This is a genomic window from Parasphingorhabdus sp. (assembly GCF_048267785.1).
Taxonomy (GTDB): domain Bacteria; phylum Pseudomonadota; class Alphaproteobacteria; order Sphingomonadales; family Sphingomonadaceae; genus Parasphingorhabdus.
In genome coordinates this window covers 230,687-280,693 of the sequence record NZ_JBLWWU010000002.1, presented here as the reverse complement: position 1 = coordinate 280,693, position 50,007 = coordinate 230,687, and the positions used below count along the sequence as shown (strand labels likewise).

Here is a 50,007-nt window from a genome sequence, read left to right as displayed (position 1 = left end):
AAACGAAAGACCATTGAACATCGGCGCTTGCAACACCGCAAGCTAGCCGCCTAATATCAACCAATAAGACGAGGCCGATGCTCCGCTAATTTACGCAGCCATCTGTGCCAAATGTTCTGACGACGGACACTATATGGATATGCCAACCATCGGCCCGAGACCGAGGAATATGGCGTCGAGAGCTTCGTCTACCGTGCCCGCCGCCCCTTTCATCCCTCCCGCTTCTATGATTTCCTGACCAATAATGGCCTGGATCATGTAATTCGGGCGAAGGGTCATTTTTGGCTGGCTACGCGTCCCGATTTTTTGGGAGAGCTTGCCGTGGCCGGTAGTCAGACCATCACAGCGCGCCTGGGCCGCTGGTGGGCAGCCGTTGCCAAGAACCAATGGCCCGAAGACGGAAGCTTCGAAGAATTTGTCATGAAACACTGGGATCCCACATGGGGCGACCGGCGACAGGAACTGGTTTTTATCGGTATCAACATGGATGAAGCGCGCATATGCAGGGAACTGGATTCGTGCCTGATCGAAAGCGATGCTTTTACACCGGAACGATGGTCGGCATTACCCGACCCCTTCCCCGCATGGGAAACGACCCAGGCTGTGCTGGAGCCAGCGGAATGAGCATCGATACAAAAGAACGTCCGATCGTACTGACAGCGGGAAATATCGAAGCATTGGACGCTATCCGGGATGAGGATATTTCCATCGCCCTGTGGGAACGAGAACTGCCGGCCGGATTATCGGAACTCAATCTGGATGACATAGCCGACATTCGTTTTACCGCAGATATTGACGAACTGCATGGCCCGCTCGACGATGCGCTTGACGAAGCGGGACATAGAAAAGGCAGTCCCAGAGATGCACTGCACAACGATATTGTAGCGCTCGCCAAATGCTTTGCCAGGATCATGGAAACCGACTTGGTCGAAATCCGGCTGGAGCACGTCACCACAAATGCCTGCAAAAAATTCCACGCCGATTATGTCACGGCGCGGCTCATCACCACCTATATGGGCCAAGGCACGCAATGGCTTGAGGGTGACGATGCAGCGGATTGCGATTGTGGTGAGCCCCATAAGATCCAACAGATGGCGGCAGGCGATATTGCTCTGTTCAAGGGCCGTCTCTGGTCGGCAAAAGCGCCAGCCATCCACCGCTCCCCGCCTATTGAAGGGACGGGTGAGGAACGGCTGGTGCTGGTAATCAATCCGGCTTAGTAGGAGAAAATCTTCGCCGCCAGAATTCCAGGGAACCCGATTGTGCATCGAAGCTCCAGCAAATCTTTCCGCCTACCGCCCAGTTGCGGACATGAGGGTTTACCCGCATTGAGTTCAGACAATGGCAGCTTTCAAGAACGTGCGTCGGCCTTCGGAATGACAACAGTTGGGCACCCAGCGGATATCAAACGTCAACACTGCGAATGACCGATTGTGGGTCGTTTGCCCAAGGTCCACTTTCCACTACCCAGCTTCCGATAGCGGACAGTCCGCAATCGGCCCACTTCCAGCCACTGGGGTCGCGAAAGGCATTGAAGATCTATGTCCTTAGCATCAAATTTTCGGTGCAGAGTCCATTGCAGCCTGGTTTCATTTGTAACAAAAGGCCGCAATGGTCACAAAGTCATCATTTGAAAACAATCCCGGATCTCTCTCACAAAATCATCCGGACGTTCCATCGCCAGAAAATGGCCGCCCCGGTCGAGTTCGTTCCAATAGACAATGTTTTTCCGGCATTTTTCAGCCCATCGCCGAGACGAAGGACAAATATCCCATGGCGCAACCGTGGCGCCAAAAGGCAAGTTGAAGTCATCGACCTGAAAATTTCCAAAGCTGTGCCAATATAGGTGGGCGGAGCTGGTTGCTGCATTGTTCAGCCAGTAGATCATGACATTGTCGAGCAAATGATCGCGACTGAAAACATGTTCCGGATGGGACAGGCCATTGTCATCGGCACAATCGGACCAGCCATGAAATTTCTCGATAATCCACGCCATTTGTCCAACGGGTGAGTCCGCAAGCCCATAACCCAAAGTCTGCGGCCGCGACGATTGCTGCATCGAGAATCCAGCCTCCTTTTGATAATACCATTGCAGGCGCGAGAGCATCTTCTTTTCCCGGTCAGTCAGGTTTTCGCAGTCATCACTATTCGGCGGCGGAGCGACCATATTGACATGTATGCCGGCGCATCCGCCCAGATTCTGGCGGGCAATTGTCTCGGTTATTGCAGAGCCCCAGTCGCCACCTTGTGCGAACCACCGCTCATAGCCCAACATCGTCATCAGATGATGCCATGCCCTCGCAATCTGCGGAACATCCCAACCCCTCTGCGCTGGTTTGCCGGAAAACCCGAAGCCGGGCAGGGAAGGTATGACAAGATGAAAATCATGACTAAGTGGTTCAATAACATCGAGAAATTCAAGAATTGAACCGGGCCAACCGTGGGTCATCAATACCGGGCGTGCATCTGGATTGTCACTTCTGATATGGATGAAATGGATATCCAGCCCGTCAATCTCCGCCAGATAATTGGGCAGTCTGTTCAGATGCTGCTCGCATCGCCGCCAGTCATATTCCTCTCGCCAATAACGGGCCAGTTCCTTTACATAGGACAAGGGTATACCCTGGTCCCAATCATCGACAATTTCCTTTTGCGGAAAGCGGGTCAGCGCAAGCCGCGCCTGCAGATCATCAAGCTCTGTTTGCGCGATGTTGATTTGAAAAGATCGGATGTTATCGCTGTTCATCTTTGCTCTCCCTATTCCGACGTTGTCCGATGAACGGGATTAATATCTACATTCGGACGACAGCAGCCATATCCCGGCGCATATCTTGATCAGCGATCGCCACCCGATGGCGGTCGTTCACAATGGCGCAGTCTTTGGTTCGATTCAGATAGCTGCTCGTGGATGGTTTGTTTTCTCACGAACTCAGGAAGCAGTGAGTAGGCAGGCTTCGCAGAATTCAATCCCGTTTCTCTTTAGGCGGTTGCCGGAACCAGCAGTTCTCTGTTGCCAGCCTGAGACCGAAGGAAATCGAGCATCTGGAAAGAAAGAGCGTCCAACTGGCTTGTGGCCTGGCTATCGCCCGTTCCATCAAGAGCTACTTTTTGGACCAGAGAATTTATGGTTGCGCCCATCGGGGTCGGCCAAGCGCGCAGCGCATGAGCGATCGATCGCAACGCAACAAGCGTAGTTCCACAGGCTTGCGATCCATAAGCCGTGACGATCGAACCGAAAACCCGGCCACTGAGATAAGGCGGATCATCCTTTGCCAAATCTTCGGTCCAGTCGAGCGCATTCTTCACCGGCCCGGAGAGACTGCCGTGATAGCCCGGTGTAGCGACGACTACGCCGCTGCACTCTCTCATTGCATTGATAAAATCATCCTCGACCGGCGTTCGCGAGAAACAGGAGGGGTCATAATGACGCAAATTTGCAAGAAACTTTCCATCAAATATGCGCACCTTAACGCCGGTGCTTTTGATCTGGTCGGCAACATATCGCAACGCCGTTTCGCTGGAGGAGTTCTCTCGTTGTGTGCCACCAATAAAAACGACGGATTGCTTTTCATGTTCGACGGACATTTTCTATTTTCCTTCCCAAAATTATTCATTCGCGGTCGAGCCTGGCTCCGGGGGCAATGAACCGAAAGCGTCTCGAAAATTAATTCAGGCGCAGACCGGATCGGGGCCATCGCATGTGATATACGCATCCGGTTGCCGATGCGGTCAGATAGGCATCACGCATATCCGCGCCGCCGAAAGCTATATTGGTGATCGCCGGCCCAACCGCATCGAGATCTACCCGGTCGACCAGATCACCGGCGGGATTGACAATCGAAACACCCGCTTCAAGCAGGGTGCAGGCGCAGACATGGCCGCTCGCTTCAATCGCAAGGCTGTCAAGCAAACGATAACGGCTCTCGCCGAACAGAAAATTGCCACCGCCGGAGCCAAAAAATGTTTCGCCGCCCCGCAGAACCCCGGGTGCATCAACATACCACCACCATAATCGCGCGGTCGCTGTTTCGGAGACATAGAGCCGCTTTCCATCAGGTGACAGGCCGATACCGTTGGGTTCAGCAAGCGGACTGGCGACGGTCCACGCATTGCTATCGCTTACATAGCAGATACGGCCATTATCACTATGCGTCTCCCAATGCTTGCCCGTGTCGGTAAAATAAAAGCCGCCATATTCATCAAATACCAGATCATTAGGACCCGACAACGACCGGCCATCCACTTGAGTCAACAAGGTTTCGACTGAACCGGATTCCAAATCCACCTTCTGTATCGAGCCCGATATATAGTCTGACGCTGCGCCGGTAGGGAATATTAGTCCATCGCCCTGATGCCATGAAAACCCGCCATTATTGCAAATGATCACACGACCATCGGGAGCCAGAGCTGCGCCATTTGGACCACCGCCAAGCTGGGCGATAACCGTCATGTCGCCACCGGGTTCAATTCGCGTCAGTTGCCCGTTCTGGATCTCCACAACAAGCAGACTACCGTCCGGAAGAAATATAGGCCCCTCCGGGAAACCCAAGCCGTCGGCGATGCAGGTAACTTCTGCCACGACGCGTTCAATAAAGATCCAGCACGGTGGTCCCGCCAAGCTCGGACAGGATGACTTTCCGGAGCGTGTCCATATGGTGTTGCCACCAAAGCTGCGCGGCTTCGGCATCGCCCGCCTCGATGCGATCCGTAAGACCTATATGATTAGCCAGTGCCTGCTTGTTCAGGCGCAGCTGGTCTTTCCTTGCAATGCCGAGAAAACGATCGACGTGGCGCAGGAAAATATCCTCCAGCATGCTCACGATAACGGCCAACGCCACGTTGCCAGCTCGCTCTACCAATATACGGTGAAAATCGGCAGTTGCCCGACCGAAAATGTCAAAATTCTTGATATTTTCTGCTTCAAAATTGGTATGTTCACGCATCGCGGCAATATCTTCATCGGTTGCGCGCGCCGCAAGGAGACCCGCGAGAGGCGGTTCGATAAATGCCCGTGCCTCGAGCACCTCAGCGAGCGTAGCTCCGCGAAATTGCAGCAAGAAACCCAGAGCTCGACCGGCAGCATCATCACCGGGCAGACATATGCGTACGCCGCCCTTGGCCCCTCGCTGCACGCGCACCAGAGATTCTGATTCGAGCAGACGAATGGCCTCTCGCAAGGTTGGGCGTGACACATCAAAACGGTCCATTAGTTCCGCTTCGGTCGGAAGTGACATGCCCTCTCGCAACTCCCCCGTAACAATCTGTCGCCGTAAAGCTTCGGCGATCAGTTCAGCGGCTTTCGGTACGCGAATGGCTGATCCCGATTTCATCGAAGGATTGCCATATTCACGGTGGAATAATTCAGGCCCAGCCTATCAGAATATAACATCAAAATTTCTACCCCAGTCAGAAACTGCACTATTTGTGCCTATCATGCATCATTAGAAGCCTCAAAAAAGTTTGTCATCCAATTAGGGATTGATTTATATAATTAGTTAGATAATTTAGCTGAAATGTCAAACAGAAAAATATCCGCCGCCTCACCCCAATGGGACAGAGAATGCGATTTTCTTGTGCTCGGGGCTGGCGGTGGCGGGCTGGTCGGCGCGCTTGCAGCCCGTGAAGCGGGTCTTGATGTCATACTTTCGGAAAAAGAGAATTGGGTGGGCGGCGCGACCGTATTGTCGGGCGGAACACTTTGGTTGCTTGCCAATTCGGTTCTCGAAAAAGCCGGTGTCAGCGACAGTTTGTCTGAAGGCCGCGCTTATTTGTCCGCGCTCATCAAGCCCGAACCCGATGCCATTGACCAAGCCCGTATTGATGCATTTATCGAAGACAGCGGTGCGCTCGCCAATTTTCTCAACAGAGCCGGATTGGAACTGCGCCACGCTCGGGGGTGGTCAGATTATTACGCCGAACTTCCTGGCGGGCTCGAATGCGGGCGAACGCTCTTTGCGAAACCGTTTGATGTCAATCAGCTGGGCGCCGCTGCAGAATGGCTGCCCGCAGCCGCGATGTTCTCGTCCGCCAATTCCCCCGAAGTATCCAAGCTGGCGCTCGGCGCTCGGTCCTTCGAATCCATATTGATAGCGATCAGGGTATTTTTCCGGGCCACGATCGCGAAGATGAGAGGGGCCAGACTCCGCACCCGTGGCCAGGCATTGATCGGGCGGTTGCTGCTGGCGGCGCGCAACGCCGGTGTGGAGATATGGCGCGACGCCCCGATGGACGAGCTGATCCTGTTCGAAGGGCGTGTCATCGGTGCCCTTATCCGGCGTAACGGCAAAACCATGCGGGTTCGCGCCCGTCGCGGCGTCCTGCTCACGACAGGTGGATTCGCCCACAATCCCGATATGCGGCTTCGCTATCAAGCACCCGTCAGCACCGATAATACTATGGCACCCAAAGGCGACACCGGGGACGGGATCATCGCGGCCGAGAAGGCCGGTGCATCGGTTGCGATGATGGAAGAATCATGGTGGGTTCCCGGCACGAAAACGCCGTCAGGACCCATGGTCCATGTCTGGGACCGGTGTTTTCCGCATTCGATGATCGTCGATATCAACGGGAAACGCTACATGGATGAGTCCGGCCCCTATATGGAAACCGGTCAAACCATGATCCGTCACCATGCCAAACTGGGTGTCGATCACAGCTGGATCATTCTCGAAAAACGGCATCGGCGCCGATATGCCTTCGGCATGGCGCCCCCAATGGTAACGCCAAAAGGATGGCTGGAAAGCGGCTATCTGAAACAAGCGAACAGTATCAGCGAACTGGCGGATGCAATCAATATTCCGCAAGAGGCCCTCACCACTTCAGTCGCCCGTTTCAACAGCCAGATCGCCGATGGCACAGATCAGGATTTCGGACGAGGCAGCCGCGCAATCAGCCGCTTCTATGGTGACCCGAGTGTGAAACCGAATCCTAATCTGGGTCAGGTTTCCCAGCCCCCTTTTTATGCCATTCGCATTTATCCGGGCGATGTTGGCACGGCTGGCGGGATCCGCACTGATGCCGACGGTCGTGCTCTCAATGACAAATTGGAAGCCATCCCCGGCCTGTACGCAGCGGGCAATGCGGCGTGCGGCATATTTGGCCCGTGGTATCCCGGTGCCGGCGCATCAATCGCTCCCTCCATGCTGTTTGCAAGACGCGCAGCACTGGCGGCAGCCCAGGAGACAGACCGATGACCAATTTTCAGGAGACGATTGTTACAACCACAAAAGGGCCCATCGCCTTTCAGGAGGCGGGCACCGGACCAGCAGTGATTTTGCTCCACGGTAACGGCCATTCTCACCATGAATTCTCCCGCGTGATCCCGCTGCTGGCCGACAATCACAGGGTGATCAGCTGGGACATGCCGGGGCATGGCGCGTCCCGCATGGCTACCGCGACACTCAGCATAGAAGAGAGCGCCGACGCGCTGCGCGAGGGACTTGCCCATCTGGGTATCCACGATGCGGCGATTGTCGGCACATCCATTGGAGCCTTTATCGCCGCCGCTTTCGCCGCGAAAAACCCCTCCGAAGCGCGCGCCCTTGTCCTTGCGGAAATGCAGTTGCGAACACGGGCATGGTGGGACAAGGCATGGCCCGTCGTTGAAACCATGTTTGGCGAATGCGTCCAAACGCACGACTATGTGCAGGCCCGACTCGAAAGCCCGCTTGATGAGGCGTTGCTGGCGCGCTGGAATGGCGATCGCCAACTGGCCGGGGCCGATACAATGATTGCCGCCATGGCAGCGCTGCGCGATCACCCGATCGCGACGACATTGTCCCGTATCACTGTCCCGACGCTTTTCCTGTTTGGCGAATCCGGCCCGACGGTAGACTGCGCCGAGACCCTGGGTCTTTCGCTTCCCGGCGCTCGCCAACAGGTCATACCCCAGGCTGGCCATTTCATATCAATCGATCAACCGCAGGCCTTCGCGCAGGCGATTGAACATATTTCAACGGAACAACGAGAGGGCGGATAACCATGGCCACCGATTTTTTGAATTTTGACAAAGGCGCACAAGCGATCGTCACCGGCGCGGCCAGCGGCATTGGCGAAGCAACGGCGCGCTTGCTCTGTGCGCAGGGACTGACTGTAATCGGCCTGGATATTGACGGCGAGAGGCTGTCCGCGCTTGATATGGGTGACCGTTTTCACCCGATGGTGGCCGATACTGGCAAGCCCGATGCGATCGAGGCCATGTTCGGCGAGCTTGCCGAACGTTTTGGACCAATTGGTCATCTGGTCAACAACGCAGGGCCACCCAGTGCCTTGCCCCTAACGATTGAAGAGGGTCTGGCCCAAACCGCAGGCAGCGTCCAGCGCATGACAGCGGCATGGGAAGCCGGCCTGCCGGCCACGGCGGAGCAGGCGAGCGTTGTAAACGTAGCTTCGGTGGCCGGTGTAGCCTCGGGCGGTCCCCCGCCTTCGCTTATTTCCGGACGTGGCGGCGCAGCCGATAACGGCTGGTATCCAACCGGCAAAGCAGCCGTAACGGGGCTTACACGGTGGCAAGCCGTTTCCAGCGCAGGAAAATATCGCGCCAATGCGGTCGCGCCCGGAATCACCATGACTCCTCGTCTTGGCGACATTACGGGCGGAGCATATGGTCGGGACGTTCTGGCCCGCACGCCCGTTGGCCGGCTTGCCACTGCCCCGGAAGTTGCCAATGCGATTGTGTATCTGCTCAGTCCGGCCGCTTCCTATGTCAACGGCCAAACGCTCATCGTCGATGGCGGTGGCACGCTTGCCTTTTAAGTCGGCCGGATTCGCGACACGCGGCCTTTGCTAAATTTGTTCGCGCCTGTCGGCGATCCCAGGTGTGATGATCCCATGATCAAACCGATGTTGAACGGAGACCCAATGATTGATTCAAACGAAAATAAAACCGAAAAAGGGGTCGGTGAGGCTGCTTGGGAGCAACCCACGGCCCACCGCACAGGTGCCGGCCAGGTTACCGATCCTTACCCCCATCTGGCGGAACTTCGCCGGGAAGGGCCGGTCCATTCCGGGTCATTTTTCAACCATTTCAACGTACCGGATCCGACCGCCGAAGTATGGCCGGATGCAAAACGATTCATAACCGTTGGCTATGCCGAGACCGAACAGGTTCTGAAGGATAATGTCACTTTTTCGAATGCCGGCATCCGCAAGATGACCGAATATGTTTTCGGCAGCGTTTCCCTGATGGGCTCCGATGATCCGGAGCATCGCAAATTTCGTTCTCTTGTCCAGCCGGCCTTCGGTCGTTACGGACTTGGCAAATGGAGTGCCTTTGTCGCCCCCAGACTCAATCAATTGATCGATCGTTTTGAAGATCGCGGGTCGGCTGACCTCTATTTCGAATATTGTGCCGAGTTTCCTGTCTATGTGATCGCCATGACGCTCGGTGTTAAACCGAAAGATATTCCGCAATTCCATGAATGGGCCACCATGCTGCAGATCGCAGCGGCGACCCCCGATGAAGCCCGGGCGGCCCGCCTGTCTGTTGAAGACTATATGCGCGAGATCATCAATGATCGTCGCCGGTCACCGAGAGACGATGTCATCAGCATGTTGCTGGAACGTGAAATCGAAGAGGATGGTGAAAAGCACAAGATCACGGAAAAGCAGTTGCTTGGCCTGATTTGCAATCTGCTTCCGGCGGGTTCGGGGACGACATATCGGACCTTGGGTATATTGCTCGTTACCTTACTTGAAAGACCTGAACTGCTAGAACAGCTCTATGATAATCGTCATCTCGTCCCGCCAGTTGTGGATGAACTGCTTCGTTGGAACGGCCCCGTCCTGGTTGCGCCTCCACGCCTCGCCACTTGCGATGTGACGGTTGGCGGCGTTCATATTCCGGCTGGGTCGATTGTCGAAGCCGGAATCGCGGCTGCCAATCGCGATCCGGCGGAGTTCGATGATCCGGAAACCTATAATCCTCACCGCGAACGGCGCGCTAACCTGGCATTTTCTACCGGTTCGCATTTCTGCATGGGCGCGAAAGTAGCGCATATGGAACTTATCACAGCAATCAATACATTGCTCGATCGCCTGCCCCGCTTGCGGCTTGACGAGTCAAAAACGGCACCCGAAATTACCGGCCTGTGGTATCGCATGCCGACCAGCGTACCGGCGAAATGGGGATGAGTGTCATGCCGCCGATTAAAGCCGCCATATTTACCGAAGCCGGAGATCCCTTGGCTCTCGAGAGCATCTCCCTCCATCCGCTCGGACCACAGGATGTGCGGGTCAAAATTACAGCAACATCCCTGTGCCAGACCGATGTCGCCATTCGCCGCGGCGATCATGCCTATGGTGCACCGATCATCATGGGCCATGAAGCAAGCGGGATCGTGCAGGACGTTGGCGTTGCGGTAGACCGCTTTGCCGTCGGCGACACAGTGATAAGTTCGTCGGCACCAAGCTGTGGCAGCTGTCTCCAATGTACCGCCGGCAGGCCACATATTTGCGCCCTGTCATCCAGCGTGCGAACAGTGCCCCGCGCTTCCAGGGCCGACGGTTCCGTTGCAACCGGACTTTTCGGTCTGGGAACATTTGCCGAAGAAATGGTGGTGAACCAGGCATCACTGGTCGGTGTCGACACCAATCTGCCGCCGGAATCGCTTTCCCTTATCGGATGCGGTGTCACCACCGGCTTGTCAGCAGCGCTGAACCGGGCTTCCATTCCGGTCGGCGGATCGGTCGCCGTAATCGGCTGCGGAACTGTAGGCCTTTCCTCCATAATCGGCGCACGTATCGCTGGCGCGACCACGATCATCGCCGTCGATCCTTTGCCGGAGCGACGCCTCGATGCCCAGCAGCGCGGCGCCACCCATGTGGTTGACAGCAAGGACCCTGACCTTGTCGGTGCCATCAACCGCCTGACGGCCGGTCACGGCGTGGATGTCACGATCGATGCCGTGAGTCGCCCGGGAACAGTGACACAGGCCCAAGCCGTAACCCGTCGGGCCGGTGAAATTATTATGATCGGGATGCCGCCGAAAGAGGCAACATTTGAACTGGCCGCTTTGCCGTTTTTCTTGTCCGAACATCGCTTGTCCAGCGCGTTGTTCGGATCGGCCAATATCCGCAGGGACTTTCCAGCCTTTGTCAGGCTAGCCGAACAGGGACAGCTTGATCTTGCCGGATTTGTCAGCCGCACATTGCCATTGGATCAGGTCAATGAAGGGCTCGACATGCTAGAGCGGGGCGAAGTGCTGCGCGCCGTATTGCTTCCCGGCGCGCAGCAATAATTCCTCTTACTCTGCTGCCATTGGTTTCGCCTCAGTCTGCTGTGCAAAGGCAGGCATCACGTCACGGGCAAAGAATTCGAGCCGTTCCAGCCCGCCGGTCGGGTCGTTGAGCAAGACATAGTCCACACCAACATCCGCGAGCTCGTTCAAACGTGCGATACAATCCTCCGGGGTGCCGATTATCGTCGACGCTTCCGTGCCTTCGCGTGAGCTGTCGAGCATTTTCGACCCAACAACCGGAGCATTTTCTTCGGTTCCCGGCACCCGGGCCGTTGCAGCCAGAGCCTCGATCGCGGTCAATCTCTGCTTGATCTCGGTGTCGCGCTGATCATTATTCTCTACTAGAAGCAACCCGCGCGTTACGGCTATCTGACCGGGCAATGCCGCAATGCCATTCTGGCGCTGTTCGTCGCGGAACCAGCCAATCCGGCGGCCAATGGTTTCCGTGTCGCTAAACTGATCGAGCAACATTGATTGGCCTTTTGCGGCGGCCTTGCGGACCGAGCCCTCGCTTTGCGCCGCGACCCAGATTGGTGGATGCGGAAGCTGAACTGGTTGTGGTTCAACTACGACATCCTGATATTGCCAATACGTGCCTTTGTGCGACCATCGTTTCTGCTCGGTCCAGCTTTTGAGGATCAATGCGATTGCTTCATCAAAACGTTCCTGCGCGGTTGCCGGATCGACCATGAAGCCATGAAATTCATTGGGCCGATATCCTCTGCCAATACCGAAATCCAATCGGCCGTTCGAAACCAGATCGACGGTAGCAGCCTGTTCCGCCAACAGCACAGGGTTATGCCAGGGCAAAACGGTTACACCCGTTCCCAAACGGATCTGTTTGGTCAACCCAGCGAGATAGCTGAGCAATGTGATGGAGGCACTGAGTTGCCCCATGCCGGTGAAATGATGTTCTACAAGAAACAGTGACTTAAATTCGAGTTCATCTGCCCGAACGACATAATCAATAAAATCACGATAGGATTGGCTGTCACCGGAATGTTCGTCACCGCGAGCGGCACCACCGAAAAGTCCAAATTTCATGTTCATACTCCTTTGATTTATTTTTGATTGGCCTGAACCGGTTGTTGCAAGGCCTGGTCCAGCCGGGCACGCAGTGCCGGCTTGTCGATCTTTCCAGTAGGATTGCGCGGCATCTCGGTGATGAAATGAAAGGCTGTTGGCACCTTGAATCGCGAAAGTCGCTCAGCCAGCATGTGCGGAAGCAATGCTTCCAATTCTTCCAATTCCTTGCTTTCACCCGCCACGATAAAAGCCACCGGCACTTCTCCCATCACCGGATCATGTCGACCGACGACCGCGGCATCGGAAACGAGACCGGTAGCAATCAGCGCATGTTCGACCTCGGTCGGATAGATGTTTTCACCACCCCTGATGATCAGATCTTTCTTCCGACCGGTGAGAGTCAGCCAGCCGTTGGCGTCGAGCTGTCCCATATCACCGGTTCGAAGCCAGCCGTCGACGACGGTTTCGGCGGTCGCTGCGGGTTGATTGAGATAGCCGCGCATCACATTGCCACCGCGGATTGCCACTTCGCCCAGTTCGCCTGGCGGCAAAGGCTGGCAGTCTTCGTCGATAATCCGCACTTCGATATCCGGCATTGCCTTGCCAACGCTGCCAGGGCGACGTGGTCCGTCCAGCGGATTAAGGGTCGCGCCGACGGTGGACTCGGTCAGGCCATAACCTTCGAGAATGGGGAAGCCATAGCGCGTTTCGAATGCGGCAATGGCGGGAGCGGGCATCGGGGCCGCACCACAGATTGCAAATCGCAGGTCAGGCGCAGCATCAATCACTCCGGCCTGTTCGGAAAGCAGGATGAACATCGCCGGTACGCCGGAAAAATAGGTGGCGCCGGAGGTCCGAACATTATCCCAGAAGGTTGCCCGGTCAAAGCCCGGCAGCAATCGGACCGACCCACCTGCAACGAGCGGCGAAAGCACGCTGACGATCAGGGCATTGACGTGAAACAGCGGCATCGCAAGTAGCGAGTGATCCTCCGGGCCGAGACGCAGGGCCTGCCGGATTGAACTCGTCATTGCTGCGATATTGGCATGATCAAGCATTACACCTTTTGGCTTGCCGGTGGTGCCACTGGTATAAATGAGCAGGGCGAGATCATCCTGCCGGGGAAAAATGTCGCTGTTGTCGCCTGACAGACCGGTCCAGCTGTCGAGGTCCAGCTTCGGGATATCGACAGCGGCAAGAATTGCTCGTGATCCTTCGTCAACAAGAACCACCTTGGCGGCAGAATCGCTCAGCTGGTGCATCGCTTCGTTCACGGTCAAAGCCGGATTGATCGGCGTGAACGCCGCCCGGAGCTGCCAGGCGGCATAAATTGCGATGATGATTTCAATACGGTTGGGCAGCATCGCGGCAACGACATCGCCTTTGCCTACCCCCGCTTTCGACAGGGTCGCTGCGAGACCGGCCACCTGCTCTGCAAATGCAGTCGCATCCATCGCCACCCTGTCATCGGCGATCAGCATGCCGCCGCCCCTAGGTTGCATCGGTTTCAGAAAATGATCGGGAGCGCTGCTGGTCATCGCCTGCTTCAGCCCATTCCGTAGGCGCCATAGGCGGACGCTGCCGAAGGGTCGAGTGCCCCGAAATCCACGCTGGGCGAAGCCATTTCGGAACTGGCGATCTCGATGATTACCGGCCCTTTGATCTGCCACGCGCTCTGCAACGCTTCCGATGCTTCTTCGATGGTCTCTGCCCGGAAAGCGGCGGTTCCCATTGCCCGACCCATGGCTGAGAAATCCACCGAACCGAAGGTCGACCGTGGCTGGATGCCGAGCATTTGCTCGCCCTGCATGATCCAGCCAAAACCGGCGTTGTTCAAGATAACGAAGATGATCGGCAGTTGCAGGCGAACGGCCGTTTCAACTTCGCCGATCCAATAGGATGTCGCGCCATCCCCGGAGATCGAAACGACATGGCCAGCCTCCGGATGCTCTTCCTGTAGCGCCACAGCTGCACCGATCGCCGCCCCTCCGGCCCAGCCGATACCAGCCAGACCGCGCGGAGCCAGATATTTCCTTCCCGATCCACGAACGCGGTAACGTGAAGCCGCCCAACCCGACGCAAGGCTCGCGTCGGAAACCATGACCGTCTGCTCGTCCGCCATTTCGGAAATCAATTCGATCACCGCTTCCGGCGCCACCCGGTCATCATCCTCTTTCGTGCCGGGTTGGTCTGGAATTTCCGACGCATCAACCTGCCAGTTCTGGCAACGCGCAATAGAACCCATCGCCTCGCGGATATGAAGCGCCGTTCGCCCTGCGTCCGCACAAATGGACTGGGACACCGGCATCGCTCGGCCAAGTTCTGCGCCATCGCTGTCCACGTGGATGAGATGCTGAGCGGGTGACGGCAACCGCCAGAGAAACGAGTTGAACTGGGCAAATTTCGACCCGAGGATCAGAACGACATCAGCTTTTTGCAGCGCCACACTGGCCGCTACCGAACCAAACACTCCGACGACACCCCGCGAAAGCGCGTGATATTCGTCGATCACACCCTTGCCGTTGATCGACGTTACGACCGGGATATTGTGCATTTCGGCAAGCGCCGTAATTTCGTCGCGATAAAGACTGGACATCGCGCCACCGCCAGCCAGGATGATCGGGCGCTCAGCGCCGGCCAACGCTTCAACCGCAAGAGCAACAGATTCGGCCGACGGATCGGTCGCATAACGCGGCCATGTCCCGGCCTGAAAATTTTCTCCTGTCTCATCCAGTTCCGCCGCCGCGGTAAACACGTCCTCGGGAATCTCCAGCGTCACCGGACCTGCGCGACCGGTCACGGCAACGCGAATGGCGGAATCGAACGCCGACCCCAATGAGTCGGATGAGTGAACCCGGACCACCTGTTTGGAGACCGTTTCCATCAACGCCCGCTGTTCCATGGCTTGCGAGGCAACGCCACGGTGGCGCAGATGCTCCCTTTCGGTCTTCACATCGGCAACGATAGCCAGCACGGGCACTCCCGATGCGTAAGCCTCGGCAAGACCGGAAATCAGGTTGGTTGCGCCGGGGCCTACCGTGGCATCACATACACCGATCCGTCCTGTGACCCTTGCATAGGCGTCCGCAGCGCACGCCGCATTGCGCTCGTCGCGCATCAGCACATGGCTGAATCCACTGCGCCGGGCAGCACCATAGAGAGGAATGGTCTGGCCGCCCGGTACGCCGAAACAGACCCGCGCACCAATATTGCGGAGACGAGAGATGAGCGCGTCACCGACATCGGTCGACGGGGAAGAAGAAGTCATAGCAAGTCCTTTGACAAAAGTGATTCGTCCGAAATGGTTCGGCAAAGTTGCGCAAAAAATTTATGCGTGAGAATGAAGAGCACCACTGATCCAAGCCCAGCACCGATCGTCAGAACGACCATGCCTTCGGCGAGATGGGATGAGCCGCCAATCGCGTCAGACACCATCGCGATAACAAGCGGGCCGAGTCCGATGGCAATCAGGGAATTGATCAATGTATAGCCGGCTGCGAACAGTCCGGTATTGTGACGGGGAACGGTCCAGTTGATAGCGAAAACAGCGTATGTTCCGGACGGGACAATGAAAAAAAATGCCAAAGCTACGAGCGGGACGAGCAAGTAGACAGACTGTGCCGAGAAAGCCGCAAGCAGGATTAGGGAGCCGATCGCAACCGACCCCGCTGCCAGCAATGGCAGATCGCCTGAACGACCCCGCTTTTGCAGATAGCCCGCGAAGCGTGGTGCGAACAGAAGACCAAACAGAGCTGCGGTCACGCCTGCGACACCAAACAGCATCCCCGCATTACCGGGATCCATCCCGAAATCACGGACCATGAGACTGGGCAACCAGGAACTTACCCCCAATCCGATTGCTTGCCCAAAGGATGAGGCGAGGAACAGCCAGAAAAACAGTGGCCCCCAGCGTCGCAGGAAAACATCTTTGGAGCCTGGAGCCTGCTTACCCTGAACTGCATGGCGAGGCACCTCCCGAACGACCATGGCTAATAACGCAGCGATCACAAGGCCTGGGACAGCGACAATTACAAAGGTCGCACGCCATGGGTCCATGACGTAACCGAGAAAGGAAACAGGAGAATCGCCTAGCCACTGGACAACGACGCCGCCAAGGAAAAATGCCCCGAATGCCCCGAAAACACCGAAGGCGATAAACGTACTGGTCGCCGCCGCTCTGCGTGCGGGCGGAAAGAGATCGGCGATTATCGAAATAGCCACGGGAAACAACGCTGCTTCGGCAATTGCAACACCGATCCTGAGCCCCGCCACCGTTTCGAAATTCGGAGCAAATCCCGTAAGAAGGGTTGCACTCGACCAGATTGTGACAGCCGCCAGAACCAGTCGCGTTCGATTAAAGCGATCGGCCAGCCAACCCATAGGTATGGAGAAAATACCGACAAATATCGCAAATGCGGGACCAAGGAGTAATCCAATGGCGGTATCGCTCACCGAAAATTCGGCCCGGACCGGGTCAACGAGCAGGGTAAGGATCAGACGGTCGAGATAGGAGACGACGTAAAGCAGACCGAGCAACAGCACGACAATTGCATTCCGCCTTGCCCGCAACCGCGTTACGACCGTTTCCTTTTGAGCGAGGGATGCCATCTATCGGCTAAAAGCTGAAACGTCCGCGCAAACCGACTTGTCGCCGGTCAGCGGGATATCCGACATAAAACCCGGTTGACAGTGGTGAAGGATAGACGAAATTGACATATTCCTGATTGAACAGGTTTCGAGCGAAGGCCTCGAGCAGGAACCCGCTTTCCGTCTCGAAACCAAGTCGGGCGTTGAATACGGTACGCGCGCCTTGGTAGGCAGATGGATCGAGATTCTGCTGGAAGAATATATCGCTCTTATAATTACCGTCGACCCGTACAAACCCCTCCATGGATTGGCCCAGAGGTGCACGATATTCCGCCGAAGCGCCAAGCGTTACCTCGGGTGCGTGCGAGAGGCGCTTGCCGGAAAGATCGCAAGGCAGCGGAATTCCCGGGGGACATGTGCCATTCGGAAAACGAACGTAGCGGGCCTCGACATAGCTGGCCTGAAACTGCAGCGTAAGACCGTCCGTCGGTAAAGCGGTGAATTCAATCTCACCACCCTTCGTACGGAACAGGTCGGCGTTGCTGGTAATCAGGTTGAGACCATCAAAACCTACCGCCTGAAAGTTCGAATAATTGGTAAGGAAGAGCGCAGAGCTAAACTGTACGCGGTTGTCGAACAGGCCGCCCTTCAATCCAATCTCGTAGTTGGTGTTTTTCTCGTCTTCAAACTCGAAATTGTTGAAGTCCGGCAAGCGAGTCAAATCAAACCCACCCGGTTTGGAACCGCGAGCAATACTGGCATAAACCGTCAGATCATCGTCCAGTTCGTAGCGGGCATTCACAACCCACGTAAAATAGGACTCATTACGTGACCTCTGGATATTGCCAAGTGTGCCGAAGGCGAAGTTGGTAGATGTCTGAGTGAAATCGATGTCCTGCTCTTCCCGCGTGTAACGACCGCCCGCCGAAAGAGTGAACCGGTCGGTCAGGTTAAGGTCAATATGCCCGAACGCAGCATAGGAGACGTCATCAAGCACGGACGAAATCGTGGTATCGCCAACTTCACCGGGCATGATCAGGAACGCGATATCCGCGCCCGGCTGTAGAATTTCCAGATTGGTAGACGTGCGATCAAAATAGTAGAGACCGAAGACATAGTTCAGCAATCCGGTCGACGGCGAGGTCAACCGAATTTCCTGGCTCAACTGATCATGCCGCTGATCGATAAAGAAATTGTCGAGCACGCTGAGCGGTAGCGAATCGATATCGCTGATCGGATTGATATCCCACCGTCGCCATGCGGTGACCGAGGTTAGCGTATGGGACCCGAGTTCGAGATTGATCTCCGCCGAAATGCCTCCGCCCTGATGGTGGTTGGTATTGGTCGTATTCTGAATTGTTTCATGAGAAAATGGAGCCCCCTCTGGAACGAGCGGTTCGATCGGTACGCCGAAAATATTGGCGCCCGGCAAAGTCACCACCGGAATGGCAGAACAACATTCGCTTCGTTCCCGGTTATAATCACCGGTCAGCGTCACGTCGATGCCGTCACCTTCATAATATAACTTGGCCCGCGTACCCAGCCGGCGCAGATTGTCGACCTTGCGACCGGTCGTTACATTTTCTGTCAATCCTCCGCGGTTAACACTATAGGCCGAGAGACTGAATCCCAGCGCATCGCGAACAATCGGAGTTGAAATACTGGCTCGCAACTCACGCTGAGCGTGGTTGCCAAGCATACCCTCAAGAAATCCACTGGTCTCGTCGAGCGACGGCCGACGGGTGACGATATTGATCAGTCCTGACGCCGTATTTGCGCCGAAAAGTGTTCCTTGGGGGCCGCGCAAAACCTCTACTCGCTCAATATCAGCGAGTTCACTGGTCGCCGCACCATAGCGCGCAAGAAATACGCCATCGAGAAATACCCCGATTGAGGATTGTTTACCAGGATTGTCTTGCTGCGACGCCACGCCGCGCAAAGTCATCCGCCCGACACGCGAATCCCCATATTGTTCGGAGGTAAAGCCGGGAACAATCTGACTCAGATCATGAAATTGGGTCACACCAGAGTCCGCCAGTTCATCACCGCTGATCGCCGTAATGGAAATCGGCACGTCAACAAGCCGCTCTTCGCGCTTCTGCGCGGTCACAACGATCATCGGCGCGCTGCTATTCGACGCGCCAGCTTCATCCACAGCTGAGGTTGATACGGTATCTCCATCCTGCGCCATCGCTGATGTCGCATAACTGGCCAAACCGATGACACTCATACTCGCAAATGTGCGAATCGCTAAACTAATTTTCATATCCCACTCCCTGACATTGCCGACTACCGGCCGGTCTTAGGAGCTTAATAATCTAAATGATTAGAATAAATCAATAACAATCTTATTATTCGCAATAATTAGCGGAATTGCAGCGTTGATCAGCCTTGAGGACCGACGAATCGGTCAAAGTCCAACGGCGATTTCTGGGATTTTTCAGACTGTAATCAGGCTTTGCGAGCCGGTCAGTTCCTGGCGAGATTCGCTCGGCTAAACCGCGCAAGTTGCGAAATGGCTTTCGCAGATTCGGGTATAAAGTCGATTGCGTGCCAGACATGTGGCATGCCCTTCCAAACTTCCAGTTGCACGCTGCCCGCGCTTGCCTCGATGCCGCGCGCTATAGCTTCGGCATCGTGACGAAGCACCTCATTGCTCCCGACTTGAATCAAGATTGGCGGCAGCCCATGGAGATCACCGAATACGGGCGATATACGCGGATCACGCGGCGAATATTCGCCATAATAGGCAGGCGCGAGCGCATTCAGCACGTCGCAGTGGATCATAGAATCCCGTGTTGCGTTGGGGCGGGTTTCCGATGTCGCAAGAGTCAGATCGGCCCAAGGAGAAACCAGCGTCGCACAGCGTGGCAGAGGAAGCCCTGAATCGCGAACAGCGAGCAACATCGCTAATGCAAGACCGCCGCCCGCAGAGTCGCCTACAACGACCATCTTCTCTGGCGACACTCCGGTTTCCAGAAGCCAGCGATACACAGCCAGCGCATCATCAAAAGCTGCGGGGAATGGATGCTCCGGGGCGAGCCGATAGTCGAAACTGAGCACCCGAGCGTTGATTTTTTCGGCCATGCTCCAGGCAACGTGCCTGAAGGATTTCAATGTCATCGTGCAATATCCACCGCCGTGGATATAGAACACGACATCGTCTGTTGTCCCACCTGCATCAGTCCACTCGCCCGGAAGAGCTCCGATATTGACCGGTGTGAGCTGAATGTTCGGGGGGATAGGACGCACACGATCCGCAACCTTGTTCACCTTCACCAGAATCTCTTCGACCGAGAGCCCCGCCGAACGATTGCGTACGAACTGCCGATATAGGAACGTTAGAATTGTCGATCGGATACTCATGTGGATTGCTCCGCCAGAAATGCCAAAAAATTTGCGGCACCCGCGCCATTAAATAGATAAATGATTTATATGTCAATTCTTGCGGTTGATGAGAATTCGGAAGCAATGTCAGTATGTCAGAACAGCACAAACACTGATCCATCTGGCTTATCGGCGTATAGCTGATCGACAAGATCCGTTCTGTTCTCGATAATTTTTCTACGGACCAGGCTCCCCTTCTCCGATATTTCTGACTCGGCGGGATTCGGTGGGGGAACGAGCGAAGCCAAACGTCGTATCCGCGACGCTGTACCCTTTTGACGAGTATTGAATTCGCGTACAATGGTTGCAATCTGATCCATTTTCTCTGTGCTGGCTTCGTCGTTTGGCCAGACCAGCAGCGACAGATATGGTTTGTTTTCGTCGCATAAAACGACGTCCTGGACGAGAGGGGTCAAGGCATCGAGAAGCTGTGTCCGCAATTGACCGCCATAGACCCAAGTTCCATTGGAAAGCTTGAACTCTTCGGTTTGTCGTCCTGCAAACACCAGCCCAAGTTCAGGACGAGCGTCGTCCTGAAAACGAACCAGATCACCGGTTCGATAATAGCCATCTTCATCAAAGGCCTGCGCCGTAAGTTCCGGCTCATCAAGATAGCCCAGCATTATGTTGGGGCCACGCAGCAAAAGAGCGTAACGCCCCTCAACGGGGACAAGTTTCATTTCTATTGCCGGCGCCGGCAATCCGATCCCGACCTTGTCGCATTCGAAGTGGATACTCAGGCAGCCGGCGACGGTTTCGGTTGCTCCATAGCCTGTCGTCACCGGAATATACCGTCCGGTTTCCCTGAACGCCATTTGTTGCAGCCGGTCCTTGACTGACTGTGGAAGCCCCGCCCCTCCGTAAATCATGATCCGCATGCGCTTGAAAAAGGTTTTCCGCATTTCCGCGTCATTCTCCAAGGCGTCAGTCAGCATCGAATAGCCGAGTGGGACATTGTTAAAATAGGGGACAGATATCTCCCTTAGATTGCGGACAGTTTCTCCAAATAGATCAGGAGTCGGCTTACCCCCGTCAATGTATAATGTTCCACCAAGCATCAGACTGGCGCGCAGGACCGCCGATCCAGCAGCGTGGTTCCAGGGCAGCCAATCCAATGAAGCTTCATGCCATCCGACAATTGGGCCGAGTGTGGCTAACCCCTGCGCGGTATTTGCTGCCATATTGGCCAGTGACTGCTTCACCAACTTGGGCAATCCGCTGGAACCCGACGTCATCATCAGGCAAGCCGTCCTAGAAACGTCCAGATTGTTAATTGATTCGTCTATCGCAGGGGATGGCTTGGTAGATGTAACTTCGCCAATAGCAGTGCTTCCGGAAATCGCTGTGCCCGCTGTGATGACGGCACATTTCACATCAATCACAGAGCGGACAGAATCAACTATTTGCCGACTATTATCAACATATACTGCCGCCGGTTTGGATTTCGCCACGATATGACGCAAACGAAGCAGATCATCGTTAGCTAATGCGGTGCCGGTGCCGACAGGAAGAACTCGCAGGCCAGCCGCCAATCCGGCAACAAAAATGATCGCCACCTCCGGGCTGTTGTCGGCGACGATCATCAAGGTCGCCCCATGCGGAACCCGGTCGATCAACCATTGCCCGGCACTCCGAACCTGGGTCGCAAAATCTTTATATGTCAGGAACCGCCAACATCCTGTGCTCGTTCGAGCAGCAAAGGCGGCTTTATCTCCAGTACAGCGAGCGCGCTCCATGATGACGCGCACAATATTCGGTTCGTGCTCGGGCAGTATGTTGTTCGAACGCAGCAGAATCGTGCCATCTGGCTCGCGCTTGATGTCCAGATCAACCGGCATGAAACTTTCGCCACCGATATTTTCGTTGGAAATTTGCTTTAACATAATCAGATATATAATTAATATATTTAAAGCGTCAATCCTGTCCGTTCTCACTTAATGCCAATCGAATGAATATGAGGCCGCTGATCAAAGAAATGCTGCCAGATAATGTACTTTTGCCAAGTTCGCATCGACTCATCGTGAGAAGTCCCATAGCTTCCTCCGCGGAGTGTGAGATTAAGAGAGTCGTCTGCTTGCGACCAGCTGTCGAAAGACAGGAGCAAAATTCACGGCAAGCAGGTTGAACGCATGGCTTGCATAATTCCCTGCGCAGCTCGTAAACAAGGGATGGAGGGGTATATGGCTAGTGTCGGTGCAAAAGCGTTTAATCTTGTCCTGCGTTTCGGAGGCATTGGAAAGGGCTTTCTTGACGAAAAAAATGCCCGGGCCGAGGTCGCAAAGGACCGAACCAAGGGGCCTGCAAAGCCCGGCAGCTGGATCCAGAAAAACTGTGAATTAGAGGAATTCCGGATCGACGGCCATCCGAACTTCACCATCACGCCTTGCAATACCGATTCAAATCTGCACGTCATTTTCTTCCATGGCGGCGGCTATGCCTACAGCATCACAGATTTTCACTGGAAGTTTATCGCTCAATTGATCAAGCGGACGGGAGCATCGATCACGGTGCCTCTTTATCCCAAGGCTCCCGAACAGGATTGGACAGCCTCCTACCCGGTCATGCTCAATCTGTACGACCAGTTGCTGGACAAGGCTGATCCTAAAAACATCGTGTTTATGGGAGACAGCGCTGGCGCAGGATGGTCGCTGGGCCTCGCGCAGATGTTGCGGGATCGGGGCAAGCCCCTGCCCGGCAAGCTTGTTCTGCTCTCGCCCTGGCTGGACGCGGAGGCCAAAAACCCGATGCAACCGGCAATCGAGTCAAAGGATCACATTCTCTCGATTGATGGCATCCGGGCAATGGGCCGCTGGTGGGCCGGACCTGACAATGGGCCAGCGGATTTTCCAATCAGCCCGATCCATGCTTCATTGGAGAATCTGCCACCGATGATAGTTTTTTCCGGCACCCATGACATTCTGCATCCCGATACGCTGGCACTTCAAAGAAAGGCTGATGCAGCAGGTATCGCCCTCGACTGTCACATCTATCCCGAGATGCAGCACGACTGGATATTATTCCCCATCCGCGAAGCACGACAGGCTATCGATCAGCTGGTCGGGTTTTTGGAACGCTGAAATCTGGAGCAGCCAAACCGCTGCTCCGAATGCCAAAGTCAAGCGGGATGAATGCGCAAACGAATCGCGCATTTTCATACCGCAGGTCAGGGACCACTCGTCATTGACAGAGGCAGTGATTTTAATTACTTATATAATCAATTTTTCCCGGGTTACTCTTTCCAGAAAGGCGTCCTTTCCGCGAACGGACCGACAGCCCCCGACATGGAACGGGAAGAAGCCAGAATTCTACCGTCGCGACATTTGGGAATGGGACCGCATATGAAAAAATTATGTCTTGCAACAGCGCTTCTGACGACCATCACGAGCTTCACCCCGACTATGGCCGGAGAGCCCGGTCGCGACAACAGTTCCACGGACCCGGCCCGGATGGGCTGGATGAAGGGCAGCCCGCCACCGGCCGACAAGACGATCACATTCGAGAGCGGCGACCATCTTCGTTTTCCGCAGATACGCTGGGCCGTCGCCCATTATCGGGAATTGCTGCCGACTGTCGACGTTCCGCGTGGCCATGGCCCCGCTTCGGCTCTCCCGCTTGCGTTGCGCGAAGATATTGACGACGTGACCTTCCTGCCGATTGGCAGCGATAAACCGATGACCTGGGCCCAATCCCTGGATGCCAATTACACCGATGCGATCCTGATCCTTCACCAGGGCCGAATCGTTTATGAACGCTATTTCGGTGTAATGACGCCGGACCAGCCCCATCTCAATTTCTCCGCCACCAAATCCTATACCGGCACGCTGGCTGCCATTCTGATCGAAGAGGGAAAACTGGATGAAACGGCTCCGATCTCGCGCTACATACCCGAATTGAAGGACAGCGGTTTCGGCAATGCGACCGTCCGGCAAATTCTGGATATGACAACGAACATCGCGTATTCCGAAACCTATGCTGGCAATAGCGCCGATTTCGCCCGCTACACCTATGCCGCGAAATTCGGCCCCCGGCCGAAGGGCTATGAAGGCCCGACCAATTTGTTCGACTTTCTGAAGACCATCAAGGCGGCCGGCCCGCATGGTCAGCATTTCAGCTATGCATCAGTCAATACCGACATCCTCGGCTTGTTGATCGCAAGGGTCACCGGCAAACCGCTGCAAACGGTATTGAGTGAGCGCATATGGCAGCCGCTCGGCATGAAAAACGACGCCTCTTTCACGATTGACGAGCAAGGCACAGCCATGGCCGGCGGCGGCCTTAGCTCTACATTGCGCGATCAGGCCCGTTTCGGCGAGATGATGCGCCTCGGCGGAAAATTCAACGGTCGACAGGTCGTCCCCGAAAGCGTTGTTGCCGACATCCGCAAAGGCGGCAACAAGGACTATTTCGCAGCCGCTGGCTACAAGGCATTGCCGAACTGGAGCTATCGCGGCCAGTGGTGGGTCAACCACAATGCCGACGGGGCCTTTTCGGCACGCGGCGTGCTGGGTCAGGCCATCTATGTCGATCCGAAAGCCGAAATGGTCATCATACGCTTCGCGTCCGGCCCGCAATGGAGCAACAGCTTCTACGATCCGACGACCCTCCCCGCCTACCAAGCGATCGCCGACAAGCTGATGGAAGATAATTCACGGAGCCATTGAAGAACAGAGCGTTAGCGATCCAATATGGCAACGCGTGAGGCTTTATATCGCCATCTGCCCGTGAGGCATTATATCGCCATCTGGAAGCCTGCTTTCGGAAATGGCATGATCCGGGCTACGGCAAACCGGATATTGATGCTTCACAGATATTGAGCGACTGGTGCAAATACCCCTTTCGCCCACGCCCGACATATCTCGCGGTCAATTGCTCGTTCCCGACGGGCCTGCACTGCGCCGCAACATCGTCCATGATGGTGCGGCGCTCGGATGGTCTGACTTTGCGGCGCAGACTATTTACGCGCTGAGCTGCTGTTCAAGATCATCGAGCACCTTGTAACAGGACAGCACTTGCGCGACGCTCGAATTCGGTTCCCGGCCTTCGCGGATGGCGGCGATGAATTCGCGATCCTGCAATTCGATCCCGTTCATCGAGACATCCACATTGGACACGTCTATCGGCTCTTCCTTGCCATTCACCAAATCATCATAGCGCGCGATATAGGTGCCGGTGTCGCCGATGTAGCGGAAGAAGGTCCCAAGCGGACCGTCGTTGTTAAAGCTCAGAGACAGGGTACAAATCGCGCCGCTTTCGGCTTTAAGCTGGATCGACATGTCCATCGCGATTCCGAGTTCGGGATGGACCGGGCCCTGAATAGCATTTGCCTGTACAATCGGCCCCGCCTGATAAGCGAACAGATCGACCGTATGGGCGGCGTGATGCCACAGCAGATGATCGGTCCAGCTGCGCGCCTCGCCCTTGGCATTGATATTCTTGCGACGGAAAAAATAGGTTTGCACGTCCATTTGCTGGATGTTGAACGAACCGGCAGCGATCTGATTATGAACCCATTGATGGGACGGGTTGAAGCGCCGGGTATGACCGACCATGCAGACAAGACCGGTCTCCTTTTGCTTGACCATCACCGCCTCGCTGTCAGCCCAGCTATCGGCAAGAGGAATTTCCACCTCGACATGTTTGCCGGCATTCATCGCCTTGATTGCCTGATCGGCATGCATTTGCGTCGGCGTCGCCAATATCACCGCATCAACATCATCCCGCTCGAGCATCGCTTCATAATCGGTGGTGGCAAAGCCGACACCATATTTGTCCGCCATCGCCTGGGTCGGCTCCTGTCGCCGTCCGACCAATACGGTCACTTCCACGCCTTCGATATTTTTCAGGCCATCAAGATGTTTTTCACCAAAGGCGCCGCCGCCTGCGAGTGCGATTTTCATGGTTTTTCTCCAGTCTTATAAATTGTCGGGTGCGAGCACGATATGCCCGATCGCGGTATTGCTGCAGGGTATGTGATAATGCCGGTGCAGGCATTTTGTGGTCGTGCCGAGCGCCCCGCGCATGATCAGCCACATCACCATCTCAATGCCTTCGCTGCCCGTCTCGCGCAGATATTCAATATGCGGGATATGCCGCGCCGCATCGCTGTCCCCAACCATCAGGTCAAGAAACTTGTTATCCCATTCGCGGTTCAGCAGCCCGGCACGCGGGCCCTGAAGCTGATGGCTCATCCCGCCGGTCCCCCATATCTGTACGTTGAGATCTTCGGGGAAGCTCTCGACTGCACGGGCAATTGCCTCGCCCAGTGCCCAGCAGCGATTACCCGATGGCGGGGGATAGGTCACGACATTGACCGCCAGCGGCACAACCTTGACCGGCCATTTGTCAGGCTGACCGAACATCATGCTCAACGGCACCGTCAGACCATGATCGACGTCCATCTCGTTAATGATCGTCATGTCGAAATCATCGAGAATCAGACTCTGCGCGATATGCCAGCCGAGGTCCGCATGACCTTCGACATCGGGCACCGGGCGCGGTCCCCAACCTTCATCGGCCGGCTTGTAATTTTCACCACAGCCGATAGCGAATGTGGGAATGAAATTCGCATCAAAAGCAGAAGCATGGTCATTATAGACCAGAATGACTACGTCAGGCTTCTCGTTCTCTTCCCATTGGCGGGTCCATTCATAACCCCGGAAAATCGGAGCGAAATAATCGTCCTGCGTTTTACCCTGATCGACAGCGACGCCGAGCAACGGGACGTGGCTGGACGCAACACCGGCTGTTATCCGTGCCATATCAATTGCCCTCCCTGATCGAACGATTGCCGTCAGGGGACCGTCCGCCATTCATCATCATCTCGCGATATTCGGGAAAGGACATGTCGGTCATTGTCGAAACCGCTTCGGCGAAACTGATACCGTCGGTCGAAAAAATCTTGCTGAGAAAATAGATGTTCCCGCCCAGTTCCAGCATCCGGTTATAGTCGCGGGCGAGCACGGCCTGCTTCTGTTCCTCAGACAGTGACCAGTCGTCCAGATAGGCTTGTTCATCGGCCTTCCAGCGTTCGCGATTGTCCGCCTTCATCAGGCTCATCGCAAACTGGTTGAGATGATAGCCTTGCCGCGCACGCGCTGCCGTGAACACCCTTGTACCGGGAATATCGTCAAACTCGGCGAGATATTCGTGGATATCCTGTTTCACAGATTCCGTTCCTTCAGCTGTGCATCCAGCCGGGGATAGACACGGCGCGCATTGCCTTCGAATATCGCATGGCGCTCGGCATCACTAAGATCGAGGGCATCGACATAACGTTTGGTATCATCAAAATAATGGCCTGTTTGCGGATCAATACCGCGCACGGCACCAACCATTTCTGATCCGAACAGGATATTCTTGTTCTTGATCACATCGGCGAGCAGGTTGATGCCCGGTTGATGGTAGACACAGGTATCGAAAAACACATTGTTCATCACATGCGTTGCCAGATCAGGCTGTTTGAGCATGTCGGCAAGGCCGCGATACCGCCCCCAGTGATAGGGTACGGCACCGCCGCCATGGGGAATGATCAACCGCAACGTCGGAAAATCCCTGAACAGATCGCCCTGGATAAGCTGCATGAAAGCTATGGTATCGGCGGCGATATAATAAGCACCGGTCGCGTGCATGGAAGGGTTGCAACTGCCCGAAACATGGATCATTGCCGGGACGTCCAGTTCAACCATTTTTTCATAGAATGGATACCAGAATTTGTCGGTCAGCGGCGGATGCTCGAACTTGCCGCCGCCGGGATCAGGGTTCAGATTGCAACCGACAAAGCCCATGTCGACGCAGCGCTCCAGCTCCGCGATGCTCGAACGCATATCGGCTTCCGGGGATTGCGGCAGCATGCAAACGCCAGCAAAAGTATCGGGATAAAGGCCGACCACCCGCCCGATCAGGTCATTGCAGACCTGCGCCCATTTTACCGCAACGCTCTGGTCTCCGACATGCGGCGCCATGGCAGACGCACGGGGTGAAAATATCGTCATATCCGCGCCGCGCTCTTTCAGAAGGCGTAGTTGGTTCGCTTCGATCGTTTCGCGAATTTCATCATCGGAAATATCAGGATAAAGGGGAGCCTCTTCACCGGATTTGAAAGCGGCCTTTTGCGCCTCCCGCCATTCGTCGTGCGCCTTGGGCAAAACGGTATAATGGCCGTGACAATCAATAATCATGGTCATTTTGCGATCGCCTTCAATTTCGCATCCAGTCCTGACGGTGGAGACTCCAGATTCAGTGCGCCAAGCGCTGCCTGCCGCGCAACGGTTCCGCGCGTCAGCAACGGCTCGACGCCCAGCGCTTCGAGTGTCTTGACCGCTTCTGCCATTTCTGCAGATCGCCGCGCGCCGTGGACCAGCATCCGGTCGAGCCGGTAATCCGCCTGGGCAGACCAGTCATTGTTAAAACTGCCCAGAACCTCATCGGTGACACCGGCTCGTTCGCAGGCGATCAGGCATTCGGCGGTCAGCGCTTCTACGCCTTTGTACATCACGGAGCGCAGCATCTTGATGGTCGCGGCACGGCCGATGGCATCGCCAACAATCCGGATATTTGTGAACCCCAGCTCTGCAAGCGCCTTGGCGCCTTCGTCGCAATGCGGACCGGAAATCAGCAGCGGGACGCTCGTTTTGGCAGGATTGACCGGTGACATGATGGCAACGTCGACATAGCGCCCGCCTGCCGTGTTGATGATTTGGGCAGCAGCCCTCTTGGTATTCGGAGCGACCGAATTCATGTCGAAGAACAAGGCGTCAGCCGCCAATTTCCCAGCTGCATCCTGCGCCGCCGGAAGCGCCTGATCGGCGGTAACCACGCTTATCACACAGCCACTGTCGAGCAACGCCTGCCGGAGTGAGGCGTAGCCGCGAACATCATCTTCGTCATAAAGCCGTCGGAGGTCCAGCAGATCGAACACCCGTGCCCGCGCCTGCCAGCCGCCCGCCCGGGCAAAGGTCCGCCCCGCTTCGCCATAGCCGATAAGAGTGATCGCCTGATTCATGAAGAACAGAACTAGGTCGGTCAGCAAAATCATGCCAATTGGAAGCTCGGAACCGATATAAGTTTTTATGAATTCAACTTGATTCCGATATCGCTTCCAATATCCTGATAAACTTGGTCTGCATGGCAGTTGGTCGCCACTCTGCACGGGTTGTCGTGCCGATAGTGCGAATAAATTCTTTGGGTATGTCTGCAATCCGGGACAGCCAGCCGGCCTCCAGTTCCACTGCCACCTGATCGGGTGACAATAGAGTCAGGAAATCACTATCGACCAATATCTGCCGTATCGTGATCACCGAACCGCACGCTATCGGAACATCCGGCAGCTTTATCGATCGTTCGGCAAACATCCGTACCCAGACGGCGCGCAGCGGCGTTCCGGTCGCGGGAATGATCCAGGGATAGCCAGCAAGCGCTTTCAAAGATGGCGAGCCTTTCGATGCCGGGTGATCCTTGCGGCCAATCACGACCGGGCGATCTTCAAAAAGCCGTCGCTGGCGAAGATCCGGACCTGGCGAGGGATCGCGCAGAGCTCCGATCATCAGATCTATTTCTCCGTCTCGCAGCGGTTCGATCAGCTCGTGGAAGGCGCCTTCGACAATGTGGATTGCCACATCGGGATGGTCGCGGTGAAAAGTGGCAACGGCCGCCGGCAAGATACGCGCCCGCGACAAGGGCATGGCACCAATGGCAAGCCGTCCAGTCTCGCGCCCGAGCAGAGCGGTCAGTTCGCTGAGGCCCGCTTCGAGTTCGGCCCGCGCCAGCCGGAAACGACGCACGGTGCGCCTGCCCTGCTCGGTCAGCGCGACACCCTTGCCGCGACGCTCGACCAGTGATTTTTTAAGCGCCACGGAAAGATCACCAACCGCCCGGTGCAACGATGGCTGCGCCAGCCCGGTGACCGCCGAAGCTCCGGAATAGCTTCCCGCACTGGCGAGTGCGATTATTGCGCGGATCTGCGTCATGGTGACCCGTGGAGATGCAATCTGGGTCAGCGCTGTTTCGATGCGCGGAAAAAGCAGCCGTCCGGCCTCGGTCGCAACCATCCCTTCGGTTCTCCGCTCGAACAGGGGCTGCGCCAGCTGCGTTTCGAGTCTTGCTATTCCCTGTGTAATCGCAGGTTGACTGATATGGATGGCCTGCGCAGCGGCCGAAATAGTTCCCAAATGCCCGATTGTGGCAGCAGCGCGCAGATGCCGCAGGTTGAAATCCCAAATATCCATTAGCGATAGAATTAGCATATAATTATATCTTTTGCATAGTTCCGACTTGCATGTCTGAGCGCAACCTTCCTAACCTTCGGCCCGTATAAGGAGTCCGCCCATGACCAATATCGTTGTCCAGAATATCGACCGTACCGACCTGGCCCTGGTCGACGGGCTTGGCAAATGCGGAGTCGCCACCGTGCATGAAGCGCAGGGCCGAACCGGCCTGATGGCGAGCAATATCCGGCCGATCTACAGAGGCGCACGCATCGCTGGCAATGCGGTCACAATTTCTGCCGCGCCCGGCGATAACTGGATGGTGCACGTCGCGATCGAGCAATTGAAAGAAGGCGATATTCTGGTACTCGAACCCACCAGTCCCTGCGAAGACGGCTATTTCGGCGATTTGCTCGCGACATCGGCGCAGGCACATGGTTGCTGCGGATTGATCATCAACGCCGGTGTCCGTGACATCCGCGACCTGACCGAGATGAATTTCCCGGTCTGGTCCAAAGCGGTGTTCGCACAGGGTACCGTCAAGAATACACTCGGATCGGTGAACATCCCGATCGTCTGTGCCGGTGCGGTGGTAAATCCCGGCGATGTCGTCGTCGCAGATGATGACGGAGTTTGCGTCGTCCCGCGTGAACGGGCCGCCGAAGTTCTCGAAAAAGCCCGCGCGCGCGAAGCCAATGAAGAAGCGAAGCGGGAGCGGCTCGCAGGCGGCGAACTGGGCCTCGATATGTACAAGATGCGCGAACGGCTGGAGAAAGAGGGCCTGAAATATGTTTGATGGAACCCGCGTCATGTGGATGCGGGGCGGAACATCCAAAGGGGGTTATTTTCTGGCCGACGATTTACCGGCGGACAAAGCGGAGCGCGATGCCTTTCTTCTGCGCGTGATGGGCTCGCCCGACGAGCGGCAAATTGATGGCATGGGCGGCGGCGATCCGCTGACCAGCAAAGTCGCGGTCATCCGGAAATCGCAGCGCGATGGGGTCGATGTCGATTATCTCTTCCTGCAGGTCTTTGTTGATCAGGCTATCGTCAGCGACGCACAGAATTGCGGAAATATTCTCGCCGGGGTCGGTCCCTTCGCCATCGAGCGGGAACTGGTATCGGCGAATCACGGCGAGACCAGAGTTACTATCTATATGGAAAATACCGGACAGATTGCCGTCGCAACCGTGCAAACGCCCACTGGCCTGCCGACCTATGCCGGCACGGCGCGGATCGACGGCGTGCCCGGTTTTGCCGCTCCTGTCCCGCTAGCCTTTCGGGACACAGCCGGCTCGACCTGCGGTGCCCTGCTACCATCCGGGAATAAGGTTGATATCATCAACGATGTCCCGTGCACCCTGATTGACAATGGCATGCCCTGCATCATCATCAAGGCGACGGACCTCGGTGCCACCGGCTATGAAAGCCGTGATGAACTGGACGCGGCAGAAACCCTCAAGGCGACGATCGAAGCGATCCGCCTTGCCGCTGGCGAACGCATGAACCTCGGCGATGTCACCGAAAAATCAGTCCCCAAAATGATGCTGGTGGCGCCACCCCGCAATGGTGGGGCGATCACCGTGCGCAGCTTCATTCCGCACCGCGCTCATGCCAGCGTGGGCGTCCTCGCCGCCGTGACGGTTGCAACGGCCGCCCTTATCGATGGTACACCGGCGGCAAAAGTTGCGAGCATATCTGGTGGTGTCAGCAAGACGCTTTCTATCGAACATCCCACCGGAGAAACGACCTGCGTGATGGAAGTGGACGATCAAGGAAATGTAACCAGCGCTGCGATGCTGCGCACGGCGCGAAAGCTGATGGACGGAGTAATTTTTGCATGACCGAACGCATCATCAGCTGGCACGCACATCCATCCAAACCAAAATTCATACCCCCTCCCGGTGCAGTTGATGCCCATTGCCACGTCTTCGGACCACAAGCGCAATTTCCATTCAGTCCCTCGGCCAAATATCTCCCGGAAGATGCCGGGCCGGAGAAATTATTTGCTTTGCGGGATCATCTGGGATTTTCCCGCAACGTGATTGTCCAGGCCAGCTGTCACGGCACCGACAACAGAGCGACACTTGATGCCATCAACAAATCCGCTGGCATGGCGCGCGGCGTCGCTGTCGTCGATCCGGATATTTCGTACGGGGAACTGGACGCGCTTCATCAAGGCGGCATCCGCGGTATCCGGTTCAACTTTCTCAAGCGTCTGGTCGACAATGCACCAAAGGATAAATTTTTAGCTGTGGCAGACCGGTTGCCAAAAGACTGGCACGTCGTCGTCTATTTCGAGGCGGACATATTGGCAGAGATGCGCGAATTCATCGCGCATATTCCCGTGCCCGTTGTGGTCGATCATATGGGACGCCCCGATGTCAGCCAGGGTCCGGAAGGTCCGGACATCACAGCTTTTCGCGAGCTGCTGGACAGCCGCGACGATATCTGGACCAAGGTAACATGCCCGGACCGCCTGGATCCCGCGGGACCGCCCTATGCCGACTTTGTCGCAGCCGTTCGCCCGCTGGTTGAAGATTATCCTGGCCGCGTGCTTTGGGGAACCGATTGGCCCCACCCCAATATGCAAGACATTTTGCCTGACGATGGCAGTCTGGTGGATGTCATTCCGCAAATTGCTGTCACAGCAGAATTGCAGCGCAAGCTGCTCATCGACAATCCGATGCAACTCTATTGGCCAGACTGAATGACCAATCGGCTGACGCCGCCCGGTTCAGTCCTTGGGGCGGAACCTTTTAGCCAGCTCTATATTGCCGGCCTTGGGTCGCAGGGCAGCCCCTGACGTTTGGATCAGAATTCAATAAAACTTATAATATTCTGGCAGGTCCATCAATATTTCGGATGATTTGATTACCCATCATTGTCATTCAAATAGACTGATTCTTGAGCCATTTTGTGACCATGCAAAGCAACGGGGGCCGGACGCGCAACAAACATTGCGCGCTCCATCAGTCGACTCGGGGCGACGCCACATCTCGCCAGTCGGCATCCTTGCTGACCATGCCTTCAAACGAGAAGAGATCCTTGTTGTAATAGCCTTTCGGCTTGGCCTCATTCTCTGCATCTTTCGCCTGAGACAGCATGATCTTGCGGAATTCGAAGATCGCCCGGTCGCTCGATCCCAACTTGTCATCACTGCGATCGGCGATGGGACCCATTGATTCCCACATTGCCATATCCTGAGTCGGGATACCCTTGATTCCCGTGAAATCGCCCGCTTTCATTGCGGCACGATCCTGCTGATAATTATTGTCGATATTGCGGAATTTTCTGAAAGTGACCGGGTCGACATCAACGCCAGGAACAGCATCACAGAATTTGCGCCACGCATCGGCTGATATCCCTTTTGTTTCATGCCAGGCGATCCAGTAAAACATACAGTTCACATCATCGATCGGAACGAGCATCTGGATCAGATTATATCGATCCGTCGGCGGAATCATTACCGTGAAGGGAGCGATGAACGACGTGGTGCGGACATAATCCTGCTTGTCGGGATCATGGATGGGAATGCGGATGGCGGCATAGCGAAAACCATATGGCGTGCGCTCTATTTCAAGGCGCGGGGATTTATCGGCTGACGGGCGAAGCCATTGGCTGTCGGTTGCGGTCGAGTTGGCGACATCAACCGCAGTCGGCATGTTGGACGAATGCAGACTGCTGCTATGCGCTGAGTCAATGGCTCCCTCGAGCACCTGAGCCCAGTTGCACTCGGCATGTATTTTGACGATGGCGATCTTGTCGTCAGGCGCTTTCGCCCATACCGGCGGATCAAATGGCGTCGGATGTTCGGGATCCCCCATCCATGCCCAGACAAAACCGCCAGCTTCGCATGCGGGATAAGCCCGCGTACGCATCGAATTGCGTAACTTGGCATCAACCGGTTCTGACGACATATCCACCGCCAGACCATTCACGTCGAATTTCCACCCATGGTACAGACAGCGCAATCCGCATTCCTCGTTGCGTCCGAACGCCAGGGATGCCCTGCGATGCGGACATTGTTCGTCGAGAACACCAATACGGCCCTGCGTATCGCGGAACACCACCATATCTTCACCCAGCAGGCGAGCCCGGAGCGGTGTGCAATCGGGCTCCGCAACCTCTTCGCTCATACAAACAGGCATCCAGTGGCGGCGCATTATTTTGCCCATCGGAGCATCGCCTTCCACACGGCACATAAGATCATTTTGTTCAGGTGTCATAACAGTATCCAAAATAGTAAGATGGCGGACGCTGTCATACGCCCCGCAATATTACTTCTATATATAAGTATCTTGCATTTCAAGAGGCCAAACTCTAATGCGAAAAAAGGAGAGGTTGATGACGGTGCGATTGGCGATATTGGGATTGGGCAGAGGGGCGGTCTTGACGGCACCGGCTTTCGTTGCGCACCCTCGCATCGAGCTGGTTGCGGGTTGCGATCCGAACGCGCAGGCCCGCGCCGGTTTCGGCAGACCCTCGTTCGCATCGGCGGAAGAGCTGTTCGCCGATGGAGCGTTCGATGCCGTCTATATCGCTTCCCCGCACGAATTTCATGCAAGTCACGCGATCATGGCGGCAAGAGCCGGAAAACATGTACTGGTCGAAAAGCCGATGGCAGTGACCCTGGCAGAAGCCACAGCCATGGTCGCTGCTGCACGGGAAGCCGGTACAATACTCATGGTCGGGCCGAGCCACGGCTTCGATCCGCCCGTCGCACTGGCCACAGAGATAGTGGCATCGGGAGAGATCGGCCCGGCGCGGATGATGCATTGCAGCAATTTTACCGATTTTCTCTATCGCCCCCGTCGCCCGGCCGAGCTCGAGACCGCCCGGGGAGGCGGCGTGGTATTGAGTCAGGGGACGCACCAGATAGATATGGTGCGGCGCATTGCGGACAGTCCTGTATCATCGGTCAGCGCCTGGACCGGTGGCTGGGATGCGCGCGCGACCGAGGGCGCATTCACCGCGCTTCTGCATTTTGAAAATGGCGCCGTCGCGAATCTGACCTATTCGGGCTACGCGCATTATGACAGTGATGCCGTGGCCGGCTGGATTGGCGAACTGGGCCAGGCCAAGAATCCACAGGCGCATGGCAGGGCGCGCGCCGCGCTGCAGGCGGTTGATGAACAGGCCGCAAAAGCAGCGCGCACCTTCGCCGCCCCTCACGAAACGACAGCGCCAAAGCATCACGAGCGATTTGGTTCGCTGATCATATTATGCGAAAAGGCAGATCTCGAATTAACGTCCCAGGGCGTCAATATTCACGGCGATACAGGAATGCGCAGCGTTGCCGCGCCGCTGCCCGTGGCGCAAAGGACCAATGTCGCCGATGCCTTTGTCCGCGCCATACTTGATGAAGAGACACCGCTTTTCGACGGCTCCTGGGGGCGCGACAGCCTGGCGGTATGTCAGGCTATCCTGCGGTCCGCGAACGAGGGCCGGAGTGTCACACCTTCAGAACTGTTCCCATCCGATATTTGAAAGAAACCACATGACCAATCTTCCCATTTCGCTCGCTTGCTGGAATTATGACCGCACCCAGGCACTTGCCGACGGACGTGTCCGGCCCGACGGCATCGATCTCAACCTTCAGACGCTGGAAGTGGAAGAGACTTTTTTCCGAATGTTGCGACACCGCGAATTTGATGCGGCGGAAATGTCCATGTCCTCTTATTGCGTTACCCTGTCGCGACCCGATCCGGCGTTTATCGCCATTCCAGTTTTTCCATCGCGGCTGTTCCGCCACAGCTGCATCTTTGTATCGGCACAGAGCGGCATCGAAAAACCCGCAGACCTCGTCGGAAAGCGCATCGGCGTTCCGGAATATCAGATGACGGCACCGGTCTGGATCCGCGGCATCCTATCCGACGAATATGGCGTTGACCCGACGAGCGTTACCTATTTCACCGGAGGAGAGGAACAGCCGGGGCGCGACGAAAAAGTAAAGCTCGATCTGCCCGAGAAATTCAAATTACAGTCCATCGGCAGGGAGAAAACGCTTTCGCGCATGCTGGCTGACGGAGAAATTGATGCCTTGCATACCGCGCGAACGCCCAGCACCTTTTACAGCGAACCCGATAAAGTCCGCCGGCTATTTCCCGATTTTGTTGCCGTCGAACAGGATTATTATCGGCGCAGCGGGATTTTTCCGATCATGCATCTCGTCGCGATCCGGCGGGAAGTATATGAGAAGAACCGGTGGGTCGCCCGTTCGCTTCAAAAAGCATTCGAGGCTGCTCAGGCCAAGGTGTACGAAGAATTGCTCGTTACCGCATCCCTGAAGACAATGTTGCCCTGGCAAATCGCGGCAGTAGAGGAGGCGATCGAACTGCTCGGCAAGGACTGGTGGCCTTATGGATTTGGGCCCAATAGGGACATTATCGACACATTCTTGCGCTATCATCACGAACAGGGACTGTCGGCGCGGCGCCTGCAGCCCGAAGAACTGTTCGCCGAAGAATGTTTTGAATCCTTCACCATTTGATGAAGGCCGGTTGTGCGTTGGCGATCCCCATGTCGCGCGCACCAAGTTTGTGATCCGAACCAATATTTCCGCGAAACAGCAACAAAACACAATAGTCTGAACAGGAGAGGCAAGAGCAATGGATGGACTGATGCAGGGCGTACAGCTGACGGTTGACCGGATCATAAACCATGCCGCGCAATGGCATGGCGGGCGGGAAATTGTCTCCCGCGATGCCGAAGGCCGGGTAACCCGCACCAACTATGGAGCCGTTCATGCGGATGCCAAACGGGTATCGAACGCGCTTCACGCCGCGGGCATAATGCCCGGCGACCGCGTCGCGACTATGGGCTGGAACAGCGCTCGGCATCTGGCGGCTTGGTATGGCGCTGCCGGGATGGGAGCGGTATTGCACACGCTTAATCCCCGCCTGTTTCCCGAGCAAATTGCCTATATCGCCAAACATGCCGGTAGCCGGATATTGATCGCCGATCCGTCAACCGTCGACCTCGTCGAACCACTGCTGAAGCAGGTACCCACAATCGAGCGGGTGATTTTCTTTTGCGATCATGCGGGAATGCCTGAAACCGATATTGCTGCGATAAGTTTTGACGAGTGGATCGCCGATCAGCCGGCAGAATTTGTCTGGGGCGATTTTGACGAGAATAGCGCTTGCGGGCTTTGCTATACGTCCGGCACCACGGGTAATCCGAAGGGTGTGCTCTACTCGCACCGGTCCAACTATATCCACGCCCTGATGACCTTGCAGGCCGATGCGCTCGCGTTATCGGCGCAGGACACGGTTTTGCTGGTCGTCCCGATGTACCACGCCAATGCCTGGGGGGTGGTCTATTCAGCGCCCGCGGTCGGTGCCAAGCTTGTCCTGCCGGGGCAGCGAATGGACGGAGAGTCAATCTACGAGTTAATCGAGGAAGAAGGCGTAACCTATTCCGCGGCGGTGCCGACCGTGTGGCAGATGTTGCTCGAATATATGCAGGAAAACGGCAAAAGATTTACCAGCCTCGAACGGGTGACGATAGGCGGATCGGCTTGCCCGGAATCCCTGATCCGTACCTTCCGCGACGATTATGGTGTGGAGGTTATCCAGGGATGGGGGATGACCGAAACCTCGCCGCTGGGCACCGTGTCGGTGGCCAATGCGTCGGTCGCTGCAATGCCGGACGAGGAGCAGATGGCCTATAAGCTCAAACAGGGCCGGTTGCTCTGCGGGCTCGAAATGAAACTGGTCGATGACGCCGGCAATCGCCTGCCGCACGATGGCAAAACGCCAGGACGTCTGATGATCAAGGGACCGACGATTGCGGCTGCCTATTTCGGCGCGGAAGGCGGCAACATACTCGACGAGGACGGATTTTTCGATACAGGAGACGTGTCGACGATTGATACCGAAGGCTATATGCAGATCACCGATCGTGCGAAGGATGTGGTGAAATCCGGCGGCGAATGGATCAGTTCCATCGAGATAGAGAATATCGCAGCCGGGCACGAAGCCGTTGCCATCGCAGCCGTGGTTGGCGTGGTCCATCCCAAATGGGACGAACGCCCGATATTGCTGTGTCAGCTTAAATCGGGCGCAGAGGCCGATGCAGCAGACATAAGGCAATATCTCGACGGCAAAATCGCCAAATGGTGGATGCCCGACGACATATTGTTCGTCGAGGAAATCCCGCTCGGACCGACGGGCAAGATCGACAAGCTGGCGATTCGTGCTGGACTGAAAGGATATTCGCTACCCTTTGATGCCGACCGCTGATCATATACCGCACAGGCCTCGCCCCCCGACCAACCGGGGGAGCGGCATTATTCGAGTCCCTGCCGCACCCGCTTGACCAGAGTTATCAATTGTGCCCGTTCCTTGTCGTTCAAAGGCCCGCCGATAATATCATTCACCTCCCGCACGATAGGCAGGAGGGAGAAGGCCAGCTCACGCCCCGCTTTGGTAAGCGCGACGCGTTTGCAGCGACCGTCCTTTTCATCAACAGTCCGACTGATAATATCCTGTTTTTCAAGAGCGCGCAGCGACGTTACGACATTGGGTTCGTTCATTCCGATCCGGGCACTGAGCTCTCTTTGGGTAATATTCTCTTCTTGTAACAAGGACCGCAAGATATACCAGTGTCCCACCCGGATGCCGACGCGCTCGAGCCGGCTATTCAGCATCTTGCCAATCAGGCGATGGGTATCACGGACAAGATAGCCCAAGCTATTTTCGAGTGTCGCTTCTTCATCCGATTTTTGAGCTGATTTCAAATTCGCTCTTTTCATTTTCATTCCACCTCTTTCGAGCTCTCGGCCTTGGGGCGCTGGCGGGGTTGCCGGATGTCTCTGTATATCGGCCATGCCGCGTAACATATATTACAAATGAACTCCGGATCCTGAATAGGCAACGATTTTGTCTTTCGTTCGCCAGAGTTTGCAACCCTGCCGGATTGGGCGTCAGCAGACGACAGGTTCCCGATATTTCCGCGACGATGCTCGGGTCATCATGTGACACTTTACAATTGCCCGGTACATAGTATTCTAAGTATGTGGAATTATCGTCGGATGGTCTCTTGCCCCGGCAACAAAATAATTCTTGCACCAGCCCAACATGCGGAAGGAACAAAATGGCCGGAATAAATAATAGCGGCGGCGCGCTCGAGGATATTCGTGTGGTCGAGATGGGACAGCTGATCGCCGGCCCGTTTTGCGGACAGCTGCTTGGCGATATGGGCGCCGAAATCGTCAAGCTCGAGCCACCGGAAACCGGTGACCAGATGCGCAATTGGGGCCAGGGTGACAAACCCAGCTGGTGGCGTGTCATTGCACGCAACAAATATTCCGTAGCCTGCGACCTTCGCTCGACTGAGGGGCAGCAACTGGCACGCGACCTGATCGCCAAGGCCGACATATTGATCGAGAATTTCCGCCCCGGGACGCTGGAAAAATGGAATCTCGACCCGGCGGACCTGCGTGCGACAAATCCCGGTCTGATCGTTGTCCGGGTATCGGGCTATGGCCAGACCGGTCCCTATTCAGCACGCGCCGGTTTTGGCGGCATTGGCGAAGCAATGGGCGGATGGCGCGGCATCGTCGGCCACCCGGATCGGCCGCCGGCACGCATGGGCGTGTCAATCGGCGATACGCTGGCGGCCAGCTATGGCTGTATGGGTGCACTCGCCGCTCTCCACCATCGCGACAAGACCGGCGAAGGCCAGATTGTCGATTCCGCATTATATGAGGCGGTACTGCAGGTGATGGAATCCACCGTGTCCGATTACTCGGCCAGCGGCACCAAACGCAAGCGCACCGGATCCACCCTGCCCGCAATTGCACCGTCGAACGTCTATCCGTGCAGCGACGGCGAATATCTGATCGGTGCCAATCAGGACGGCGTTTTCACGCGGCTGGCGACCGCCATGGGCCGCCCCGATCTTGCCACTGATGACCGCTATGCGACCCATCTCGCGCGCGGCGCGCGGCAGGAAGAGCTGGACCAACTGATCAGCGAATGGACCCGAACGATGACGATCGAGCAACTGGAGGCCAAGATGGTCGAAGCCGGTGTCCCTGCCGGGCGTATCTACGATGCTGAAGACATGATGGCAGATCCACATTTCACGGCCCGCGAAGCATTGGTGACAGTGCCCGACCAAGAATTTGGCGAAGTCACCATGCAGGGCGTTTTCCCGAAAATGTCCAAAACGCCGGGCAGCATACGCCGCCCCGCTCCACTGACCGTCGGTCAGGATAGCGACGATATTATCGAGCGGTGGCTAGGCCGCGAGTCAGATACACAATGATTACACTTTATGGCGGGCCTACGCCCAATGCGCGCAAGATCGCAATCGCGCTTCTCGAGATGGAACTGGAATGGCGACTTGAAACAATCGACATCCTTGCCGGTGACCAACTGACGCCCGAATTTCTGGCGCTCAATCCGAATAACAAAACGCCCGTCATTGTTGATGATCAGGGACCGGATGGCACGAATTTTACCCTTTGGGAAACCGGAGCGATTCTGCTCTATCTTGCCGAGAAGACGGGACGTTTTATCCCGGCGGATCCGGTCGCGCGTGCGACCTGTTGGCAATGGCTGATGTTTCAGGTGTCGGGCATCGGTCCCATGTTTGGGCAGGAAGCGCATTTCACCCATTATGCCAAGGACCGGCATGAATATGCGATTCTGCGCTATTCGCGCGAGGTCGACCGGCTGATGATGGTTCTCAACAAGCGGCTGGGCGAAGCCGAATGGCTGGCGGGCGATGAATATAGCATCGCCGACATAGCGACTCTCCCCTATTTGCGCCGCCAATTCATCGAGAAGGCGGAGCAATTTCCCCATATCGAACGCTGGGGCAAAGCGATGCTTGAACGCCCGGCGGTCGATAAAGGAATGAAAGTCGGCGAAGCGCGGGCCGAAACGATCGAGGGCGGACTTTCCGGCTTCACCGATGAACATCGGGCCATCCTGTGGGGCGATCGCCAGCACACTGTACGCTAGCGGACTATTCCTCCGTGACCGCCGCTTGATTGGCGGCGCCGAACATATTCGACCATTCCTGGTCGTCGAGCTTCTGGACCCGACCAACATATTTGGCAGGCGCAGCAAGATCGGCGCGGCTCATCATACGCGCGACTGCCGGCCGTTTGCGGATATTTTCAAACCAGGCGTGCGTCGCAGGCCAGCGAGCCAGATCAACGCCCAAGACAAAAGCAGAGGCCCGCCCCGGCCAGATCGCGATATCGGCGATGCTATACGCATCACCTGCTACATAACGGCTTTTCGCCAACTGTGTTTCCAGCACTGTCAGCAACCGGTTCAGTTCGCCTGTATAGCGCTCCACGGCATATTCCTGACCGGCGGGAGCGTAGCGCAAGAAATGGCTTGCCTGTCCGCCCATGGGCCCCAGTCCCGCGACCTGCCAGTTGAGCCATGACAGCGTCACAGCCCGCGACGCACCCGATACGGGTAGAAAATCTCCACATTTTTCCGCGAGATATTGCAGGATCGCTCCGGATTCGAAAACGGTCACCGGTTCACCGCCGCCATCGGGGTTATGATCGATGATCGCGGGCAGCTTGTGGTTCGGGTTGATCCGCCCGAATGCCCGCGTCAGCTGATCGCCGTTGAAAATATCATAGGGGAGCACGCGATAGGAGGCGCTCATCTCCTCGAGCATGATGGCAATCTTCTGGCCGTTCGGGGTCGCCGAGTAATGGAGGTCGATCATATCAGCGAATCTCGTGAATAATATGGCGAACCCCGAAGCTGGTGCGTTCACCGACACCCACCGCAAGCACACCATTCAACCAGTTATATTTTTCGCTCGCCGTTTCAAATACCGGCGCGATTCTCAGATAATAGCGATCCGGGTCAACATAGGGCTGCGCCGGATCAACAAATTCCCGACGGACGTCATCCGGGATGACATTGCGTCCGCTATAGGTCACGTAAATCATTTCCCCGTCCTCGGTTTGCCAAACCACGCGGGCGTCGAAAGTACCAACCGATGAGTCGCTTCCCAACCGTCCGGCACGTGACCAGTTCCCGCCGCCAGGCAAAACGCTTCCGTTAATGCGCGGGCCGGTGATGCGTCCGCCGGTGACATACCCCGCTCTCTGATCACCAAAGGGAGAGGCCCCAATCGCAATGATTCCGCCGTCTACGTCGAATTCCACGGTGCACAGATATCGACTAAGCAGTTCCCCCGAAGCCGTCGTCATATTTTTTTCGCTCATATTTCGAATCCTTGTTTCAAAGCTATGGACAAACTTAAAACAATTAGTCTACTAAGGGTCAAGTAGATTGACGGTGAAAGACCTGGATGCATGCCTTTCAAACCGTCGGCGCAATATTCAGAATGTTCTTAAGGGAGGACCCAAATGAAAGCTCGGAATCAGATTTTACTCGCCGGCACGGCTATCGCAGCCATAATGTCATACAACACAACCGCCACGGCGCAGACCACCGTCGATGAATCCACTCCCGCCGATGGCGCGTGGGATACGAACGAAATCATCGTTACCGCGCGTTTCAAGGACGAATCCCTGCAGGATGTCCCGCAAGCCATTTCGGCCTTTAGCGATGATGCACTGACCAAGATTGCGGCCCGCGACATCACCGACTTGGCACCTTCAACACCAAATGTCAGCATTCAGCCAGTGGCGACATTTTCTAACTCGGCGGCCATTTTCATTCGCGGCCTTGGTGCGCAGGGCATTGAATCAACCGAAGAAAGTCCGGTCGGCGTTGCAATCGACGGGGTCTTCATCACGCGGCCGGTTGCGACCATGCTCGACACGTTCGATCTGGATCGCATTGAGGTGCTGCGCGGACCGCAGGGCACGTCATTCGGTAAGAATTCACTTGCCGGCGGCATCGCCGCCTATACCAAGAACCCGGGCTGGGACTGGGGCGTACAGACGGAAATAACCCTCGGCAATTACGGTCGCATGGATGCGCGCGCGGCGATCGATATGCCGCTCATCCAGGACAAGCTGGCGGTTCGACTGGTTGCCAACAAGGAAACCTATGACGGCTTCTTCACCAACCGTCTGAATGGGCAAAAGGTCGGCAAGCAGGATCGACTGACGCTGCGGGGAACAGTTGTCATCAACCCCACGGAAAATCTCGACATCAATCTAAAGGCTTTTCTTGTCCACGACAGGTCCGGTGCGCCCGGCGGTGACACTGGCCCTGCCCGAGACAAGCTGTTGTGGCTCGTTTATGGCTTCGAGGAGCCGGATGATGGCGCCTTCACAATCGGGCGAGATTTTCCAGGCAATCACGACACCGATCAGCTCGGCCTGATCAGCAATATTGGCCTCGACCTGGGTTCATGGCAGGCAAAATCGATCACGGGCTATATCGAAACTGACGATTTCAACGACAGCGATTTTGACCAGTCGGAAATCTTTTTCTTTCCCACTTTCCGCGTTCAGGAGCACCGTCAGTTCAGCCAGGAACTTCGTCTGCAATCCGATTTTTCGGACCGGTCGGACGCATTGGCGCGGCTTAGCCTCGTTTTCGGTGGCTATTATTTGAAACAGAGTTTCGAACTGTCTCAAGCCTTTCCGACGCTCCCCGTCCTCCTCGCACCAACGCTGAACTTCGGCAGCCAGGATTTCGTAACGCAAGACAATACCGCCAAGGCCCTGTTTGGCCAGGCGATCTATGGTATAACCGACCGGTTGAACCTGACGCTCGGCGTCCGGCAAAGCTGGGAATCGAAGGACTATTTCCGGGACCCGACAGGAACCTTGCTGTCTCCCTCCTTTTTCACGACGCGGTCAACGGTCAAATCGCTGGACGAGATGGAAACGATTGCCAACGCCAATCTAGCGGCAGGCAAAGCATTCAAGCTGGACACCAACCGCAGCCGAACAACGTTTAAGGCCGGGGTCGATTATCGCCTGACCGACGATGTCATGGTCTATGCCGGTTTCAGTCAGGGCTATAAGGGCGGCGGATTCGGTGCCCGGTCAGCGACTCCGACGACCGCTGGTCCGACAGATGACAATACATCGGAACTTTTTGAGGCTGGCTTCAAGGGCGATTTCTTCGATAATCTGCTTCGCCTCAACCTCACGGGCTTCGTCACCAAATTCAAGAAGTTGGAATTCGGCGTCTTCTTCCCCAATCTCAATGTTGCGTCCGGCCAGGAAACCGCGCAGCTCAACATCGGCTCGGCAACGACTCAGGGGCTGGAACTGGAAGCAACGCTGAAACCGGCGCGGAACTTCCGGCTGTCGGCCAATATCGGCTATCTTGATGCTAAATATACCGATTTCTGCGCCGATATCGATGGCCCGTCCGCGTCGCCAACTGTACCGGTGTCCGAGTGCGGCGTCGTCACTACATTACCCAATGGAACCTATCTGATCGATACCGATCAAACGGATCTTAAACTGGTGCGCGCCCCCAAATGGCAGACTCAGGTGTCCGGCGAATATACCGTTCCGCTTGGCAATTCCGGTGATCTTTCGTTCCGTGCGGCTATGCAGTATAAAAGCACCTATTATTCAACTGTCGCCAACGATCCGGGTGGTCGGACCGGAGATTTCGTCCTGGTCGATGGCTCTGTGAGCTGGCAAAGTCTGGACGAGCGTTTTCGGGTTATGATCTGGGGCAAGAATCTGACCAACAAAACCTATGTGTCGGCATTCACGCCAACCGCGCAATTTTTCGATCAACGTTTCTACGGGGCACCACGGACATTCGGCGCGACGCTCGGCGCGAGCTTCTGAATGTCGCGGCCGGGGATCACATCTCGTGTCTCGGCACTTTGTAGAGAGAATCCCCCTGTCCTGCACGGCAGGGGGATTCTCTATGGTGGGCGAGCAACCCCGTCCATCCTGACACTCGTAAACCGGACTTGCAGATAACCTCATATATCCAAGCATTTTGGATATATTGAAAATTGGCGATTGGGAGAGATATGTCGCAGACCACCTATGTAAATGGGGACGCAGCGCCATCCGACGGGATAACAGTCCTCCGGCGTAATTTCGCTTTGGGCATGCTATTCCTTGTCGGCACGATCAACTTTGTCGACCGGCAGCTTTTGTCGGTGCTTGTCGAACCAATTCGCGCCGAAATGCAGTTTAGCGATACCCAGTTCGGACTGCTTACCGGCCTTGCCTTTGCCCTGTTCTATGCCGCGATGGGCGTTCCGGTCGCAATGATCGCCGACCGCTGGAACCGCGTAAAGCTGATTGGCATTGCCTGCATTGTGTGGAGCGGCTTTACCGCTGCATGCGGGATGGTTTCGAACTTCTGGCAACTGGCGGTGATCCGATTTGGCGTCGGTGCGGGAGAGGCTGGCGGTACAGCACCGTCACTATCGGTTATCGCTGACCTCTATCCGCCGAACCGGCGGCCGCTGGCCATCGGACTGTTCACTTTAAATGGTCCGTTCGGTGTCTTTGTCGGCGCAGCATTTGGTGGCTGGGCCGCCATCCATGTCGGCTGGCGCGGCGCCTTTCTCGCTATTGGCGTGATCGGCATCATCGTCGCTCCGCTATTGATCTGGCTGGTGCGCGAACCCGCGCGCGGTGAGATGGACGCCAACAAGCCCGCCGACGAAGCCCTGCCCTTCAGCCAGAGTCTTGCGATGTTCATTCGCAGGCCATCGCTGCGCATGTTGATGATCGCCAGTGGCCTTGCCGCCTTTGTAAGTTACGGCATGTTGAACTGGATTCCGGCCTTTCTGATGCGCACACAGGGAATGCCACTATCGGCCATTTCGACCTGGTTCGCGCCCGCTGCGGGCATCACCTTCGGCATCGGAATTCTCGGCGGCGGCTGGCTTGTCAGCCGCGCCGCGCAACGCTCAGCACGCGCATATGGTACGATCCCGGCGATTGCGACCGCGGTTATGGTCCCGACCTTCATCGCTGCTCTGCTTGTCGACAGCTGGCAGATATCTCTCGCACTGATGCTTATTCCAATGGCGGCTTGCACTGTCTATGTCGCGCCCGCATTGGCACTGGTGCAAAATCTAACGCCACCCCGTTCGCGTGCCACCGCTGCGGCGGTGTTGATGCTGATGTTCAATATCGTCGGGCTCGGCCTCGGTCCGCTATTCGCCGGGATCGTCAGCGACGGATTCAAACCGGTATATGGCGACGAAAGTCTGCGCTGGGCATTAATCGCACTTATGCCATTCGCGGTCACCGCCGGAATCGCCCAATTCAGAATGACGAAATATCTCGACGGAGATTTTGACGAATGATGGATGTTTCAGGGAAGCCGGCATTTATCACCGGACATACCAGATCGCCCGACATTGCGATTTCGGACGCACATACGGTCGATGGCGAGCGCATATTCCGTATCAAAATTGGGAGAGACCGTTTTGACCAAAGACATTGATATCCGCAAGCTGGCTCAGAGCTTTTTCGACGCGATTGAAGCGGGCGATATAGAAACAATGCAAAACAGCTTCACGCCCGACGCAGAAATCTGGCACAATACGGACGAGCTGATTGTCAGCCCCGCCCAAACCGCACAGACTTTGACCGGTATGGTCAAGCGGATCAAGAACCGTCGTTACGCCGACCGTCGCCTGTCGGTCTACCCGGGCGGGTTCGTCCAGCAACATGTCCTCACCGGCAGGCGTGTCGAGGACGATATAGAGGTGCGTCTGCCGTGCGCGATCATCTGCAAAATCGAAAATGGCAAAATCACGCGGCTCGACGAATATTTTGATTCGGCACATGTCGCTGCATTCCGCAAATATGCTTAAGGAGTAAATCATGCCCGTTCTACGCCAGGTTCCCCGATCTGAAGTCACCGATGAAACCGTACTTGCTTATTATAACCGTCTGTTCGGGGACCGCGACCCCGTGGCCGAACCAGGTACCGCAACGGGTACACCGGGCGACTGGTGGACTGTATTTGCGCTCGCGCCGGACATTTTCAAACATGCTGTCGACGGATTCGGCGTCTATCGTCACCCGGCGCGCAAGATTGATCCTGTGCTGCGGGAACTGGGACAGACGCGGGCCGGCTGGGTCAAGGGTAGCCAGTTTGTCTTTTCACAACATTGCAAATCGTTGCGCGGACTGGGTGTAAGCGAAGAGAAAATCGCATCCATCGCACATTGGACGGTCGCCGATTGCTATAATGAGAAAGAACGCGCGGTGCTCGCTTATGCCGATTGCCTGACCCAGGCTGATGGGCGCGTACCGGACGAAATTTTCGACAAGCTCAAAACTTTCTGGGATGATGAACAGATTTTCGAGTTCACCTATATCACATGCCTGTATGACATGCATGCGATCATCACCCGCGCTCTGAAGCTTGAGTTCGACGACCGTGCAGATCCGATAGTCGAGGTTGCGGCGCCCGAAGGCTTTGATGCTGCCGACTTTCTTAGCGCTCCGGCCTCAAAAGAATAACCGTCAAGGAGATTGACGGTTATTGGCTCATATGGTACAAGCGTAAACATAAGGAACGGCGGAACGTGGCCGATAACAGCAAATATCGCACCGCAATAAAACCGCCTCAACAGGAGATAAATTATGACAGCTACAAATAGCGAATTTCAATTTTGCGGTGTCAACCACCTCGCATTAGTGTGCAAGGATATGGCAAAAACGGTCGAATTTTATCGGGACATACTGGGCATGCCCTTGATCAAAACCCTCGATCTTCCTAATGGAAGCGGCCAGCATTTCTTTTTTGACGTGGGCAATGGCGACAGCATTGCCTTTTTCTGGTTTCCCGACGCCCCTGAATCGGTTCCCGGCATCGCGGCGCCCGAAGCGCTACCGACAAAAGGTAATTTCATGTCGGCCCACGGATCGATGAACCATATCGCGATCAACGTTCCTGCCGAACGTTTCGACGAATATTATGACCGGCTGGTTGCCAAGGGTGTCGAGGTCACGAAGATACTCAACCATGATAATTCTCCAACCCAGTCCTCGGACGAGATAAACGATGATGTCTATGTTCGTTCGGTCTACTTTTTTGACCCCGACGGCATCTGTCTGGAATTTGCCGCGTGGACGAAAACATTCGACGAGAGCGATGTCGCCCATGACCCGGTCCAGGCCGACGGCACGAAACGCGAAGGCCTGGTTGTCGGACGGACTGCCGTTCCAGCAGAATGATATCCCGCTTCTTTAAGCCTTTCCGGCCCGGCCATTGCGCCGGGCCTTTTTTATCCGGACAGATTGTTCCCGACAGGGCGTAATCTGAAAGCGGCGCCTATCCCACGGCGCGGTCGCGGCCTTCCCAATAAGGCGCGCGCAACTCACGGCGGAGCACTTTGCCCGACGGATTGCGCGGCAATTCGTCGATTATCTCGACGCTTTTCGGTACTTTGAAAGCCGCAATCCGCTTGCGTGCCCATGCGATGACGTCCGCAGGGTCGGGCCGCAGCTCAGCAGATGGAACGATCAGCGCCTTTACCGCTTCGCCCCATTTGTCATCGGGCACGCCGATCACCGCGACATCGGCGACACCGGGACATCCCATTATCGCGCTTTCCACTTCAGCCGGATAGACATTTTCGCCGCCGGAAACAATCATGTCCTTGATCCGGTCGTGCACGAAGTAAAAGCCATCCGCATCGCGAAAACCGACGTCGCCGGTATGGAGCCAGCCATCGACCAATGTTTCGGCCGTAGCCTCGGCACGGTTCCAATAATGTTTCATCACGATACCACCGCGGATCGCAATTTCGCCGATCTCGTCATCACCCAGCGGTCGGCCGTCACCGTCCAATATTGCCATTTCCGTATTCGGCCATGGCTGACCGCAGGATTTCAACTTGCCTGCAAGTTTATGGGCCGCCGGAGAAAGGGTTGAGCCACCACCACTGGATTCGGTCATTCCGTAAAATTGCACGAAATCACATCCGAACGTCGCTTGGGCACGCTGCAATACATCTTCAGCAATGGGTGATGCGCCATAAGCGATGGACCGCAACGCCGGATAAGAACTATCGCTGGCGGCAGGTTCCTGCAGCATCATCTGGATCATCGCCGGAGCCAGAAACGCATGGGCCACATTCTCCTCGGTCATCATCCGGATTGAATCGGACGCGCTGAATTCTCTGACCAGAAGCAGGCGCCCGCCCTGAGCCAGTCCGGAAAAGGCGACATTGGTGCCAGCCACATGAAATAATGGCATGACGATCATAACCGTCTCGCCTTCGTCATAGGCAAAGCCGCTAATTTCGCTCGCCATCTCAAGAAAGTTGCGATAATTTTGATTGCCAAGCACGACGCCTTTGGGGTGCCCGGTGGTGCCACTGGTATAAAGCTGCAAAACATCGTCGCCCAGCTGCGGCGGATCATTTGGCGGCGACGTGGCCGCGTCGCCCAGCCAATCATCAAATTCTTCGAAATCAGGATGAGAACCATGGAGCGCAACCAAGCGCGGCGGCGCGGCGAGATCGGCAACGGCTTCAAGCGCGCAGTCGAACAGATCCTCTCCCACAAACAATATTTCTGGCCGCGCATCATCCAGTATGAACGCTATTTCCGCGGCGGCAAGGCGGCAATTGACCGGCGCCAGGCAAGCCCGTGCGAGAGCGCTGCCAAAGAAAACCGGAAACCATCTGTCGTGGTTTTTGGCCAA

At 56.1% G+C, this 50,007-nt stretch carries 45 protein-coding genes (1 of these 45 running past the window's edge); 22 read left to right on the top strand and 23 right to left on the bottom strand.

From position 1 onward, the window contains the following. Positions 1-129: 129 nt before the first annotated feature. Positions 130-279: a hypothetical protein gene (locus tag ACN0VD_RS03360; RefSeq protein WP_417591595.1), complete on the bottom strand. Its 150-nt coding sequence runs from the start codon at positions 277-279 to the stop codon at positions 130-132. On the opposite strand from ACN0VD_RS03360, the gene ACN0VD_RS03355 reads away from it, so the two are divergent. Both ACN0VD_RS03355 and ACN0VD_RS03350 read left to right on the top strand, forming a co-directional pair. Next, positions 235-624, top strand: coding sequence for a GTP-binding protein (locus ACN0VD_RS03355; RefSeq protein WP_417591613.1), 390 nt, complete (start codon positions 235-237; stop codon positions 622-624). The genes ACN0VD_RS03360 and ACN0VD_RS03355 overlap by 45 nt on opposite strands. Beyond that, positions 621-1,220 carry a DUF1826 domain-containing protein gene (locus ACN0VD_RS03350; protein WP_417591593.1) on the top strand — a complete coding sequence of 200 codons (600 nt, stop codon included), beginning with the start codon at positions 621-623 and terminating at the stop codon, positions 1,218-1,220. Before ACN0VD_RS03355 ends, ACN0VD_RS03350 begins: the two co-directional genes overlap by 4 nt. Positions 1,221-1,615: 395 nt before the next feature. Here the strand turns inward: ACN0VD_RS03350 and ACN0VD_RS03345 are convergent, their stop codons facing one another. The 4 genes from ACN0VD_RS03345 to ACN0VD_RS03330 all read right to left on the bottom strand — a co-directional run bounded on the left by ACN0VD_RS03345 (position 1,616) and on the right by ACN0VD_RS03330 (position 5,330). Next, positions 1,616-2,746, bottom strand: a complete 1,131-nt coding sequence (locus ACN0VD_RS03345) for an epoxide hydrolase family protein (RefSeq protein WP_417591591.1) — start codon at positions 2,744-2,746, stop codon at positions 1,616-1,618. 233 nt (positions 2,747-2,979) lie between these two features. Continuing rightward, the gene (locus ACN0VD_RS03340; RefSeq protein WP_417591589.1) at positions 2,980-3,585 is read right to left on the bottom strand and encodes an NADPH-dependent FMN reductase; all 606 of its coding nucleotides are present in this window, start codon (positions 3,583-3,585) and stop codon (positions 2,980-2,982) included. A gap of 79 nt (positions 3,586-3,664) precedes the next feature. Beyond that, on the bottom strand, positions 3,665-4,579 hold the full coding sequence (locus ACN0VD_RS03335) for an SMP-30/gluconolactonase/LRE family protein (protein WP_417591587.1): 915 nt from the start codon (positions 4,577-4,579) through the stop codon (positions 3,665-3,667). Between the two features lie 7 nt (positions 4,580-4,586). After that, positions 4,587-5,330, bottom strand: a complete 744-nt coding sequence (locus ACN0VD_RS03330; protein WP_417591585.1) for a FadR/GntR family transcriptional regulator — start codon at positions 5,328-5,330, stop codon at positions 4,587-4,589. A 183-nt stretch (positions 5,331-5,513) separates the two neighbouring features. Between ACN0VD_RS03330 and ACN0VD_RS03325 the strand changes: the two genes are divergently transcribed. The 5 genes from ACN0VD_RS03325 to ACN0VD_RS03305 all read left to right on the top strand — a co-directional run bounded on the left by ACN0VD_RS03325 (position 5,514) and on the right by ACN0VD_RS03305 (position 11,237). Further along, entirely contained in the window at positions 5,514-7,193 is a 1,680-nt protein-coding gene (locus ACN0VD_RS03325; protein WP_417591583.1) for an FAD-binding protein, read from the top strand. Then, a complete protein-coding gene (locus ACN0VD_RS03320) occupies positions 7,190-7,978 on the top strand; it encodes an alpha/beta fold hydrolase (protein ID WP_417591581.1) in 789 nt (262 codons plus the stop codon). The genes ACN0VD_RS03325 and ACN0VD_RS03320 overlap by 4 nt, the downstream gene beginning before the upstream one ends. A 2-nt stretch (positions 7,979-7,980) precedes the next feature. Continuing rightward, positions 7,981-8,754: an SDR family NAD(P)-dependent oxidoreductase gene (locus ACN0VD_RS03315; protein ID WP_417591579.1), complete on the top strand. Its 774-nt coding sequence runs from the start codon at positions 7,981-7,983 to the stop codon at positions 8,752-8,754. A gap of 105 nt (positions 8,755-8,859) precedes the next feature. Next, a complete protein-coding gene (locus ACN0VD_RS03310) occupies positions 8,860-10,131 on the top strand; it encodes a cytochrome P450 (protein ID WP_417591577.1) in 1,272 nt (423 codons plus the stop codon). A 5-nt stretch (positions 10,132-10,136) separates the two neighbouring features. Beyond that, a complete protein-coding gene (locus tag ACN0VD_RS03305; protein WP_417591575.1) occupies positions 10,137-11,237 on the top strand; it encodes a zinc-binding dehydrogenase in 1,101 nt (366 codons plus the stop codon). 6 nt (positions 11,238-11,243) lie between these two features. Here the strand turns inward: ACN0VD_RS03305 and ACN0VD_RS03300 are convergent, their stop codons facing one another. From ACN0VD_RS03300 to ACN0VD_RS03270, 7 genes are all read right to left on the bottom strand, one after another. After that, positions 11,244-12,281, bottom strand: coding sequence for an LLM class flavin-dependent oxidoreductase (locus ACN0VD_RS03300; RefSeq protein WP_417591573.1), 1,038 nt, complete (start codon positions 12,279-12,281; stop codon positions 11,244-11,246). A 17-nt stretch (positions 12,282-12,298) separates the two neighbouring features. Further along, positions 12,299-13,801, bottom strand: a complete 1,503-nt coding sequence (locus ACN0VD_RS03295; RefSeq protein ID WP_417591571.1) for a class I adenylate-forming enzyme family protein — start codon at positions 13,799-13,801, stop codon at positions 12,299-12,301. A gap of 8 nt (positions 13,802-13,809) precedes the next feature. Next, the gene (locus ACN0VD_RS03290; protein ID WP_417591569.1) at positions 13,810-15,531 is read right to left on the bottom strand and encodes a thiamine pyrophosphate-binding protein; all 1,722 of its coding nucleotides are present in this window, start codon (positions 15,529-15,531) and stop codon (positions 13,810-13,812) included. Further along, a complete protein-coding gene (locus ACN0VD_RS03285; protein WP_417591567.1) occupies positions 15,528-16,871 on the bottom strand; it encodes an MFS transporter in 1,344 nt (447 codons plus the stop codon). Before ACN0VD_RS03285 ends, ACN0VD_RS03290 begins: the two co-directional genes overlap by 4 nt. A gap of 7 nt (positions 16,872-16,878) precedes the next feature. Further along, positions 16,879-19,116: a TonB-dependent receptor gene (locus ACN0VD_RS03280; protein ID WP_417591565.1), complete on the bottom strand. Its 2,238-nt coding sequence runs from the start codon at positions 19,114-19,116 to the stop codon at positions 16,879-16,881. Positions 19,117-19,319: 203 nt separating this feature from the next. Further along, complete coding sequence (locus ACN0VD_RS03275) at positions 19,320-20,216, bottom strand: alpha/beta hydrolase (RefSeq protein WP_417591563.1); 897 nt, start codon at positions 20,214-20,216, stop codon at positions 19,320-19,322. Between the two features lie 116 nt (positions 20,217-20,332). Next, a complete protein-coding gene (locus ACN0VD_RS03270) occupies positions 20,333-22,075 on the bottom strand; it encodes an AMP-binding protein (RefSeq protein ID WP_417591561.1) in 1,743 nt (580 codons plus the stop codon). A 342-nt stretch (positions 22,076-22,417) separates the two neighbouring features. On the opposite strand from ACN0VD_RS03270, the gene ACN0VD_RS03265 reads away from it, so the two are divergent. Beyond that, the gene (locus ACN0VD_RS03265; RefSeq protein ID WP_417591559.1) at positions 22,418-23,314 is read left to right on the top strand and encodes an alpha/beta hydrolase; all 897 of its coding nucleotides are present in this window, start codon (positions 22,418-22,420) and stop codon (positions 23,312-23,314) included. 261 nt (positions 23,315-23,575) lie between these two features. After that, positions 23,576-24,898 (top strand): serine hydrolase domain-containing protein, encoded by a 1,323-nt coding sequence (locus tag ACN0VD_RS03260; protein ID WP_417591557.1) that lies wholly within the window; start codon positions 23,576-23,578, stop codon positions 24,896-24,898. 294 nt (positions 24,899-25,192) lie between these two features. Here ACN0VD_RS03260 and ACN0VD_RS03255 read toward each other — a convergent pair whose 3' ends face one another. From ACN0VD_RS03255 to ACN0VD_RS03230, 6 genes are read right to left on the bottom strand one after another with little or no spacing between them, the layout of a single operon-like run. Then, complete coding sequence (locus ACN0VD_RS03255; protein ID WP_417591555.1) at positions 25,193-26,134, bottom strand: Gfo/Idh/MocA family oxidoreductase; 942 nt, start codon at positions 26,132-26,134, stop codon at positions 25,193-25,195. Positions 26,135-26,149: 15 nt separating this feature from the next. Continuing rightward, positions 26,150-26,995, bottom strand: coding sequence for a class III extradiol dioxygenase subunit beta (locus ACN0VD_RS03250; RefSeq protein ID WP_417591553.1), 846 nt, complete (start codon positions 26,993-26,995; stop codon positions 26,150-26,152). 1 nt (position 26,996) lies between these two features. Beyond that, positions 26,997-27,401, bottom strand: a complete 405-nt coding sequence (gene ligA, locus ACN0VD_RS03245) for a protocatechuate 4,5-dioxygenase subunit alpha (RefSeq protein WP_417591551.1) — start codon at positions 27,399-27,401, stop codon at positions 26,997-26,999. Next, positions 27,398-28,420, bottom strand: coding sequence for an amidohydrolase family protein (locus ACN0VD_RS03240; protein ID WP_417591549.1), 1,023 nt, complete (start codon positions 28,418-28,420; stop codon positions 27,398-27,400). Before ACN0VD_RS03240 ends, ligA begins: the two co-directional genes overlap by 4 nt. After that, the gene (locus tag ACN0VD_RS03235; RefSeq protein WP_417591547.1) at positions 28,417-29,265 is read right to left on the bottom strand and encodes a DUF1932 domain-containing protein; all 849 of its coding nucleotides are present in this window, start codon (positions 29,263-29,265) and stop codon (positions 28,417-28,419) included. Before ACN0VD_RS03235 ends, ACN0VD_RS03240 begins: the two co-directional genes overlap by 4 nt. 46 nt (positions 29,266-29,311) lie before the next feature. Beyond that, positions 29,312-30,478: a LysR family transcriptional regulator gene (locus ACN0VD_RS03230; RefSeq protein ID WP_417591545.1), complete on the bottom strand. Its 1,167-nt coding sequence runs from the start codon at positions 30,476-30,478 to the stop codon at positions 29,312-29,314. 82 nt (positions 30,479-30,560) lie between these two features. Between ACN0VD_RS03230 and ligK the strand changes: the two genes are divergently transcribed. Genes ligK through ACN0VD_RS03215 form a run of 3 tightly spaced genes read left to right on the top strand, consistent with a single transcriptional unit; the run spans position 30,561 to position 33,149 of the window. Next, the gene (gene ligK, locus ACN0VD_RS03225; RefSeq protein WP_417591543.1) at positions 30,561-31,235 is read left to right on the top strand and encodes a 4-carboxy-4-hydroxy-2-oxoadipate aldolase/oxaloacetate decarboxylase; all 675 of its coding nucleotides are present in this window, start codon (positions 30,561-30,563) and stop codon (positions 31,233-31,235) included. Continuing rightward, positions 31,228-32,283 carry a 4-oxalomesaconate tautomerase gene (locus tag ACN0VD_RS03220; protein WP_417591541.1) on the top strand — a complete coding sequence of 352 codons (1,056 nt, stop codon included), beginning with the start codon at positions 31,228-31,230 and terminating at the stop codon, positions 32,281-32,283. The genes ligK and ACN0VD_RS03220 overlap by 8 nt, the downstream gene beginning before the upstream one ends. Next, a complete protein-coding gene (locus ACN0VD_RS03215; protein WP_417591539.1) occupies positions 32,280-33,149 on the top strand; it encodes an amidohydrolase family protein in 870 nt (289 codons plus the stop codon). The genes ACN0VD_RS03220 and ACN0VD_RS03215 overlap by 4 nt, the downstream gene beginning before the upstream one ends. A 262-nt stretch (positions 33,150-33,411) precedes the next feature. On the opposite strand, the gene ACN0VD_RS03210 is transcribed toward ACN0VD_RS03215, so the two are convergent. Further along, positions 33,412-34,668, bottom strand: coding sequence for a Rieske 2Fe-2S domain-containing protein (locus ACN0VD_RS03210; RefSeq protein ID WP_417591537.1), 1,257 nt, complete (start codon positions 34,666-34,668; stop codon positions 33,412-33,414). A 118-nt stretch (positions 34,669-34,786) separates the two neighbouring features. On the opposite strand from ACN0VD_RS03210, the gene ACN0VD_RS03205 reads away from it, so the two are divergent. The 3 genes from ACN0VD_RS03205 (at position 34,787) to ACN0VD_RS03195 (ending at position 38,685) form a co-directional block, all read left to right on the top strand. After that, on the top strand, positions 34,787-35,929 hold the full coding sequence (locus ACN0VD_RS03205) for a Gfo/Idh/MocA family protein (protein WP_417591535.1): 1,143 nt from the start codon (positions 34,787-34,789) through the stop codon (positions 35,927-35,929). 10 nt (positions 35,930-35,939) lie between these two features. Further along, positions 35,940-36,932, top strand: a complete 993-nt coding sequence (locus ACN0VD_RS03200) for an ABC transporter substrate-binding protein (RefSeq protein ID WP_417591533.1) — start codon at positions 35,940-35,942, stop codon at positions 36,930-36,932. A gap of 130 nt (positions 36,933-37,062) precedes the next feature. Further along, entirely contained in the window at positions 37,063-38,685 is a 1,623-nt protein-coding gene (locus ACN0VD_RS03195; protein ID WP_417591531.1) for a long-chain-fatty-acid--CoA ligase, read from the top strand. Between the two features lie 47 nt (positions 38,686-38,732). On the opposite strand, the gene ACN0VD_RS03190 is transcribed toward ACN0VD_RS03195, so the two are convergent. Continuing rightward, complete coding sequence (locus tag ACN0VD_RS03190; protein ID WP_417591529.1) at positions 38,733-39,182, bottom strand: MarR family winged helix-turn-helix transcriptional regulator; 450 nt, start codon at positions 39,180-39,182, stop codon at positions 38,733-38,735. A 356-nt stretch (positions 39,183-39,538) separates the two neighbouring features. Between ACN0VD_RS03190 and ACN0VD_RS03185 the strand changes: the two genes are divergently transcribed. Continuing rightward, a complete protein-coding gene (locus ACN0VD_RS03185; protein ID WP_417591527.1) occupies positions 39,539-40,714 on the top strand; it encodes a CaiB/BaiF CoA transferase family protein in 1,176 nt (391 codons plus the stop codon). Next, positions 40,711-41,415: a glutathione S-transferase family protein gene (locus tag ACN0VD_RS03180; RefSeq protein WP_417591525.1), complete on the top strand. Its 705-nt coding sequence runs from the start codon at positions 40,711-40,713 to the stop codon at positions 41,413-41,415. The genes ACN0VD_RS03185 and ACN0VD_RS03180 overlap by 4 nt, the downstream gene beginning before the upstream one ends. Positions 41,416-41,419: 4 nt before the next feature. Here the strand turns inward: ACN0VD_RS03180 and ACN0VD_RS03175 are convergent, their stop codons facing one another. Both ACN0VD_RS03175 and ACN0VD_RS03170 read right to left on the bottom strand, forming a co-directional pair. Beyond that, entirely contained in the window at positions 41,420-42,145 is a 726-nt protein-coding gene (locus ACN0VD_RS03175; RefSeq protein ID WP_417591523.1) for a glutathione binding-like protein, read from the bottom strand. 1 nt (position 42,146) lies between these two features. Continuing rightward, complete coding sequence (locus ACN0VD_RS03170) at positions 42,147-42,653, bottom strand: DUF3237 domain-containing protein (protein WP_417591521.1); 507 nt, start codon at positions 42,651-42,653, stop codon at positions 42,147-42,149. A 144-nt stretch (positions 42,654-42,797) separates the two neighbouring features. On the opposite strand from ACN0VD_RS03170, the gene ACN0VD_RS03165 reads away from it, so the two are divergent. The 5 genes from ACN0VD_RS03165 (at position 42,798) to ACN0VD_RS03145 (ending at position 48,533) form a co-directional block, all read left to right on the top strand. Beyond that, entirely contained in the window at positions 42,798-45,161 is a 2,364-nt protein-coding gene (locus tag ACN0VD_RS03165) for a TonB-dependent receptor (protein ID WP_417591519.1), read from the top strand. A 191-nt stretch (positions 45,162-45,352) separates the two neighbouring features. Then, on the top strand, positions 45,353-46,648 hold the full coding sequence (locus ACN0VD_RS03160) for a spinster family MFS transporter (protein ID WP_417591517.1): 1,296 nt from the start codon (positions 45,353-45,355) through the stop codon (positions 46,646-46,648). A gap of 123 nt (positions 46,649-46,771) precedes the next feature. Further along, positions 46,772-47,161, top strand: a complete 390-nt coding sequence (locus ACN0VD_RS03155) for a nuclear transport factor 2 family protein (protein WP_417591515.1) — start codon at positions 46,772-46,774, stop codon at positions 47,159-47,161. Between the two features lie 10 nt (positions 47,162-47,171). Next, positions 47,172-47,816, top strand: a complete 645-nt coding sequence (locus ACN0VD_RS03150; RefSeq protein ID WP_417591513.1) for a carboxymuconolactone decarboxylase family protein — start codon at positions 47,172-47,174, stop codon at positions 47,814-47,816. Between the two features lie 123 nt (positions 47,817-47,939). Then, positions 47,940-48,533 carry a VOC family protein gene (locus ACN0VD_RS03145; protein WP_417591511.1) on the top strand — a complete coding sequence of 198 codons (594 nt, stop codon included), beginning with the start codon at positions 47,940-47,942 and terminating at the stop codon, positions 48,531-48,533. Between the two features lie 97 nt (positions 48,534-48,630). On the opposite strand, the gene ACN0VD_RS03140 is transcribed toward ACN0VD_RS03145, so the two are convergent. Further along, positions 48,631-50,007 carry the 3' portion of a long-chain-fatty-acid--CoA ligase gene (locus tag ACN0VD_RS03140; protein ID WP_417591509.1) on the bottom strand. It continues 189 nt past the right edge of the window, so the window shows 1,377 of its 1,566 coding nt (coding positions 190-1,566); its start codon lies off the right edge, out of view; its stop codon occupies positions 48,631-48,633.

What these genes read in the sequence shown, in the direction of transcription:
- ACN0VD_RS03275 (WP_417591563.1), bottom strand. Translation starts at nt 20,216, where the DNA reads ATGAGTATCCGATCGACAATTCTAACGTTCCTATATCGGCAGTTCGTA.
- ACN0VD_RS03315 (WP_417591579.1), top strand. Translation starts at nt 7,981, where the DNA reads ATGGCCACCGATTTTTTGAATTTTGACAAAGGCGCACAAGCGATCGTC.
- ACN0VD_RS03165 (WP_417591519.1), top strand. Translation starts at nt 42,798, where the DNA reads ATGAAAGCTCGGAATCAGATTTTACTCGCCGGCACGGCTATCGCAGCC.
- ACN0VD_RS03320 (WP_417591581.1), top strand. Translation starts at nt 7,190, where the DNA reads ATGACCAATTTTCAGGAGACGATTGTTACAACCACAAAAGGGCCCATC.
- ACN0VD_RS03175 (WP_417591523.1), bottom strand. Translation starts at nt 42,145, where the DNA reads ATGATCGACCTCCATTACTCGGCGACCCCGAACGGCCAGAAGATTGCC.
- ACN0VD_RS03360 (WP_417591595.1), bottom strand. Translation starts at nt 279, where the DNA reads ATGACCCTTCGCCCGAATTACATGATCCAGGCCATTATTGGTCAGGAA.
- ligK (WP_417591543.1), top strand. Translation starts at nt 30,561, where the DNA reads ATGACCAATATCGTTGTCCAGAATATCGACCGTACCGACCTGGCCCTG.
- ACN0VD_RS03295 (WP_417591571.1), bottom strand. Translation starts at nt 13,801, where the DNA reads ATGACCAGCAGCGCTCCCGATCATTTTCTGAAACCGATGCAACCTAGG.
- ACN0VD_RS03290 (WP_417591569.1), bottom strand. Translation starts at nt 15,531, where the DNA reads ATGACTTCTTCTTCCCCGTCGACCGATGTCGGTGACGCGCTCATCTCT.
- ACN0VD_RS03220 (WP_417591541.1), top strand. Translation starts at nt 31,228, where the DNA reads ATGTTTGATGGAACCCGCGTCATGTGGATGCGGGGCGGAACATCCAAA.
- ACN0VD_RS03285 (WP_417591567.1), bottom strand. Translation starts at nt 16,871, where the DNA reads ATGGCATCCCTCGCTCAAAAGGAAACGGTCGTAACGCGGTTGCGGGCA.
- ACN0VD_RS03330 (WP_417591585.1), bottom strand. Translation starts at nt 5,330, where the DNA reads ATGAAATCGGGATCAGCCATTCGCGTACCGAAAGCCGCTGAACTGATC.
- ACN0VD_RS03210 (WP_417591537.1), bottom strand. Translation starts at nt 34,668, where the DNA reads ATGACACCTGAACAAAATGATCTTATGTGCCGTGTGGAAGGCGATGCT.
- ACN0VD_RS03205 (WP_417591535.1), top strand. Translation starts at nt 34,787, where the DNA reads ATGACGGTGCGATTGGCGATATTGGGATTGGGCAGAGGGGCGGTCTTG.
- ACN0VD_RS03240 (WP_417591549.1), bottom strand. Translation starts at nt 28,420, where the DNA reads ATGACCATGATTATTGATTGTCACGGCCATTATACCGTTTTGCCCAAG.
- ACN0VD_RS03255 (WP_417591555.1), bottom strand. Translation starts at nt 26,134, where the DNA reads ATGAAAATCGCACTCGCAGGCGGCGGCGCCTTTGGTGAAAAACATCTT.
- ACN0VD_RS03305 (WP_417591575.1), top strand. Translation starts at nt 10,137, where the DNA reads ATGCCGCCGATTAAAGCCGCCATATTTACCGAAGCCGGAGATCCCTTG.
- ACN0VD_RS03300 (WP_417591573.1), bottom strand. Translation starts at nt 12,281, where the DNA reads ATGAAATTTGGACTTTTCGGTGGTGCCGCTCGCGGTGACGAACATTCC.
- ACN0VD_RS03185 (WP_417591527.1), top strand. Translation starts at nt 39,539, where the DNA reads ATGGCCGGAATAAATAATAGCGGCGGCGCGCTCGAGGATATTCGTGTG.
- ACN0VD_RS03350 (WP_417591593.1), top strand. Translation starts at nt 621, where the DNA reads ATGAGCATCGATACAAAAGAACGTCCGATCGTACTGACAGCGGGAAAT.
- ACN0VD_RS03215 (WP_417591539.1), top strand. Translation starts at nt 32,280, where the DNA reads ATGACCGAACGCATCATCAGCTGGCACGCACATCCATCCAAACCAAAA.
- ACN0VD_RS03270 (WP_417591561.1), bottom strand. Translation starts at nt 22,075, where the DNA reads ATGCCGGTTGATCTGGACATCAAGCGCGAGCCAGATGGCACGATTCTG.
- ACN0VD_RS03195 (WP_417591531.1), top strand. Translation starts at nt 37,063, where the DNA reads ATGCAGGGCGTACAGCTGACGGTTGACCGGATCATAAACCATGCCGCG.
- ACN0VD_RS03160 (WP_417591517.1), top strand. Translation starts at nt 45,353, where the DNA reads ATGTCGCAGACCACCTATGTAAATGGGGACGCAGCGCCATCCGACGGG.
- ACN0VD_RS03340 (WP_417591589.1), bottom strand. Translation starts at nt 3,585, where the DNA reads ATGTCCGTCGAACATGAAAAGCAATCCGTCGTTTTTATTGGTGGCACA.
- ACN0VD_RS03150 (WP_417591513.1), top strand. Translation starts at nt 47,172, where the DNA reads ATGCCCGTTCTACGCCAGGTTCCCCGATCTGAAGTCACCGATGAAACC.
- ACN0VD_RS03250 (WP_417591553.1), bottom strand. Translation starts at nt 26,995, where the DNA reads ATGGCACGGATAACAGCCGGTGTTGCGTCCAGCCACGTCCCGTTGCTC.
- ACN0VD_RS03325 (WP_417591583.1), top strand. Translation starts at nt 5,514, where the DNA reads ATGTCAAACAGAAAAATATCCGCCGCCTCACCCCAATGGGACAGAGAA.
- ACN0VD_RS03265 (WP_417591559.1), top strand. Translation starts at nt 22,418, where the DNA reads ATGGCTAGTGTCGGTGCAAAAGCGTTTAATCTTGTCCTGCGTTTCGGA.
- ACN0VD_RS03200 (WP_417591533.1), top strand. Translation starts at nt 35,940, where the DNA reads ATGACCAATCTTCCCATTTCGCTCGCTTGCTGGAATTATGACCGCACC.
- ACN0VD_RS03280 (WP_417591565.1), bottom strand. Translation starts at nt 19,116, where the DNA reads ATGAAAATTAGTTTAGCGATTCGCACATTTGCGAGTATGAGTGTCATC.
- ACN0VD_RS03145 (WP_417591511.1), top strand. Translation starts at nt 47,940, where the DNA reads ATGACAGCTACAAATAGCGAATTTCAATTTTGCGGTGTCAACCACCTC.
- ACN0VD_RS03260 (WP_417591557.1), top strand. Translation starts at nt 23,576, where the DNA reads ATGAAAAAATTATGTCTTGCAACAGCGCTTCTGACGACCATCACGAGC.
- ACN0VD_RS03170 (WP_417591521.1), bottom strand. Translation starts at nt 42,653, where the DNA reads ATGAGCGAAAAAAATATGACGACGGCTTCGGGGGAACTGCTTAGTCGA.
- ACN0VD_RS03180 (WP_417591525.1), top strand. Translation starts at nt 40,711, where the DNA reads ATGATTACACTTTATGGCGGGCCTACGCCCAATGCGCGCAAGATCGCA.
- ACN0VD_RS03230 (WP_417591545.1), bottom strand. Translation starts at nt 30,478, where the DNA reads ATGCTAATTCTATCGCTAATGGATATTTGGGATTTCAACCTGCGGCAT.
- ACN0VD_RS03345 (WP_417591591.1), bottom strand. Translation starts at nt 2,746, where the DNA reads ATGAACAGCGATAACATCCGATCTTTTCAAATCAACATCGCGCAAACA.
- ACN0VD_RS03310 (WP_417591577.1), top strand. Translation starts at nt 8,860, where the DNA reads ATGATTGATTCAAACGAAAATAAAACCGAAAAAGGGGTCGGTGAGGCT.